The sequence below is a fragment of the Frateuria sp. genome, from assembly GCF_035944355.1.
Lineage (GTDB): Bacteria > Pseudomonadota > Gammaproteobacteria > Xanthomonadales > Rhodanobacteraceae > Frateuria_A.
On sequence record NZ_DASZBH010000016.1, the window covers coordinates 391,945 to 448,179 of the forward strand.

The following is a 56,235-nucleotide window of genomic DNA, read 5'->3' on the forward strand; positions in this document are numbered from 1 at the left end:
CAACACCTTCATTTTCAGCGAATACCTCGACCGCGTCGGCTATGCGCCGCCGCAGTTGAGACGCAAGGCGCTCGTGCACGCGCACTGCCACCACCACGCTGTGATCGGCACCGACGCGGAAAAGCGCCTGCTTGCCAAGGCCGGGCTGGACTTCGAGTTGCTCGACGCCGGCTGCTGCGGCATGGCCGGCTCGTTCGGCTTCGACGCGCGGAAGGTCAACGTGTCCATCGCCATCGGCGAACTGGAGCTGCTGCCGGCGATCCGCGCGGCCGATCCGGACACGCTGATCATCACCAACGGCTTTTCCTGCCGCCAGCAGATCGAGCAGTGCACCGGGCGCACGGCGCTGGACGTCTCGCAGGTGCTGGCCATGGCGCTGGCGCAGGGCCCGTCCAACCTCGACGGGATTCCCCTGCGCGAGCGCGAGGCGCCGTTGCCGTCGGTACGGCCGGAGCCCGGGCGTGGCGGCGAGTCGAGGGGAGGCCGGCCTTGATCGCAAAGCCGTCCCTTTCCCCGAAAGGGCGAGCGCCTCACGGGAGCCACCCATGCACTACCAACTGATCCACCAAGGCGACACGCGCACCTGGGCCGTCGTGCTCGACACCGGCGAGGAGGCCAACGCCTGCCTGCTCGCCTTCGCCAAGGAGCAGCACCTGTCGGCCGCGCACTTCACCGCCATCGGCGCCTTCGAACGCGCGGTACTGGGCTACTTCGACTGGAACAGCAAGGACTACAAGCGCAACGCCGTCGACGAACAGGTCGAGGTCGTCTCGCTGATCGGCGACGTGGCGCTCGAGGGCGGCGAGCCCAAGCTGCACATGCACGCGGTGCTCGGCCAGTCGGACGGCCGCGCGCTGGGCGGCCACCTGCTCGAAGGCCGTGTGCGGCCCACGCTGGAGGTGATCGTCACGCAATCGCCGGCGCACCTGCGCCGCCGCCACGATCCGGCGTCCGGGCTCGCGCTGATCCACCTCGACAAGGAGCTTCCATGAGCACGCCAGAACCGATCGGCGAGTGCCGCTGGGCCATCGCCGAAGGCTACATCCCGCCCGGCGGCACGCATGCCGACGACCCACGCTTCGAGAGCCACGAGACCGCCTGCCTGCTCAACACCAATCCGCAGGACGCGCACGTGACCCTCACCATCTACTTCAAGGACCGCGAGCCGGCAGGGCCCTACCGCATCACCGTGCCCGCCCGGCGCACGCTGCACCTTCGCTTCAACGACCTGCAAGATCCCGAATCGATTCCGCGCGACACCGACTACTCCAGCGTGTTGGAGTCGGACCTTCCCATCGTGGTCCAGCACACGCGCCTGGACTCGCGCCAGGCCGCGCTCGCGCTGCTCAGCACCATCGCCTACAGCGCCTGAGTCCAGGCCCCTCTCTCCAGCCCCGCCGGGGAAGGGGCTGGAGAGAGGGAAGCCTTTCCCTTTTGTTGTGCCCCCGAGGAGCCCTTCACATGAACAACAAGAAACCCGAAGTCGTCGTCATCACCGGCGCCTCCGCCGGCGTCGGTCGCGCCACCGCGCACCGCTTCGCCCGCGACGGCGCGCGCGTCGCGCTGCTGGCGCGCGGCAGTGAGCAGCTGGAGGCCGCGGCCGAGGAAGTGCGCAAGCTCGGCGGGCAGGCGCTGGCCATCTCCGTGGACGTCGCCGATGCCGCCGCGGTGGAGACGGCCGCCGAACGCGTGGAGCAGGAACTCGGGCCCATCGACATCTGGATCAACGACGCCATGGCGACGATTTTTGCGCCGGTCCATGAAATCAGCCCGGAAGAGTTTCGCCGTTCCACCGAGGTGACCTACCTGGGCACCGTGTACGGCACCATGGCGGCGCTCAAGCGCATGCGCGAACGCAACCGCGGCACCATCGTGCAGGTGGGCTCGGCGCTCGCCTACCGGGCGATACCGCTGCAGGCGCCCTACTGCGGCGCCAAGTTCGCCATCCGCGGCTTCACCGACGCGCTGCGCGTGGAGCTGATGCACGACAGGAGCGACATCCACATCACGATGGTGCAGCTGTCGGCCTTCAACACGCCGCAGTTCCAGTGGGGCCGTACCAAGCTCCCGCGCCGGCCGCAGCCGGTGCCGCCGATCTTCCAGCCGGAGGTGGCCGCCAAGGGCATCCACTGGGCCGCCCACCATCGCCGGCGCGAGCTCAACGTGGGCTTCCCGGCGGTCAAGGCGATCATCGGCAACAAACTGTTCCCGAAGCTGGCCGACCGCAAGCTGGTCAGGCTCGGCTACGCCGGCCAGATGGGCAAGCGGCCGCTGCCGGCGGATCGGCCGGACAATCTGTATGAGGCGGTGCCGGAGGACTACGGCACGCACGGGCGCTTCGATGCGCGTTCGAAGGGCTACAGCCTGCAGCTATGGGTGACCACGCATCGCGGCCTGGTGGCGGCGGGGGCGCTCGCGGCAGGCGTCTTGCTGTGGGCCGGCGGCCGCAGTCTGCGGGCGGGCTCGCGGCACTAGGATCCGTTCTGCGAGAGCGTTCGTTCGTGAGCCTTCCCCCGCTCTGCGGGGGAAGGCGCCGGCAGGCGCATGGGGACGCCTTGCGTGGGGACGCGCCTCAGTAACGCGGCACCGTCGGATCGACCTCGCGCGCCCACGCGTCCATGCCACCCTCGACGTTGAAGACATGGGTGAAGCCGTGCGCCGCGAAGCGTTCGGCCATGGCGCGGCTGGAATTGCCGTGGTGGCAGATGAAGGCGATCGCGGTGTCCTTCGGCAGCGCCGCGAGCGTGTCGTAGCCTTCCTCCTCCAGCACGCGCGCCAGCGCCAGCGGCGCGGCCTGGGCGCGGCCGGCGGCCGGCCGCACGTCGACCAGCACGATGCTGCCGTCGGCCAGGCGGGCCTTCAGTTCCTGCACGCCGAGCGACTTGATTTCCTGCGCCCCGGGAAACTTCAGGCTCAGCCCTTCGCCCTGCACGGTGGAGACCCAGTCGATCACGATGCCGCGCGCGCGCTGCGCGCTGCCCGGGTCGAAGTGGACCTCGATGCCGTTGGCGCTCACCACGATGTCGTGGTCGCCCGCCGGCGCCAGCTGGAAACCGGCGCTGTGGTCCGGACCGATCTCCAGATGCAGCGCCAGGCCCTGCGCATTGGAGATGCCGTTGCGGATGGCTTCGGCGGCCTTGTCGGTAATCGTGATCTGCGGCGGCGTGCGGTCCGGCGGCGACGCGCCGAACAACGCGTGCAGCTCACCGCTGGCGTACATCTGCCGGATGATGTCGGCGCCGCCGACCAGCTCGCCCTCGACGTACAGCTGCGGGATGGTCGGCCAGTCGCCGAACACCTTGATGCCTTCGCGGATGTCCGGGTCCTCCAGCACGTTGACCGTGTGGTACTCGGGCAGCAGTTCGTTGAGCGTGTTGGTGGCCGCGGCGGAGAAGCCGCACATCGGCTGGCGGCGGTCGCCCTTCATGAACAGCACCACGCGGTGGTCCTTGAGCAGGGTTTCGATGCGTTCGCGGGTGGCAGGATCGAGGGACATGGGAAAGCTCCGGCAAAGAGGGCCCATGATACGCCCGGCAGGTCGGGGCGGCGCGGACGAACCCATGCGGCGCGCTATTTCACCGCAGCGGCGGCCACCGGCAGGATCGCTTCGGTCCACAGCGCGTACTGCTGCGCGCTGGGATGCAGCCCGTCCTCGGCGACCAGCTCCGGGTGTCGCCGCGAGATGGGCGTGATGTCCACCCAGCGCGCACCGGCGCGGCCGGTCTCGTCGCGCGCGATGGCGTTGTAGGCGTCCAGCGCCTGGGCGATCTGCGCCGGATCGCGCCCCTGCTCGCGGGCGAAACGGGTAACGCCCCAATCGGGGATCGAAACGACCACCACGCGCGATGCGTGGCCGCCGGCCAGGCCGACCGCGCGCCGGAGCAGCCGGGCGAACTCGTCGCGGTACTCGCCTGCATCGCGGCCGCGGTACTGGTTGTTCACGCCGATCAGCAGGGTGACCAGGCCGTAGGGCGGGGCGAAGCTCGCCGCGTCCATGGCCGACGACAGCTCGTCGGTGGTCCAGCCGGTGACGGCGACGATCTGCGGGTCGTCGATCGCCACCCCGCGCTCGCGCAGCCGCACGACCAGTTGCGCCGGCCAGCGGCCGGCGGCGGGCACCGCTTCGCCGATGGTGTAGGAATCGCCCAAGGCGAGGTAATGCAGAAGCATGGCGGCTCCGGTGGGTGAGGTCCTTCGACTTCGGCGCTGTGCGCCCATGCTCGGGACGAGCGGAATTCCTCGATCCCGATCCTAAAAAATCCGCTCGCGCTGAGCGTAGCCCGCAGGGCGGAGTCGAAGCGGTAGCCTCGAGCCCCGCACCCGAACCCCTTTCCCACCGGGATGGGGGGGGTGCGTCAGGCGACCGCCGATTCGCGCGCCTGTTCCTGTGCCATGCGATCGAGCACCCGCTCCATCCGCACGAACACCTCGGCCAGCTGCGCCGGCGGCGGCAGCAGGGTCAGGCGCAGGTGGCGGCTGTGCGGCATGTTGAAGCTGGAGCCGGGCACCAGCAGCACCGCCTCCTGCTCGAGCAGGCGCAGCGCGAAGGCGTCGTCGTCGAACCGCGGCAGGCACTCGGCGCGAACTTGCGGGAAGGCATACAGCGCGCCGGCGGGCGCGACCAGATCGAGATAGTCGCTTGCCGCCACGCCTTCCAGCACCGCGCGGCGCGCCTCGTGCAGGCGACCGCCCGGCGCGGTGAGCGTGCCGATGGTCGGCCGCCCGGCCAGCGCCGGCACCACCGCCCACTGCGCAGGCGCATTGGCGCACAGGCGCAACGCCGCAAGCAGCTGCAGCGCGTCGCGGTAGGCGGCGGTAGGCGCCGGATCGCCCGAGAGGCTCAGCCAGCCCACGCGGTAGCCGCAGGCCCGATGCACCTTGGACAGCCCGCCGAAGCTGAGGCAGGGATGCATGCCGGCCACCTCGGCCAGCGGCTGGAACGGCGCCTGGTCGTAGAGGATCTCGTCATAGATCTCGTCGGCCAGCAGCAGCAAGCCGTGGCGCGCGGCGATCGCCACCAGCCGTTCGAGCAGGGCGCGCGGGTAGACCGCGCCGGTGGGGTTGTTCGGGTTGATCAGCACCAGTGCGCGCGTGCGCGGCGTGACCAGCGCCTCGACCTCGTCCGGATCGGGCAGATGGCCATGCGGCGCCAGGCAGCGGTAATAGCGCGGCCGGCCGCCGTTCAAGATGGTGGCGGCGCTCCACAGCGGGTAGTCGGGGCTGGGCAGCAGCACCTCATCGCCGGGCTGCAGCAGCGCGCGCAGCGACAGGTCGATCAGCTCGCTGACGCCGTTGCCGATGAAGATGCGCTCGACCGCGACATCCGCCGCGCCCCGTGCGCGCTGCTGCGCAGCGATCGCCTCGCGGGCCTCTTCCAGCCCTTGCTCGTGGCCGTAGCCCTCGCTGTCGGCCAGGTGCGTGGCGATCGCCTGGCGCAGGTGCGCGGGCGTCTCGAAGCCGTAGCGCGCGGGGTTGCCGATGTTGAGCTTGATGATCGGGTGCCCGGCCGCTTCCAGCTCGCGCGCGCGGCGCGTGAGCGCCCCGCGGATCTCGTAGCGCACGTCGGCCAGGTGTGCGCTGGGCAAGATGGGAACCGGCACGGGTGTCCTCGGGGGGCAGGTTAAAGCGCCGATGCTAGCAGCGCCGGGCCCGTGCAGTTCCGGCCACCGTCGGCAGACGCGATGTGCGTGCGACGGGCGCGCTGCGGGAAACGGGCATAATCGGCGGCCATGAGCGACGAGGCCATCCTCCAACGCCTGCGCCACATCGGCTGGCGCGGCGAGCTGCCGCCCGGTGGCCGGCGCATCGCGCGCGTGGTCGCGCAGCACCGGGCCGGCTACGAGCTGCACGATGGCGAGGCCGTGTTCGGCGCGCAGCCGGCGGGGCATTTCCTCAAGCGCGCGCTGGATCCTGCCCAGCGGCCCGCGGTAGGCGACTTCGTCGAAGTGGAGGAGGGCCGTCCACCGCACATCCTGAACGTGCTGCCGCGCCGCAGCGCGCTCTCGCGCGCCGCCGCGGGCGAACGCTACGAGCGCCAGCTGATCGCCACGAACATCGATTACGTCCTGGTCCTGACCGGGCTGGACAACGATTTCAGCCCGGCGCGCATCGAGCGCTATCTCTCGCTGATCGAGGACTCCGGCGCGCAGCCGGTGGTGCTCCTGAGCAAGCTCGACCTGCACGCGGACGCCCAAGCGCGCCTGTCCGCCCTGCGCGGGCGCCTGCCGGCGCACACGCCGGTCCATGCCGTCAACGGCAAGGACCCGGCCAGCGCGCAACTGCTGGCCCGCTACCTGCAGCCCGGCGACAGCGCGGTGCTGGTGGGCTCCTCCGGCGCCGGCAAGTCCACCCTCACCAACACCTTGCTGGGCGACGAGCGCATGGCCACCGGCGCGGTGCGCGCGCACGACAGCCGCGGGCGCCACACCACCACCCACCGCGCGCTCCTGATGCTGCCCTCGGGCGGCTGCCTGATCGATACGCCCGGCATGCGCGAACTCAAGCTCACCGGCGAGGAAAACCTCGACCTGTTCGCCGACATCGAAGCGCTGGCCGAAACCTGCCGCTTCGCCGACTGCGGTCACGGCAGCGAGCCTGGATGTGCGGTGCAATCGGCGCTGGACTCCGGCGAACTGGCCGGCGAGCGCTGGCGCAACTTCCTCAAACTGCGCGACGAGCGCGAGGAACAGGCCGCCACGCTGGAGGCACGACTGCGCCGGCAGCGCGGGGGCCGTCCGGCGGAGCGGCCGCACGGGAACCGCGGGCGGCGCGAGCGGGAGTGAATCAGCTGATTCGGGATAACCACATGTATCGAGCCCTTGCATTTGCGACCCACCTGCGCGCCGCGCCGCTGCGGCAGCCGGCGTGATGAGCGCGGTCCCGGCCGATCAGCAGCACTACGCCGAGCTGGATCGGCGCATGCTCGCCGCCGCCCGTTCGATCAACATCCTGCCCACGGTGGCGTGGCCTGCGTCGCTGGAGCAGCGCATGATCGCGGCCTACGACCAGGGCCGCTATGCGCTGCCGGAAGTGCACTACGTGCGGCCGGATCTCGGGCAGGTGCGTGCCGAGCTGGTGGCGGTCGAGCGCGAGGCCCAGACGTCGCTGAGCGGCGACCCGATCGGCGACTACCTGTGCCGCACCGCTGCCTCCTGGCGCATCGCCACGGAGCTGCTGGAGGCGGTCGGCAGCAGCGGCGTCACCGCGCCGTCGATCGAGCTCTACGGCCGGCCGGGCGATGCCATCCCCGGCAGCCAGAAGAGCAACCTCGACGCGGCGCGCTATTTCGTCGAGCTGTCCGACGAACTGGGCGCCGACCTGCTCGCCGACGACGTGTGCATGGACATCTCCGCCGAAACGCTGCGCACGGACCTGGGCCGTACGCTGGACGAATTCTTCGGGCCCGGCCGCATCGTGGTCGAGGTGGACCCGGAACTGACCGCCAAGGCGGCTGCCGGCGCCACCCGCATCCGCCTGCGCGGCGGCGCCAGCTTCAGCGAGTACGACCGCCACCAGTTGCTCGCGCACGAGGCCTTCGTGCATTCGCTGACCGCGCTCAACGGCCGCGAGCAGCCCCTGCTCGCCTCGCTGGCGCGCACCTCGCCACGGGTCACGGCCACGCAGGAGGGCCTGGCCGTGTTCGCCGAGCTGATGTCCGGCGCCATCGACATCGCCCGCCTCAAGCGCATCAGCCTGCGCATCCTGGCCATCGACATGGCGCTCAACGGCGCCGATTTCGTCGAGGTCTACAAGTACTTCCGCCACTGCGGGCAGGGTTCGGCGGACAGCTTCCATTCGGCGCAGAGGGTGTTCCGTGGCGTGCCGCTGACCGGCGGCGCGGCCTTCGCCAAGGACAACGTCTATCTGTCCGGCCTGCTCACCGTGCACACCTTCTTCCGCTGGGCGTTCAAGCAGCAGCGCATGGACCTGCTGCGCCACCTGTTCGCCGGCAAGCTCGCGCTGCACGACGTGATCACCCTGCAGCCGCACTTCGAAGCCGGCACGCTGAAGCCGCCGCGCTGGCTGCCGCCGTGGATGCAGCACGTGCACGGGCTGGCCGGCAAGCTGGCCTTCTCGCTGTTCGTCAACGGCATCCACATGGGGCAGGTGCAGGCGGACGAACTCAGCCTGCGGCTGTAGCGGCGCGGCGCGCATCGGCCCCTGCGCGGGATCGCACTGCTACCATGTAGGGCCGCTTCCCCTCGCACAAAGCCGTCACCCATGGCCCATTCCGACGACCTGCGCCACGCCGCGCTCGAGTACCACCGCCATCCCCGCCCGGGCAAGATCAAGGTCACCGCGACCAAGGCGATGGTGACCCAGCGCGAGCTGTCGCTGGCCTACTCGCCGGGCGTGGCCTACGCCTGCGAGGCGATCGTGGAGAACCCGCACGCCGCCAGCGAGATGACCGCACGCGGCAACCTGGTGGCGGTGATCACCAACGGTACCGCGGTGCTGGGCCTGGGCGACATCGGTCCGCTCGCCGGCAAGCCGGTGATGGAAGGCAAGGGCGTCCTGTTCCAGAAGTTCGCCGGCATCGACGTGTTCGACATCGAGCTGAACGAGCGCGACCCGGACAAGCTGGTGGACATCATCGCCGCGATGGAGCCGACCTTCGGCGGCATCAACCTGGAAGACATCAAGGCGCCGGAGTGCTTCATCGTCGAGCGCAAGCTGCGCGAGCGGATGAACATCCCGGTGTTCCACGATGACCAGCACGGCACCGCGATCATCGTCGGCGCCGCGGTGCTCAACGCGCTGGAAGTGGTCGGCAAGAAGATCGGCGACATCAAGCTGGCGACCACCGGCGCCGGCGCCGCCGGCATCGCCTGCCTGGACATGCTGGTGGCGCTCGGCGTCAGGCCCGAGAACATCCTGGCCTTCGACCGCGAAGGCGTGATCCACGCCGGCCGCGAGGGGCTGGACCCGGACAAGGCGCGCTACGCCCGCGACACCGACAAGCGTTCGCTGGCCGACATCGTGGCCGGGGCCGACGTGTTCCTGGGCCTGTCCGCAGGCGGCATCCTCAAGCCCGAGATGGTCGCCACCATGGCCGACAGGCCGATCATCCTGGCGCTGGCCAATCCCAACCCCGAGATCCTGCCGGAGGATGCCAAGCGCGTGCGGCCGGACTGCATCGTCGCCACCGGCCGTTCGGACTACCCGAACCAGGTCAACAACGCGTTGTGCTTCCCGTACATCTTCCGTGGCGCGCTGGACGTGGGCGCGACCGGCATCAACGAGGCGATGAAGCTGGCCTGCGTACGCGCCATTGCGGCGCTGGCCCGCATGGAAGCCTCGGACCTGGCCGGCGCCTACGGCGGCGAGGTGCCCTCGTTCGGCGCCGACTATCTGATCCCGCGGCCGTTCGACCCGCGCCTCCTGGTGATGCTGGCGCCGGCGGTGGCGCAGGCGGCGATGGACTCGGGCGTGGCCGGCCGGCCGATCGAGGACATGGACGCCTACCGCGAGAAGCTCGGCCAGTTCATCTACCGCACCAGCCTGCTGATGAAGCCGGTGTACGAGCGCGCCCGCGCCGACCTGAAGCGGGTGGTCTACGCCGAGGGCGAAGAAGAGAACGTGCTGCGCGCCGTGCAGACGGTGATCGACGAGAAGCTCGCCTTTCCGATCCTGATCGGCCGTCCGGACGTGATCGCCACGCGCATCGAGCGCCTGGGCCTGCGCATGCGCGAGGGCGTGGATTTCGAGCTGACCAACATCAACGACGATCCGCGCTTCAACGACTACTGGCAGCAGTACCACGCGCTGACCGAACGCCGCGGCGTCACCCCGGCGGCGGCCAAGAACCTGATGCGCTCGCGTCCCACGCTGATCGCCGCCATCATGGTCGAGCGCGGCGAAGCCGACGCGCTGATCTGCGGCCTGGTCGGGCGCTACCACAAGAAGCTCGGCTACCTGCGGTCGGTGTTCGGGCTGGACCCGGGCGTGCAGTGCACCTCGGCCATGACCGGCGTGATCAACGACCTGGGCGCCTGGTTCTTCGTCGACACCCACGTGCAGGTCGACCCCACCGCCGAGCAGATCGCCGAGGCCACGCTGCAGGCGAGCTACCGGCTCAAGCTGTTCGGCATCGAGCCCAAGGTGGCGCTGCTCTCGCACTCCAACTTCGGCAGCCACGACAATGCCAGCGCGGCCAAGATGCGCCGCGCCTACCAGTTGATCCGCGAGCGCGCGCCCAGGCTGGAAGTGGACGGCGAGATGCAGGCCGACACCGCCTGGGACGGCGTGCTGCGCCAGCGCATCTTCCCCAACACCACGCTGTCCGGCCGCGCTAACCTGTTCGTGCTGCCCAACCTGGACGCGGCCAACATCGTCTACAACATGGTGCGCGTGATGACCAGCGGCGTGGCGATCGGCCCGATCCTGATGGGCGTGGACAAGAGCGCGCACATCCTCACGCCGGCCTCGACCGTGCGGCGGGTCGTCAACATGACGGCGATCGCGGCGGTGGATGCGCAGATCCGGGTCGCCGCGCGGGAGGCCGGGGCCGGTGTGCTGCGCAGCATGCGTTGAGCGCCATCCTGGCGTATAGTCCGCGTGAAACCGGGGGGATCACCATGGCTGAGCCAAGGGGAGCCCGCACAAGGATGAGCCAGCTTCCGTCCTGCACCGTGCTGCTCATCGCGTACCGCATGCAGCACACCATCGCCGAATCCTTGCGCTCCGTACTCGCGCAGGATGTGCCGTGCGAGATCATCGTCTCGGACGACTGTTCCGGCGACGAGTCGCTGTCGGTCGCGCGCGACGTCATGAAGGGCTACACCGGACCGCACCGGGTCACCATCCGCAGCACGGCGCAGAACCTCGGCCTGTGCGCGCACCTGAACGAACTGGCTGGGCTCGCCACGGGCGAGGTGCTGGTGTTCCAGGCCGGCGACGACGTAGCCCGTCCGGACCGGGTGGAACGCTTGCTGGAGGAATTCGTCGCGCACCCGCAGGCGCAGGTGGTCGGTTCGGCCGTCGACGACATCGACGAGCGGGGCCGCCTGCTCGCCGAATCCGTGCGCGGGATGCCCCGGCGGCTGGACCAGCGCGCCTTCCTGCGGCGCGGTCGGATGCAGACGGTGCTGGGCGCCTCCATGGCGGTGCGCCGCGAACTGATCACCGGGATGCCAGCGCTGCACGGCTTCGTGGAAGACAACATGCTCAGCCTGCGCGCGGCGCTGGTGGGCGAGTGCCGCTGCCTGCCGCAGGCGCTGCTGGGCTATCGCCGCCATGGCGGCAACCTCAACGACTGGATGTTCGACCGCAGCGACCACGACTATTCGACCTACGAGCGTCGCAACCGTCGTGTGCTGACCATGTACCGCCAGATCGCCGCCGACCAGGAGCGCTGCGCGGAGGCCCGCCCCGACCTGCCGGCCGAACGGCGCCGGCTGGCGCTGGCGTTGGCGGCGATGTACCGGCTGGAGGCGGACATGCGCGAGGCGCTGCTGGACCGCCCGCGCTACCAGTGGGTGCGGTTGCTGTGGCGCGGGCTGCGCCATCCCGGCCTGCACCGCAAGAGTGCCGAGCGCGGCCTGAAGCTGCTGCTGCCGCGCCGCTGGTTCGGCCGCGGCGCGCAGATTCGCGGCTACCTGGGTTCCTAGCCCGCCGCCTCTCGGCGCGCGCGCGCCAACTTGCGCAGCATTCGCATCTGCAGGCGCACCGCCGCCTGCCAGGCCGGCCGGTCCGGTGCGGCCAGCGCCGCGCGCTCACGCCAGATCGCCCGCAGCAGCGGCGCGTGGGAGCGCTTGTCGATGGCCAGCTCCAGCGCCTCGGACATGCGCCGCGCGCGGCCGCCCGCGTCGAAACGGCTGCCGGCCAGCGCCCGCAGCAGGGCGACCCGGTCCGTTATCCAGCCGCGGTAGCGGTCCGGCTTGCGGGCAACGCCTTCGCGACCTAAAGAGGAATAAGCCTGGGTGTGTCGGCGGAACCGCACCAGCGGCCGATCGACGTACACCACGCCGCCGCGCGCCGCCGCGAACATGGCCAGCACCCAGTCGTAGAACAGTTCCGGTGGCAGCGGGCGTACGCTCTCGAACAGGTCGCGGCGCACCAGCAGCGCATGGCCGGACACCGAATTGGCGAAGGCGAACCGCAACGGCTCGCGTCCGGCCAGCATCTGCGTGTCGTCCGAGATCCGGCGCCCGCTGGGCTGTCCTTCGCCGTCGATATAGGCGGAGTCGCAGTAGGCGAGGTCGGCCTGGCCGATGGCGGCGAGCAGGGTGGCGAGCTTGTCCGGCGCCCACAGATCGTCCTGGTCGCTGGGGGCGATGAACTCGCCCCGGCACAGCGACATGGCCCGCTCGAAGCTGCGCGTGGGGCCGAGATTGGCCGGGTTCGGGTGCACGCGTACGCGCCCGTCGCGGCGTGCATAGTCCTGCAGCAAGGCCACGCTGGCGTCGCGGGAGCCGTCGTCCACCGCGATGACCTCCAACTGCACGTCGCGCTGCGCCAGGATCGAATCCAGTTGCGCCTCGAGGAAACGCTCGCCGTTGTACACGCTAAGGGCGACCGAGATCAGCGGCGAAGGCGTCGTGGGGGTAGGCATGGTTCGGATCGGCTGGGGTGCTGGCGCATGGTAAGCGATGCCTGCCGTGTGGCGGCCCACCCCCCGCAAAGCTAGAATCGGGGGCTCCCCACACGTCAAATACAAGAGGCGCCCGGTGCGCCGCGGAGAAGTTCCATGGATCAGCTCGATGACATCCTGAATCAGGATCTCGACCCCGCCGAAACCCGCGAGTGGGTCGAATCGCTCAATGCGGTCATCCAGCACGACGGCACCGAGCGCGCGCATTTCCTGCTCGAGCGCATGGTCGATTCCACCCGGCGCTCCGGCGGCTACCTGCCGTTCGATCCGACCACCGAGTACGTCAACACCATCGCGCCGGCGAACGAGGCCAAGAGCCCGGGCGACGCGGCGATGGAATGGCGCATCCGCTCGATCATCCGCTGGAACGCCATGGCGATGGTGGTGCGCGCCAACCGCAAGCCGGGTGAGCTCGGCGGGCATATCGCGAGCTTCGCTTCGTCCGCGACGCTCTACGACGTCGGCTTCAACCATTTCTGGCGCGCGCCCAGCGCCGAGCACCCGGGCGACCTGGTGTTCCACCAGGGCCACTCCAGCCCCGGCGTGTACGCCCGCTCGTTCCTCGAAGGCCGCATCGGCGAAGAGCAACTGGATCTGTTCCGCATGGAGGTGGCCGGCAAGGGCCGCGCGCTGTCCTCCTACCCGCACCCCTGGCTGATGCCCGACTACTGGCAGGTGCCGACCGTGTCGATGGGCTTGGGTCCCATCCAGGCGATCTACCAGGCGCAGTTCTGGAAGTACCTCGAGCACCGCGGCCTGATCCCCAAGACCGACCGCAAGGTGTGGTGCTTCATGGGCGACGGCGAGTGCGACGAGCCCGAGTCGCTGGGCGCGATTTCGCTGGCCGGCCGCGAAGGCCTGGACAACCTCGTCTTCGTGATCAACTGCAACCTGCAGCGGCTGGACGGCCCGGTGCGCGGCAACGGCAAGATCATCCAGGAGCTGGAGGGCGTCTTCCGCGGCGCCGGCTGGAACGCGATCAAGGTGATCTGGGGTTCCTACTGGGATCCGCTCCTGGCGCGCGACAAGGACGGCGTGCTGCGCAAGCTGATGATGGAAACGCTCGACGGCGAGTACCAGGCCTGCAAGGCCTTCGGCGGCGCCTACACGCGCGAGCATTTCTTCGGCAAGTACCCGCAGACCCGCGAGATGGTCGCCAACCTCTCCGACGACGACATCTGGCGTCTCAACCGCGGCGGACATGATCCGCACAAGGTCTACGCCGCCTACCACGCGGCGGTGAACACCAAGGGCATGCCCACGGTGATCCTGGCCAAGACGGTCAAGGGCTACGGCATGGGCCTGGGCTCGGGCGAATCGCAGAACCCGACCCACCAGCAGAAGAAGCTGGACACCGACTCGGTGCGCGCTTTCCGCGACCGCTTCAACATCCCGGTGTCGGACGACAAGCTGGCCGAGGTGCCGTACTACCACCCGGGCAAGGATTCGCCTGAAGTCGAATACATGCTCGAGCGCCGCCGCGCGCTAGGCGGCTTCCTGCCGCAGCGCCGGCGCAAGACCGACGTGCAGCTCAAGGCGCCGGACCTGTCCGCCTTCGCGCAGATCACCGCCGGCACCGGCGAGCGCGAGATCTCCACCACCATGGCGCTGGTGCGCGGCATGAACCTCTTGCTGCGCGACAAGGCGATCGGCCCGCGCGTGGTGCCGATCGTCGCCGACGAGGCGCGCACCTTCGGCATGGAGGGCATGTTCCGGCAGATTGGTATCTATGCTCCGTTCGGGCAGAAGTACCGCCCGCAGGATTCGGACCAGCTGCTCTATTACCGCGAGGACCAGAAGGGCCAGGTGTTGCAGCAGGGCATCAGCGAGGCCGGCGGCATGGCCTCGTGGATGGCGGCGGCCAGCAGCTACTCGATCAGCAACCAGCCGATGCTGCCGTTCTTCATCTACTACTCGATGTTCGGCTTCCAGCGCATCGGCGACCTGGCCTGGGCCGCCGGCGACATGCGCGCGCGCGGCTTCCTGGTCGGCGGCACCTCCGGCCGCACCACCTTGAACGGCGAAGGCCTGCAGCACGAGGACGGCCAGTCGCACCTGATGGCCGGGGTGATCCCGAACGTGAAGGCCTATGACCCGACCTTCTCCTACGAGGTCGGCGTGATCCTGCAGGACGGTACGCGCCGCATGCTGCAGGAACAGGAGGACGTGTACTACTACGTCACCGTGATGAACGAGAACTACGAGCACCCGGAACTGCCGAAGGGTTGCGAGGAAGGCATCATCAAGGGGATGTACCTGTTCCGGGATTCGGGCCAGGGCAATGGCAACGGCAAGGGCAAGTCCAAGTCCAAGGCGCCGTGCGTGCAGCTGCTGGGCTCGGGCACCATCCTGCGCGAGGTGATCGCCGCGGCCGAACTGCTGGAAAAGGATTTCGGCGTCGCTGCCGACATCTGGTCCTGCCCCAGCTTCAGCGAGCTGCGCCGGGATGGCTTCGACGCCGAGCGCTGGAACCGCCTGCATCCGGAAGCCGAGCCGCGCCTGCCGTACGTCACCGGGCTGCTGCAGGGCCGTTCCGGCCCCGCCATCGCCGCGACCGACTACGTGCGTGAGTACGCCGACCAGATCCGCGCCTTCATGCCCGAGGGCATGCGCTACACCGTGCTGGGCACCGACGGCTACGGCCGTTCGGACACCCGCGCGCACTTGCGCGACTTCTTCGAGGTCGACCGCTACTGGATCGCGCACGCCGCGCTCGCGGCGCTGGCGAAGGACGGCCTGGTCAACGCCAAGGACGTGGCGCGTGCGATCAAGGAGTACAAGCTCGATCCGGAGAAGCCGAACCCGCTGACGGTCTGATCGCCTCGAAGCCTTCTTCCCTCCGGGATAGGGGTAGCGCCTTGCAGGCGGCTTGCCCGACGCATTTGCTCCCTCTCCCCTGCGGGGAGAGGGTTGGGGCCGGGGCTCGCGGGGATGTTTGTTGGTGGGGTTCTTGGTTGCCGTTCTTGCGAGACCTTTCCGTGGTTTTGGTCGGGCACGAAGAGCTTCCGATCGCCTGCGGCGCTCGGGTCACTTTCTTTGCTGGCCCAAAGAAAGTAACCAAAGAAACGGCCTGGCTAGGCCCGGTGAAGGATAAGAGCTAGGTACCACCTCGCCTTGATGAGTAAGCGCCTGCTCATAGAGGAGCTGCAGCGGCTATACCGCGGGCGCTCGGGAGTTGAGGCGAGGGAGGTCCCTGGCGGGTTTTGGAGTGTCGGCGTGGACGCTTCATTCGTTTGCCGGAGCTCATTCTTGCCCGGCCGGAAGCCAAGGTTGAGGGGACGGTAGGCTTCAGCCCACCGTCCAAATACCGCGCGCTTAAGGTCCATACCCAAGTCGTTGCGAACGGCCCCAAAAAAAGAGCGCAGCCATCCCTTGCCTCAACTCCCGAGCGCCCGCGGTATAGCCGCTGCAGCTCCTCTAAGAGCAAGCGACCCGCTCGGCAAGGCGTAATGGGGCCTAGCTTTTATCTCGCCCCGTGCTGAGCCAGGCCGTTTCTTTGGTTACTTTCTTTGGGCCAGCAAAGAAAGTGACCCGAGCGCCGCAGGCGATCGGAAGCTCTTCGCCATCCAACTCCTCGCGGGGAAGGCGCGCAACCGCAGGCATGCAGTTTCTTCGCCAAACGCGTGCAAGCACGTCTCGGCCCGAACACGAACTGGAAGGCCCCCACGCGGCCCCACCTACTCTGACAACGCCTGCTGGATCGCCTCCAGCCCGTGCCCGCGCGTCTCGATCCCGCGCCGCGCCAGCATCCATGCCGCCAGTCCCATCGGCAGCGCGATCAGCAGCGCCGACAGCATGAAGTGCTCGAACAGCCCGAGTACGCCCAGCAGTGCACCCAGGATCCCGCCCAGCTTGGAGCCGCCGGCGATCAGCCCGGACCCCGTGCTGCGCAGGTGCACCGGATAGATCTCCGCCGCATACGGGATCAGCGTGGCGATCACGCCGCTGATGCTGAGCAGCAGCGCGACCGTCGCCGTGGTGGTCAGCGCTTCGGAACGCAGCGTCATCCAGCCGATGGCGAGAAACAGCAGCAGCGATGCCGCCGTCGACGCGATGAACAGCACCAGCGTGCGGATGCTGCTCCAGCGCTGGTAGCAGGCCACCACGACGGCGATCCCAGGCAACGCGAGCACCGCCGAACGTGCCAGCAGCGCCGCACTGGCCCGTGCGCCGATGCCGAGCTGGACCAGGTTGGCCGGCAGCCATAGCAGGAAGCCGAAATTGGCCAGGCCCCAGGCCACCGCGCAGACCATCAGGCCCCAGGTGATCGCGGCATGGCGCCCGCGCAACAGCTCGCGCATGCCGATCCGAGCGTGCGGCCGCGCGGCGGGTGCCGCCTCGTACGCCGGCAGCGTGTTGCCGGAGAATTTCAACAGCACCGCGCGCGCCTGTTCCTCCAGTCCGGCCAGCGCCAGGAAGCGCGGCGACTCGGGAATGTAGCGGTTGAGCAGGACGATCAGCGCGCCCGTAGGAAGATTGAGCAGCCACAGCGAGCGCCAGCTGTAGGCCGGCTCGAACAGCGTGGCCGCACCCGAGGCCAGCAGGTATCCGGCCGAGGTGCCGACGCCGCCCAGCGCCACCAGCAGCCAGCCGCGGTGCGCGGTAGGAACGGTCTCGGCCATCAGCGTGAAGGTGATCGGCAGCATGCCGCCGGCTGCCGCGCCCATCATGAAACACATCACCAGGTTCCAGCCGAACGAAGGCATCGCGCCGCAGATCGAGGTGCCCATGAACATCAGCGCCGAGAGCAGGATGGTGGCGCGCCGCCCGAACAGGTCGCCCAGGCGCCCCCACACTACCGAGCCCACCGTCGTGCCGATCAGCGCCGACAGCGCCAGCAGGCCGCCGGTGGCCGCGCTGATGCCGTACTCGGCCGACAGGCCTGGCATCACGAAGCCGATCGTGGCCGGCTTCATCACGTCCACCGCCAGCGCCATGGTCAGTACCGCGACCAGCTTCCAGTGCTCGCGGTTGAGCGGCACGTGATCGGCGGCGTGGAACGGCAGCGGAGTGCGTTCGGGGTGCAGGGTGCGGCGCATCTGCGCCAGGCGCGGCATCAGCCCATAAGCGGACAGCAGCACGCCCGCCGGCACCAGGGCCATGCCGGTGAGCATCAGCCCGTCCATCGGCATGCCGGCCAGGCGGTAGTGCATGGGCGCGGCCATCGCCAGCATGGGCAGGTGCGCCAGCACACCTGCGACCACGCAGGCGCAGCCGAGCCAGAACGCGACGGGGTGATGGTAGGTGATGCTCTTGGCGGGCATGCGAAAGGCCGTCGAGGGACGGCCAAGCTTACCTTGACCTTTGCCACCTCTGGCCTGCGGGAACACGGGGCAGCGCTACTGCTTCGGAGGCAGTGTTCCGCGGGTTTGCTGCCTCCCTCGAAGGAGACCGTCCAGCGATCGCGGCGGTGCCTTGTGTGGTGTGGACGGCTCCTTCGCGCGCCACGCACGGCGGGCTGCCGATACTTCGACGCACCGGCAGCCGATACGAGAATATCCATGAGTCCGACGATTCAGGGCATGCCCACTCCGGAACCCGGCGACCACGCGGAATGGTCGCTCAACGGCCCGCCCGGCGAGCCGGAACATCCCCAGCAGGATCCGCCGCCGCAACCGCCGCGCGATCCGGTCGACCCGGGCCGCCCGCAGCAGCCGGAGCTGCCGCCCATCGATCCGCACACGCCGACGGTTCCTGAGCCGCGCATGCGCGGGTGAGCGAATCCCTCCACGGGCGTGGCCTTCGCCCCGGCCTCTCCGCCAGGAGAGGCTGGGCGCACGCCGGTGTCTAGTCCTCGTCGCTGCTCAGCAGCTTGCGTAACAGCAGGAACGCGCCGACCGTGCCGGCGACGAGGGCGACCGCAGCCACCGGGTGCCGGCTGGCATGGCGACGCACGCGGCGGTACTGATAGCTGGCCTCGTCAGCCAGGTCTTCGGCCATGTGCGAGAGCTGCTTGCCGTAGCCGGCGCCGCGTCGGCCGAAGCGGCCGGTCAGACGGCGGCCGCGCTCGATCAGGTCGGTGGCGGTGTCGGCCGTGCCATTGGCGTACTGGCGCATGCGGTCACGCACGCGTTCGCTGGCGCCGTCGAAACGGTCTTCGATATCGCGGTGTCTCATCACGGGAGCCTCCTTTGCATCGAAGCCTCAGCCTGACCGCGGCATCGTGAGCGGAGCGTCGAAACAGCCCGCTTGGGTTCAGGCTGGCCTCACCGGCGGCGACCGGCGCGCGGCGGCCATCCGCAGCCGCATGCATCAGGATGGCCTGCCGCGAGGGCCCGGTCAGTAGCGCCAGCCCGTGCGATCCGCGCCGGCCGGCGCATGGCCGTCGAGATAGCGGGTGACGGTTTCGATGAGCTCCTTGCCGCGCGGCCCCCAGCAATGCGGCGCCATCGGCTGATAGGTGACGCTGCCGCGGAAGGACGGGTTGCGCGCGCTCCGGAGGAAGGCGTCCATCGCGCGCACGCCCATGTTGAGGTTGTAGGTGTCGGCATCACCCACGTAGATGTGGATCTTGTCGCTGAGCTTGGGGCCGAGCGTGGCCCACTGCGATTCGAGCCGTTGGCGCAGGTCGAAGTGTTCCTTCCAGTACTGCGCGACCTGGTGGTCGATCACGCCCGTGCGCTTGTCCCACAGGCGTCGCGGATAGCCGTCCCCGCCGACCGGGCCGAAGGCCGCCTCCCAGATGTCCCACTGCCCGCCGGAGCGGCCGTGGTCGCCTACGGCGAGCTCGTACCAGTTCTCGTCCTTCATCATCGCCTCGACGTTGCCGTCGGGCTGGCGCGTGTCGGGTCGCTCGACCTTCACCCAGCCCTTGTCCAGCCAGTAGGCGTTGGCGTCGTCGTAGATGTTCACCACCTGGTGGTGGCGGAAGTCCAGCGCGTCCGGGCAGGAGGCGAAGGTGGCGCCGTAGAAGTCCGGGTGGAAGACCATCTGCGCCATGGCGATCCAGCCGCCGGTGGAGCCGCCCTCGAGCACGCGCGCCCACGGCTTGCCGATGATGCGGAAGCGCTTCTCCACCTCCGGCAGCAACTCCTGGTGGATGGCGTCGTCGTACGGGCCCTCGTTGGCCGAGTTCACCGCATAGGAGTCGTCGTAGTAGGGCGAGGGATGCTGCAGGCTCACCATGATGTAGCGCGGCGTGCCGTCGGCCAGCCAGTAGTCGCGGAAGCCCGACTTCGGACGGTCGAAGCCACCGGGCGCGCGGGTGGAGAAGTGACCCTGCTCGTAGATCACCGGGTAGCGCACGTCCGCGTGCTTGTCATAGTCCTTGGGCAGCAGCACGGTGGCGCCCAGGTAGATCGGATGGCCCCACCAGGCGCTCAGGAGCTTGCTCCGGATGCGCAGGCGTTTGACGTAGGGCGTGTCTTTCGGGAACGGGATCGGCGGGATCACCAGGTCGGCCAGCAATTTCACCGGCGTGGGCGAAGCCGGGTCGTAGTGCACCTTCACCGGCTTGCCGTAGAGATTGCCGGGCGAGCGCTTGAAATCCTGGCCTTCCCACTGGTCCATGTGCAGCCACACGGTGTGGCCGTCGGCGCGCTTGAACTCGGTGTAGACGTTGACGAAGGGCTGCATCCAGTAGTCGCCGGCCGGCAGCTGGCGCAGGCTGGCGAGCGGCGCACCGAAGTCGTTCCCGTCGATGGCGGCCAGCTGCCCGGGCGCGAGCGCGCTGACGTCGTGGCCGAACAGCGGTACGCCGGTGATGTCGGTCTGCTCTATCGGCGGCTTGTCATTGCTGCGGCTGACCGCGACGTAGACGCGCCCGGTGATCGGCTGCGCATGCGCCTTGGCGCTGAAGCCGACCAGGATGCGCGGCCCCTCGGCCGCCTGCGCGGCGCAGAGGAAGGACAGGGCGACCAGGGTGCCGGCCAGTCGCCGGAGCGGGTGTGTGTTCATGCCGTCGATCCTAGCCGGGAGCGGCATGCCCGCCCAACTAAACCGTGCCGGCGGACGCGCCCTCGGCTGCATCGATCGCTTCCGGATCCACATGCAGCCGCTGGCGCCGGCGCAGCGTGGGGAACATCGCCATCCACAGCCCCACGACTACCAGGGTGCCGATGCCGCCCAGCACCGTGGCGCCGACCGCGCCCAGCCAGGCCGCGGCCAGGCCCGACTCGAACTCGCCCAGCTGGTTGGAGGTGTTGATGAAGATCGAGTTGACCGCGTTGACCCGCCCGCGCATGGCGTCGGGGGTGTCCAGCTGCACCATGGAGCCGCGGATCACCATGCTCACCATGTCGAAAGCGCCGGCGGCGAACAGCGCCGCCAGCGACAGCCACATCCACGGCGACAGCGCGAACACCAGCGTGGCCGATCCGAACCCGGCCACCGAGCCGAACATGAGCATGCCCACGCGGCGGGTGAGGTCGTGCCGCGCCAGCCAGAACGACATCAGCAGCGCGCCCACCGCCGGCGCCGCGCGCAGCAGGCCCAGGCCCCACGGGCCGGTGTGCAGGATGTCCTTGGCGAACATCGGCAGCAGCGCGGTGGCGCCGCCGAACAGCACGGCGAACAGGTCCAGCGAGATCACGCCCAGCACGTCCTTGCGCGCGCGGATGAAATGCACGCCGGCGAACAGCGATTTCAGCGTGGCCGGCTCGCGCTTCGGCGGCGCCTGCTCGTAGCGCAGCAGCGCCATCAGCGTGGCCGCGACGAGATACAGCCCGCCCGCCGCGGCGTACACCACGCCAGGGCCCGCCACATAGAGCAGGCCGCCCACTGCCGGCCCCAGCACCATCGCCATCTGGAAGGCCGAGCCGCTCACCGCCACCGCGCGCGGCAGGATCGCCGGCGGCACCAGCGCCGGCAGCAGCGAGGACATCGAGGGCGACTCGAACGTCTTGGCCGTGCCGATCACGAACACCAGCGCCAGGATGCCCAGCTCGTGCACGCGGTGAGTGAAGCTCAGGACCGCCAACAGCACGATCGCGCACCATTCGACCACCTGTCCGACCAGCACTACGCGGCGGCGCTCGAACTGGTCGGCCACGTGCCCGGCCGGCAGCGCCAGCAGCACCGAGGGAAAGAACTGCACCAGGCCGATCAGGCCCAGGTCCAGCGCGCGGCCGGTGATCGCATAGATCTGCCAGGCCACCGCCACCGACAGCATCTGGAAACCGAAACCCGAAGCGATGCGGGCGAACCAGAACTGCACGAAGGCGCGGTGCTTGAGCAGCGAATCGGTGGGCATGGGGATTCCAGGGGATGGCGCCGGATTATCGCCGTAGGCGTCCCACGCCGGAAACTTCACGGCCACTTGCCCGCCAAAGCCCTAGCCTCGCTCCATTGCCGAAGCAGGAGACCGGCCATGGGCCGCCAGGCCGAACACATCTACACCGACCAGCCCACCATCGCCCGCTTCAACGGCCTGGTCGAGCACCTGCAGAACGGCGCCCGCGTGCGCCTGTACCTGGTCGATGGCAGCACCTGCGAAGGCGTGGTCGCCGCGCGCCCGACCGTGCAGGAGTATTACGATGGGGACGGCAACGAGGGCAGCAATGGCGTAGCGCACCTGGAACGTCCGGGCATCTCCCAGTGGAAACGCTACGTGTGGTTCGACCAGATCGTGCGCATCGAGCACCTCGATGCGGATGCGCCTTCCTGGTCATAGGCCGCGGTCCAGCGGACTAACGGCTGGCGATGCGGGTGAAGCCGTCTTCGCTCCAGCCTTCGCTGCCCACGCCGTGGTGCACGAAGAACAGGCCATCGGGATCGTACGTGCGCTTCGCCTTCGCGAGCCTCAGGTAGTTTTCGCCCCAGAAACCCCGCTGCCAGTCGCGCAGGAAATAGTCGCTTTCCGAAACATAAGAGCCGGCTCCCGGTGCCACGGCGCGCAGCGCATCCATCGTCCGGTCGATGGCGGCCGCCGTGCGCCGCGCCATGGCCGGGTCGGGCTTCGCGCCCGCCATGCCGGGGTAAGCGGGGTCGCCGCCCGCGGCGCTGATGGCGAGGGCGAAGGCGTCCAGCACCTGCGGATTCGTGGCGGTGTCGCGGGCGCGGGCGAGCGCATCGGCCGGCGCGCCGGCCAGCCCCTTGTTGAAGTGCAGCGAGAGGCCCCGGTGTTGCGCGGCGTTGAACAGCGCATCGACCAAGCGTGCCTGTCGCCCCGGCTGCAGCAGCGTGGCCGGCAGCCAGGCCGACTGGTAGCCGTGGATGAACCAGCCGGCCTGATCATGATCGCCGGCCCAAAGGAAGTGGTGGCGGGGCGCACCCGGCCGGGTGTCCGACACGATGACGCCCGGCAGGTATTTGCGGAGGAACTCGGCGTCCCAGAGGCGTCGGGCCGGCGCCGCCAGCACTTGTAATGGTCTGGTGACGCGGCAGTCCTTGCGGGCCTGCACCCATTCGAGGAAGGGGGCCCAGGTTTGTTCGGCCTGCTGCCGGGTGAGGCCCTGGAACATCATGGAAACTTCGAAGGTATCGCCGCCGTAGAACTTCATCTGTTCGCCCCAGTGCGGGTTGAACAGCGCGCGCTGGTAGAAATCCACTGCCTCGGCGATCAGGGCGCGATAGGCTGCGTCCGAGTCCGCCTTGACGGTGATGTTCACGCCGCCGAAAAACTCGGGTAGCTCGAAAGTGCGCAGGGTCAGCCGCGTGACCACGCCGAGGCTGCCGCCACCGCCGCCCTTGAGACCCCAGAACAGCTCCGGATTCGTGCGGGCATTGGCGATGCGCACCTGGCCATCGGCGGTGACGACCTCCGCCTCCAGCAGGTTGGACGCCGCCGTACCCCAGCGCTTGGAGAAGCTACCGAAGCCGCCGCTCTGCACCAGCCCGGCCACGCCCACCGTGGTGCAGCCGCCGCCCTGCACATAGCGGCCGCCGCGGGTGGTCACGGCGTCGTAGGCGTCGATCCATATCGCGCCAGCTTCCACACTCACCGCCGGCAGTGGTGCCACGTGGCCGGTGCAGCCTTGCGGCACGAAGGCTTCATGCAGGCTTACCTGGTTCATGTGGCGTGTCCACACCAGCAGCGAATCGGGCGCATCCGACGTGCCCTGGTAGCTGTGGCCGCCGCCCTTCACCACCAGCCGCAGATGGTGTCGGCGCGCGAAGTCGACGGCTGCGACCACGTCGGCGGTGCTTTCCGCTGCCACCGCGTAGGCACTGGGTTGCGAGATCCAGGCACCGGCCCAGCCGCTGGTCTGGGTCAGCGCGGGGTTGTCGCCCATCGCGAACGGGTTGTCCAGTTGCTTGAGCGCCTGCGCGCAGGCGTGGTCCGACGGTGACGCGCCGCAAGGGGCGAACGGCGGTTCCAGTTTCAGCAGCCGGCCGCCGACCTGCCGCTTCAGCTGCTCCCATTCCGTGGTCGTGGGCCAGCCCGGCTGGCCCGGGCGCAGCCGGGAGCGCAGGGTCGTGGCAAGCGTGCCGGTGCCGTGCGCCAGGGCCGCGCCGCCGCGCATCAGCAAGGGCAGCAGTGGCAGTGTGATGGCTGCCTTCAGCAAGTCGCGCCTTTTCATCGTTCCGCTCCGGCCGGGTGCATGGCGGCCAGCATGGCATGTGCCGCCGTCATTTCCAGCGTGGGGGGACGGATCGCGGGGTGCGGGGACGAACCGAGCCCGGGGCGGGACGGGGCGCGTGGGGATTCGGGCGCGGCCACGTAGAATCGCCGGCATGAGCGAGCAGGCGGTTGTCGGATACAGGGATTTTCAACGTTGGCGCCCCTCGGTCGAGGTCGCCTTCTGGGTGGGGCTGTACACCCTCAACACGGTGTTCAACGGCCTCGTTGCACGAATCGATCATGCCCGCACGGCGGCTTGGGAACCCTGGGTGTGGGAATCGAGCAGCGCGCTGTTGGTCCTGCTGTTGATCCCCTTCGTGAAGGCGGTGGAGCGGCGTTGGCCGTTCCGCTTCGATACCTGGCGCCGCAGCCTGCCGTGGCATCTGCTGGCCAGCGTAGCGTTCAGCCTGGTGCACGTGGGCGGCATGGTCGGGCTGCGCAAGCTGGCGTACGGGATGGTTGGCCAGCACTACCGTTTCGGCGCGTGGTGGCCGAACTTCGGTTACGAGTACCTGAAGGACATCCGCAGCTATTTCGTCATCGTAGCGATGATCTGCCTGTCGCGGCTATGGCTGCTGCGCCAGCAGGGTGAGGCGAAGCTGCTGGCGGAGCCCGATGAAGGCCCGCCGGTGGAGCCGGTGGAGCGGCCCGAGCGCTTCCTGGTGCGCAAGCTGGGCAAGGAGTTCCTGGTCAACGCGCGCGAGATCGAGTGGCTGCAGGCGGCCGGCAACTACGTCAACCTGCACGTGCGCGGGCGCGACTACCCACTGCGCACGACCATGGCCGCGATCGAGGAACGGCTGGACCCGGCGCGTTTCGTACGAGTGCACCGCAGCTACTTCGTGAACCTGGATTACCTGGCCGAAATAGAGCCACTGGACACCGGCGACGCGCGGCTGAAGCTTCGCGACGGCGCGGCCGTCCCCTGCAGCCGGCGCTATCGTGCGCAGTTGCGCGAACGCTTCGGCGAGGCGCCGGCGACGGTGTCCTAAAGTCCTGCCGCGGGGCGCTTGCGCCCTCGGCCCGCCCGTTCCACGCTTACTGCCCTTTCCTCGCCAAGGAGCGTGCCGATGAAGCTGCCTTTCCGTCCTGCCGCGATCGTGCTGTGCGGCGCACTGGCCCTGGCCGGCTGCAACTCGCAGGACCAGGAGCCGGGCGCAGCCAACGCCCCGGCCTCGGCGCAGACCGATGACTCGGCGCGCAAGCTCGACACCTACCGGCAGTTGCTGCGCATCCACAACGACGAGATGGCGGTGACCATGGGCCACGACATCCTCGACCATTACCCCGGCAGCGCCGCGGCGAAGGAGGTCCAGCAGACCCTGCCCGACATCGAGAAGCGCTGGAAGGAAAACAGCGAGAAGAACCGCCTGGCCGCGCTTTGGACGTATCAGGTGTCGCCGATGGAGGGCGGCACGCAGTCGACCGCGACGATCTATTCCAGCCAGCCTTCGGGCGACGACCGCGTGCGGCTGGTGCTGCGCCGGCACACCGCGTGGGGCCAGAACGCGTTCCTGTTCGGCAGCGGCCATGGCTTCGTCTGCCGCGGCAACTGCACGATTGCCGCCACGTTCGATGGCAAGGCGCACGGCATCAAGGCGTTCGCCCCCGCCACCGGCGAGCCGGCGCTGATGATCCGCGACGACAAGGATTTCATCGCCCGGCTGCAGAAGGCGAAGAAGATCACCATGGACGTCACCCTGGTCGACGGCGAGAAGAAACAGACCCTGGTCTACGAGGTCGGCGGCTTCGACCCGGCCAAGTGGCAGGCGCTGCCGAAAAAGGTGAAGTAAGACGGTGCACCGGTGCGCCGCCCGCCCGTTGATTGCATTGGCTGCCACGGCAGAGGAGGCATACCCATGTCGTTCAAGCGCGTGATGTTCGCCGGCACCGCCGCCATGGTGCTGGCCGCCTGTTCCAGCGTCCCGTATGCGCAGCGCGAGGCCCAGCGCACGGCCGCCTACGAGGCCGCCGCCGGCGCGCCGGTCAGCAGCTTCCACTTCTTCACGCCGCTGTGGTCGTGGGAGCCGCTGGGCACCGACGAGGTGGCGATCTATACCCGACCCAGGGAGGCCTGGCTGCTCGACGTGCCCGGCTGCAACCAGCTGCCGTTCGCCACCGGGATCGGCCTGACCTCGAACATGAACCAGGTGTCCGTCAACTTCGACAAGGTGCTCACCGGGCACGGCCAGTTCCCCTGCACCATCACCCGGATCCGCCCGATCGACGTGGCCAGGCTCAAGGCCCTGCAGCAGGAGCAGCGGCAGATCCAGGCGCAGCCGCGGGAGCCGGCAAGGGACTAGTTGAGGAACAGCTTTTCGGCCAGCTTGGCCAGCGGCTTTTCCAGGGCGCCCTGCAGCCGCGGCGGAAAGTCCAGCGGCTTGAGCAGCATCTTGACCGTCATCTCCGCCGGGATGTGCCGGCGCAGCAGGTCCTGCGCCTTGCCGGCGACGCGGCGGAACGCCTCGCGGTCGCCCTTGTGCTGCGGGTAGCACTGCTCGAACACGTGGCGCAGCGCGATGTCGCTGTCCTCGCTGCGGATCTCGTTGACCCTTTTGAGCACCGCGCGGAACACCTTGTAGCGACCCAGCCCTTCGCTCTCGCGGTAGCGGCGGAAGTGCTGGTAGAAGTACTTGTAGTGGCGCACCTCGTCGCTCTTGATGTAGCCGGTGAGCTGCTTGAGCACCGGCTCGTCGGTGATGTCGTTGAGCGCGCGGTACAGGCTCGCGGTGCCGGTCTCGACCACGCAGCGCGCGGCCAGCTCCAGCCCACGGCTGTCTTCGAGCTGCTCGGCGGTGCACACCGCGCCGTACTCGGCCCAGAACGCGGCGAAGCCGGTGTCCCAGTCGAACTCCGGCCACACCGTGCGCACGTAGGCGGCCAGCGCGCGGCCGTGCTGCAGTTCTTCGTGCTCCCAGTGCTGGCTCAGCCAGGTCTGCAGTTCCTGGTCGCCGTCGAAGTGCGCGACCAGGTTGTGCGTGTACAGGTCCGAGCCGCTCTCGACGAAAGACGAGCTGCACAGCAGAAAGAACAATTCCTCGTTGTGGCGTACCTGCGAGCGGTCGATCTGTGCGAGGTCGAGGCTTTGCAGCGTCCAGGGCAGCGAAGGGGCATAGCTCACGCGGGCATCCTGTTGGGGGCGCGGCGTCAAGCGCGCGTGTGACGAACGGATGACGGAGAGCATAAGGCCTCGTGGCCCGAGCGGATTAACCCCACCCGACCCGCGGCGCCTATCGCACCACGGTCACCGGCACGTGCGCGCGGGCCAGCACGTCGCCGGAAACCGAGCCGAGCAGCCAGCGCGCAAGGTTTCCCCGCTCGGTATGGCCGATCACGATGTGGTCGATGCCGTGTTGCTGAACCTGGCTGAGCAGTACGTCGCCCGGGCTGCCGTGGGTGACTTCCACGTCGATCAGGTCCCTGGCCTCGGGCTCCATCACGACCAGCTCGTCCAACAGCTCCTGCGCGCGCTGCGCGCTGGAGTCGGCCATCATCAACGCGCACGCGTCGGCGCCGCCTTCGGTCACCTGCAGTACGGAAACCACCCGCACCCGCCCGCGGCAGGCGCGCGCGAGCGCGACGGCGAGCAGGAACGCCCGCTGCGAGGTGGGCGAGCCGTCGTAGCCGACCAGTGAGTAGCTGAACATGGCGCCTCTCCGTTGCGCGTGATGGCCGAAAGGTCGGGCCGACCGATTATGCCTCGCCGCTCAGCGGTCGCACGGCTCGACCAGTTGTGCGTGCACGTTGGGCCGGATCGGCACGCCGCGCACCTCGGCCACGTTCTGCGTGAGCTCGGCGCCCAGCAGCAGGATCACCACCGAGTAGTACACCCACACCAGCAACACCACCACGCTGCCGGCCGGGCCATAGGCGCCGCCGACATCGCTGTGGGAGAGGTACAGGCTGATGCCGAACTTGCCGATGGCGAACAGCACCGCGGTGAACAGGCCGCCGAGCAGCGTGTCGCGCCAGTCGATGCGGGCGTCCGGCAGCACCTTGTAGATCGAGGCGAACACCAATCCGAACAGCACCAGCGACACCAGCGCCTCGACCACCTGCCAGGCCAGCGTGTCGCTGCGCGCGAACACCGCGATCGCCGCACTGGCCACCAGCGAGACGATCAGCAGGAAGGCCAGCGTCAGCAGCAGGCCAAGCGCATGCATGCGCGTGAGCAGCCAGCTGAACACCGCGTTGCGCGGCGCCGCCTTCAGCTTCCACACGCGATTGATCGCCAGCTGCAACTGAGCGAACACGGTCGATGCGCCGATCAGCGTCACCGCCAGGCCGATGATGCCAGCCCAGTGGCCCAGCTGGGGTCGCTGCTTGGCGTTGCTGATCACCAGTTTCACCGCATCGGAGGCACGCGTGCCGACCAGGTTGTTGATCGAGCCGACCAGTTCCTGCTGCCACGCCGGCTGCAGCGAGGCGACCAGCCACAAGAGCAGCACCAGCATCGGCGCGAACGAAAGGGCCGAATAGAACGCGACCGCAGCGGCGTGCGTCATCAGGTCGTCCTCGGCCACGCCGCTGGCGGTGCGCTTGACGACTTCGACGCTGGATTGCCACATCGACCGCATGCACGCCCTCCGGGCTTTCCGCTACAGCATGGAGCGACCGCTGCGCGGTGATCGTGAACGGCCGCGGTCCTGTTTGCTGGCGCTTTCTTCACCGGGCCCGGGGCAGACTCGACCGCGGGACACAAGCAACCGATGGGAAGAGGAGAGCTGCCATGAACATGCGTACCGCTGCTTTGGCGAGCCTGGTCCTGGTCGGCGCGACGGCGCTGTCCGCGTTGCCGGCGGAGCCTGCCCGCGCCGCCGAGCCGATGGTCAAGTGCGAGCTGAGCTACAACCTGCATGGCTGGTCGATCATCTACAAGCAGGCTGAAGGTACCGGCACGGTCACCTGCAACAACGGCCAGAGCGCGCCGGTGAAGATCAGCGTGGTCGGCGGCGGCCTGACGGCCGGCAAGTACCGCATCGACAACGGCAAGGGCGAGATCTCCAAGGTGCACGGCATCGCCGAGGTGTTCGGCGACTACGTGCAGGCCGGCGCCGAGGCCGGCGTGGTCAAGAGCGCGCATGCGCAGGTGCTGACTAAGGGCACCACCTCGCTGGCCCTGTCCGGCACCGGCCAGGGCATCGACCTGGGCGTCTCGGTTGGCAAGTTCACCATCGCGCGCCGGTAGGCGGGCCGAAGGCCGTTCGCTGCGGGCCGGGGGCGATCCACGCGCGCATCCGCTGCGTCGTACACTCGGGCGTCTTTCGTCCCTGGAGCCGTCATGCGCCGTTTGCTGCCGTCGATCACGATCGTCCCGCCAGCCGGTTCGGCCATGCCGAGGGCGGCCTCGTGATGTCGCAGGTCGCTGTCGCCATGCTGCCGCGCTTCGCCGCCTGGCGCGTTGCCACCTGGATGCTGTTGCTGCTCGCTGCCTTCGGCGGCGTGCAGTACCTGCGCTATGGCGACTGGCCCTACCTGGCAGGCACCCTGGTGGTCGTCGTGGTCTGCGCCGGCGGCATCCTGCGCCAGCCCTGGGCACGCCAGGCGCTGCGCGTGGTCGCGTTGCTGCTGGTGTTGTGGGTGCTGGCCAGCGGCGGCCTGTTGTTCGCGCAATGGGACCAGTTCGCCCAGGCCCGCGCCCACGCACTGGCCCAGCCGCGGCCGGAGATCATGCTGTTGGTGATCGAGCAGGCTCGCCGCAGCTATCTGCTTGGCTTGCTGCTCAAGACGCTGCTGGTGCCGCTGCTGCTGTGGCTGGCCTGGCAGCTGGGGCGGCCGGAAGTGCGCGAGCAGTTCGGATCACACCGCTGACCGGACGTGGGCAGACTGCGGGAACCAAACGGGGGCCGGGCCCGTCGCAGCTGTCGTTGCTGACACCGCTCGACCGCGGCTGAGCCGCGGCGTCGGCCGGTTCAGCCCGGGTTGACGCAGGGGCGGTTATCGCTTGGGTCCCCGCCTCCTTAGGAAAGCTCGCGATGCGCCCGCGGCACCTGATCGCCTGTCTCCTGCTGTCCACCGCACAGCCGCTCCTGCACGCGCAGGACCTGGCGGCCACCTGCCACGCCAGCAGCAGCTACGATCTCACGGTCAAGCCCGACAGCCTGGTGTTCGACCGCCCGCAGCCGGCGCCCTTTCAGGTGCAGCTCGCCGCAGGCAGCCTGCGCACCGACGGCCGCTCGGTGCGGCTGGATGCCGAGAGCCAGGACCGGTTGGCCCTGTTCGAGCGCGAGCTGCGCGCGCTGGTGCCACGCGTGCGCGCGGTGGCCGACGCCGGCGTCGATCTGGCCGTGCGCGCCATGCACGACGAAGCGGCCAGCATGCATCTGGCGCCCACCACCATGGACGAACTGGACCGCCGTCTCGCCGCGCACGCCGCCCAGCTCAGGCGGCGCATCGCGCAGAGCAACAGCACGCACGATTGGCAAGGCGACCTCGCCCAGCAGTACGCAAACCGCATCGGCGGCGACCTGGTGCCGCTGGTCGCCGCCGACCTGGGCCAGCAGGCGCTCGCCGCCGCCATGGGCGGCGACCTGGACGAGGCGGCGCGCCTGCGCGACCAGGCGGCGGACCTGGCCACCCAGATGCAGCCTCGGCTGCAGCGGCGCATGCAGGCGCTGCGGCCGCAGGTCCAGGCGCTGTGCCCCTCGATCCGCCGCCTGGCGGACCTGCAACAAGGCGTGCGCGATGCCGCCGGCCGGCCGCTGGACCTGGTGCAGGTGGGGAGCTGAGGCCGGTCAGGCCCAGGCCGTGGCCGTCCTCGCCGGGCCCGTCGGCACCGCGGCCCGGCGACGTGAACGGCCGACCAACCCGAACGGCGCCTGAGGACGAAGGCGGGCCGTACCCTGCGCGCCTCGCAAGTTAATCCGCGGCTAAGTGGCCAGGGCCGACCATGGCCGCTCCCCCGACGACCCGCAGGAACGAGCCAGGTGGCGCCGCGCCCGCAAACGATCTTCAACGCGCTGATCCGCCGCGGCATCGACCTGCGTGCGCTGTACCGCGACGCGTCCATCCAGGCGAGCGAGCCCGGGCTGCGCGTGGTGCTGGGGGAAAACGCCAGTGCGCTGGACCAGGTGATCGCCGACCTGCAGCTGCAGGTGAGCCAGCTCGGCGGCAAGCCGGCACGCCGTGGCCGCTTCGGCGGTGCCGCGCGGCGCCAGATGATCGAATGGCTGCTGCCCGACACGCCGCGCCGCGACGTCGCCTGGATCGCCCGCCTGGCGCACGGCGAAGCGGCCCTGGTGCACGCCTTCGAGCAGGGCATCCGGCACGCCTCGCCGGAAGCCGCCCTGGTGCTTCGCCGCCAGCTGCCGCGGCTGCAAGGCATCCACCTGGACATGCATAGCCTGGCGCGCGCCGGGCGCTGCTAAGCTGCGCCCGCCAAGGGGGTGGTATGAACACGAGCGCGCGGGAAGTGCTGGATTTCTGGTTCGCGGACGAGAACACCGTGCGCTGGTTCCTGCGCGACGTCGACTTCGACCAGGCCATCCGCGCACGGTTTGCCGGCACGCTCGAAGCGGCCGCCAACGACGAGCTGGACAGCTGGGCCCTGACGCCGCACGGCTGGCTGGCTCTGCTGATCGTGCTCGACCAGTTCAGCCGCAACATCCACCGCGGCGACGCGCGCGCCTTCGCCCTGGACGGCAAGGCGCAGGCGCTGGCCCTGGCCGGTCTCGAGCGCCGCGACGACGAAGCGTTGGAGCCGCTGGAGCGCGTGTTCGCCTACCTGCCGCTGGAGCATGCCGAGGACCTCGCATTGCAGTGGCGTTCGGTGACGCTGTTTCGCGCGCTGGCCCTACAGGCGACGCCCACCTCGCGCGGGCAATATGAGAACTTTCTGGACTACGCCCGCCGCCATTGCGAGGTGATCACGCGCTACGGACGGTTCCCGCAGCGCAATGCGGCGTTGAACCGGGCCAGCACGCCGGACGAGCTGGCCTATCTGGCCGAGGGCGGCGGGTTCTAGGGCTCGTCGCGGCGACCGCTGCCGCTACCAGGCCAAGGGCGGACGGTCGACCAGGTCGGCAGTGCGGGAAATGGACATCCACCGCCCGGGCATCGGTCCGGGCACGAACCCAGGGAAGGAGTACGGCATGCGCATCGTTCTTGTGGGCAGCCTCTGGCTGCTGTCTGCCGTCGCGGCCGCGGACACGCTGCGCGTGGGCGACCATTTGCTGGTGTCGGGCGACAGCGCCGCGCAGGTCCGCGCAGCGCTCGGCCGTCCCTCGCGCGTGACGCACCATCGCGATCGCGATCGCGCCGCGCGCCACCGTCGCGGAGCCGCCAAAAAAGCCCGCCAGCGAAAGCTGGATCTACCGCCGCGACGGCCGCGAAATCACGGTGACGCTGGTCGGCGGCGCGGTCACGACCATCGAGCAGCGGCCCTGACCGCGGACACCGCCGCGGGCGTGACCGATGGCACGGCATGACGCCTGGCCCATGACCGTGCGGGCGGCGCGACGGAAGCTCGTTCCGTACCGCCGACAGGAGCACCGCCATGCGTCCGCTGATCACCACCCTCGCGCTCGCCGCCAGCCTTGCGCTCGGCCTGCCCGCGCAGGCCGGCGGCGTGCATCTGCATGACCAGAGATGCAGCTTCGGTACCGACTACGACGTGCAGGTGCAGCCCGGCGGCATCGCCTTCGATCGCGACGACGGCACGCCCGGGCGCGTGTTCATGCACGACGGCACGCTGCGCGTGGACGGCCGTGCGGTGGCGGTTTCGGCCGGCGACGCCGTGCGCCTGCGCGAGTACGAAGGCCAGGTGCGCCGCCTGCTGCCGGAAGTGGCGGCGATCGCCCGCGAAGGCGTGGACATCGGCTTCGACGCGCTCACCACGGTGGTCGCCACCTTCGCCGATGAGCCGGCCGAACGCAGCCGCCTGACCGAGCAGCTCAACACGCAGCACCGGCAGGCGCTGGCCAGCGTCGACAACGGCCTGGGCCAGGGCATATGGCGCAAGCACAGCGTCGAGGACCTGATGGACCACCAGGTCGGGGACGCCATTTCCACCCTGGTGGGCACGGTCACCGCCAAGGCGGTCAAGGCAGCGCTGAGCGGCGACCAGAGCCAGGTGGCTGCGCTCGAGGCGCGCGCCGACTCGCTGGACAAGGCCATCGACAGGCAGGTCGATGCCCGGGCCGACAAGCTCGGCGCGCGCGCCGATGCGCTTTGCCCGCAGCTGGCGCGGCTGGACCAGCTGCAACAGCAGTTCGAGTTCCGGCTCAAGGACGGCTCGCGCCTGGCGCTGGTCGACCGCCAGGAACACGACAACGAGGCTTCCGCCAAGACGAAGCCCGGGGCCCGCTAGCCGACTACCCCACGGCTGGATTACCCACGGCTGGGTTACCCCACGGCTGGGTTACCCCACGGCTGGATTACCCCGGCTGGGCGGGCCGGCCGCTCTCCTGCATCGACCATCCAGGCGGCCATCGGCCGCGCCGGGTTCCCCCAGCCGGCGCGGCTTTTTTTTGGAGCCAGGCAAAGGCCTGCGTGCCAGGTCCTCACGCGCGCCCTGCTAGGCTCGGATACTTCGCCTGCGGAGTGGACCGATGCTCGACCTGCTCGCCCGAATCCATTTCTCCGAGGAAGCGATCCGGATCGGCATCAAGCTGCTCATTGCGCTGCTGCTCCTGCTGGTGGGCATGTGGCTGGCCGCGCGCGTGGCCAACCTGGTCCAGCGCGCCATGCACCGGGCGGAGGTCGACGCCACGCTGGTGGGCTTCCTGCGCAACCTGATCTACGGCGTGCTGATCGCGGTGCTGGTGGTCAGCGCGCTGATCACCGCCGGCGTGCCCTCCGCGCCGCTGGTCGCGGCGCTCGGTGCCAGCGGCCTGGCGCTGGGCCTGGCCCTGCAGGGTTCGCTAAGCAACCTGGCCTGGGGCGTGCTGCTGATCGTGTTTCGCCCTTTCCGCGCCGGCGACTTCATCCATGCCGGCGGTGTCGACGGCACCGTGGAAACAGTCAATCTGATGTACACGCTGCTGGTGCTGCAGGACAACCGCGAAGCGATCGTGCCCAACGCCAAGATCGGCGCGGACGCGATCATCAACGCCAACCGTCGCGGCACGCGCCGCCTCGAGCTGAACATCCCGATCGGCATGCAGGACGACATCGGCAAGGCGATGGAGGAGATCCAGAAACTCTTCGCCGCCGATCCGCGCATCCTCAAGGAACCGCCGCCGACCGTGGTGACGGGCCATGTCGGCGAAGGCACGGTCAAGCTGATCGCGCGTGCCTGGACGCGTTGCGAGGATCTCTGGGGCGCGCAGACCGACCTGCTGCGCGCGATCAAGGAAACCTTCGCCAGGGAGAACATCCGCATCGCCGTGCCGCAACAGCAGATGACGATGGTTCAGGCCGACGCAGCCAAGGCAGGCTGAGAAGGCGGTCCCGCGGCGAGCCTTCCCCGCATTCGCCGGGGAAGGGCCGGTATCAGGACTGCCGCGGAGTTACTGCACGATCACCGCCCGCCGGTTGTCGCCCGATACGCGGTCGATCAACTCATTGAACGGGTCGATGCCCGCCTCGGCCGGTACGCCCGCGACGGTCAGCGTGATCGTGCTGTCGCCCGCCGGCAGCAGGCGCTTTTCCAGGTACAGCGGCTTGCCGTCACGGCCCTTGCCCGTGGGCGCGGCGAACACGCCGATGTCCACCGGCACGTCCGGCCCGGCCGGGGTTTCCCTGCCGGTGCCGTCGACGTAGACCTTGCCTGCATGCACCTTGAGCGTCACCCGGTAGTGACCGTCCGGCAGCTTCACCGCGCTGGCTTCGTTGATGCGGTTGTCGAACAGCGTGATCTTCCAGAACAGGTCGTCCAGCAGACCCTTCCATTTCGGGTCCAGGCCGCGGGCGAGCGCGTCCATGAAGTCCCGCGAGTCGGGATAGGGCGGGCCGCGGAACTGCCAGTCGAGCAGGAAGCGCCTGAGCACCGCGTCGAAGGCGTCTTCGCCGACGTAATCCTGCAGCGCATAGAACACCAGCGAACCCTTGTTGTAGTGGATGTACTGCTGGTTCTCCACCTTGGCCAGCGGCTCTTCGGCCACGGTCTCGGTGGCGCGGCTCATCAGGTACTTGTCCAGCTCGTACTTGAGGAACTTGCGCATCTGGTCGGCGCCGTATTTCTGCTTCATCACCATCAGCGCCGAGTACTGCGCGAGCGACTCGCTCAGCATGGTCGAGCCCTGCATGTCCGCGCCGATCACCTGGTGCGCCCACCACTGGTGCGCCACTTCGTGTGCCGTCACGTAGTAGACGTAGTCGATCTTGGCCGGGTCGTGCAGGTCGGCGATGAAGCCCAGCGATTCGGAGTAGGGAATCGTGTTGGCGAAGGACTGCGCGAACTGGCGGTAGTTGGGGAACTCCAGGATGCGCAGCTGGCGGTACTGGTAGGGCGTGTAGTGCGCCTGGTAGTAGGCCAGCGCGTCCTTGGCCGCCTGGATCATGCGGTCGACGTTCCAGGCATGGTCGGGGTCGTAGTAGACCTCGATGGCGATACCCCGGTAGCTGTCCTTCTTCACCGCGTAGCGCGCCGACAGCCACGAGTAGAAGTCGAGCATCGGCCGGTCCATCACGTAGGTGAAGTAGCGCCGGCCGTTCGCCGTCCACGTCCGCGTGAGGTAGCCCGGCGCCAGCGCGATCTGGTCGGGGGCGGTGGAGACGGTGGTCTGGAAGTCGACCCAGTCGGCGTCGTTGCTCACGTAGTTGTCGTTGCGCGCCTTCGCGTCGCCCAGCCTGGGCATGCGCGGCACGTCCGGCGGCAGGCCGTACTTGCGACGGTCGCCGCGGTCGGTCAGCTGCATCGCGGTCTGGTAGCCAAAGTGCGGCAGCACCTGGCTGTTGAAGAACGAGCCGTTGGCCACCAGGAATTGCCCGGAGGGCTCGTTGGTGAAGCCGCGCGGCGCGTACTCGATATCGAAGTCGAAGGCCATCGAGGCGCCGGGCGCGAGCGGGGTCTTCAGCCGATAGATGGCATAGCCCAGCCGCGCGTCGTCGCTCACCGTGTCGTGCGGCGCGAAATCGAGCGACTTGAGGGTGAAGTCGGTATCGAAGTTGACGTGCAGCGTGTCGATCGGCCGGTCGTGCCGGTTGACGAGCACGTAGTGGCCGCGGATCCCGAGCCGCCGGCCGTAGGGATCGATGTCCACCTGCGTGCGCACCACGCTGATGCGCGGCTGCGGCAGGCCCTTGTACCTGCCGTAGGCCTTCTCGTAGTCGGCGCGCTTGCGCGTGGCCTCGGCGCCGCTCTCGTAGTGGTTGAGCACGTTGGTGTTGTAGAAGATCCACGCGCCGGTCAGCGCGAAGCCGGCCAGCGCCAGGCCCAGCGCGACCGCCGCCGGCCGGCGCAGCCGGGCGCGCGCCTCGTGTACGCGTTCGCGCCAGGTGTGGGCGGTGCCGCGCACGTGGAACAGCGCCGCCACCACCAGCAGCGCGGCCGCCGCGAAGCCCCAGTACAGGTCGAACCACAGCGCGCCGGCCAGGAAATGGCCGAAGCCGTTCATGTCCGAGTACGGCACCGACGAGGCGTGGCCGTAGATCGCCAGGTTGTGGTCGAAGTGCAGCAGCGGGAAGCCGATCAGCGAGGCCACCAGCCACACGATGGCCAGCAGGTAGCCCAGGAACTTGCTGCCCGCGAGCGTCTGGAAGAACAGCATCAGCACGGCCAGCAGCACGAATGGCATGGCATCGAGCGCCAGCGTGGCCAGGTACAGGCCGAGCTGAAGGCGCGTGTAGCCGTGGCCGAGCTGCCAGGCGATGCCCACCAGGTCGCCGATGGCCAGGTAGGCCAGCACCACCGTCACCAGCGCCAGCAGCCGCGCCATGAGCGCCAGCCCATCGGGCAAAGGGAAGGCGTCGACCACCTCGGCGGTGCGGCGGTCGCGCTCGCGCCAGGTCAACTCGCCGGCATAGAACGCCAGGATGATCGGCAGCAGCCACTGGAAACTGCCCTGCACGGTCTCCAGCACTCCATGCGTGACCGGATAGGTGGGAGTGCCGTAGATCTCCCCGGACAAGGCCAGCGCGAAGACGAGGTTCACCAGGCCGAACACCAGCATCACCAGGAACGGCACGCCGCGCAGCACCTGGCCCAGGTCGAAGGCCAGCAGCGTGCGCAGCTGCACCAGGCGTGCGCGATGGTCGTGGGCCAGCCGCACGGCGGGCAGGGTGATGCGCGATGCGCTCGTGGCGGGGGCCAGCAGCGGCGGCTCGGCGCGTGCCCGGCGATGCGGCAGCCGCAGCCCTTCGCGGTCGGTGCGGAAGAGCGCGAACGCCGTGCCGGCCAGGGCCGCCGACACGCCCAGCCACAGCACCCGGTTCCACAGCAGCAGGCCTTGCAGGGCCGGCAGCCGATGGTTGAGCTCGTCGGCCGACCAGTAGCGCGTGACGATGCCCAGCGTGCGGCCGCCGAACGGGTCGAGCATGGCCGCGACCAGGTGGTGGTTGACGTCGCGGGTGAGCAGGCCCGAGAGCGAGAGCAGCACCACGAAGGCGATGATCCCGATGTAGGTGGCCAGCAGCGAGCGCGTCACGGTGGCGAGCAGGAACAGCAGCGCCGCCACGAACAGCATGTCCGGCAGCACGATCACGCCATAGGCCCAGGCATAGCCGTGCCAGTCGACCGGACCGATGCGCGCCGGGTCGATCCACGGCATGGCGCCGCCCAGCGCCACGCCCAGCGCGACCGCCAGCATGATCGCCACCGCCGCCGCATAGCCGGCCGCCAGCCGCCCGCCCAGGTAGGCGCCGCGGCGCACCGGCGTGGCGAACATCAGCTCGGCGGTGTCGTGGTCGAAGTCGCGCAGCGCCGCACCAGCGACGAACACCCCGCCGGCCAGCATGCCGAACACGGTGAAGGCGCTGAGCAGCCGCACGATCACCATCGGCGCGTTGCGCAGCACGTTGCCGCTGGCGCCGCCGATCGCCACCGCATCGGTGCTGGCCACCGCGAAGGCCAGCGCGCCGAAGGCCAGCGCCATGATCCAGAACAGGGGGGCGCGCCATTGCTGGCGCCATTCGAAGCGGAAGATCTCCAGCAGCGAGCGCATCGTCGACCTCAGGCCGCGCGCGCCGTGGCCTGCGCGCGCAGGCGGCCGAAGTAGACGTCCTCCAGGTCCGGCACCACCGGCTCGAAGCCCGGCTCCGGCGGCGCGTCGGCCAGCACGTGCAGCAGCGTGCGCCCGCCGGCCAGGCGGGTGGAGAGGATGGTCATGCGGGCGCGATAGTGGTCCAGCTCCGCCTTGTCGATCGTGCGCCGCCACACGCGCCCGTCCAGGCTGCGGATCGCCTCGCGCGGTTCGCCGGTCAGGAGCACCTGGCCCTGGCCGATGATCGCCATGCGCTGGCACAGGTCGGTCACGTCGGCCACGATGTGGGTGGACAGGATCACCACCACCTTCTCGCCGATCTCCGCCAGCAGGTTCAGGAAGCGGTTGCGCTCCTCCGGGTCCAGGCCGGCGGTCGGCTCGTCCACGATCACCAGCTTCGGGCTGCCGATCAGCGCCTGGGCGATGCCGAAACGCTGGCGCATGCCGCCGGAATAGGTGCCCAGCTTGCGCTTGCGCACGTCCCACAGGTTGACCTGGCGCAGCAGTGCCTCGGTGAGCTCGCGCCGTTCGCCGCGGGCGGTGACGCCCTTGAGCACGGCGAAGTGGTCCAGCATGGCCTCGGCCGAGACCTTCGGGTAGACGCCGAACTCCTGCGGCAGGTAGCCCAGCAGCCGGCGGGTGGCGTTCTTGTCGGCCAGCAGGTCCATGCCGTCCAGCTCGATCGACCCCTGGTCGGGATCCTGCAGGGTCGCGATCGTGCGCATCAGCGAGGACTTGCCCGCCCCGTTGGGCCCGAGCAGGCCGAACATGCCCTGCGGGATGTCCAGGTCGATGCCGCGCAGCGCGTGCACGCCGTTGGCGTAGGTCTTGGACAGGTGGCGGATGGTCAGCATGCTCGGGTCCTTGCCGCGCCGCCCCGCGCGGCGCGCATGGGAGCAGCATAGGCACCGCCCCGGGCGGGCACATCGGCACAAGGTCATGCATGCCCGATGGCCCCTGCCCGGAAGGCGCGCCGAAAGGGACGACGAAGCGGACGGCCGTTCGCTATCATGGGAAGCCTTGCGGCCGCCATCCCCGGGCGGTGCGCCCCCCAATCCGCAGGAGATCCCATGGCCGACCTCAAAGAAGCACGCGTCCCCGACATCGGCGGCCACGACAACGTGCCGGTGATCGAAGTGCTGGTGAAGCCCGGTGACCGCGTGGAGAAGGAGCAGAGCCTGATCACGCTCGAATCGGACAAGGCCACCATGGAGGTGCCCTCACCCTTCGCCGGCGTGGTGAAGGAGGTCAGGCTAAAGGTGGGCGACGAGGTTTCCGAAGGGGCGCTGATCGCAACCATCGAAGCCGAAGGCGCCGCCGCCCCGGCACCGGCTCCCGCGCAGGCGCCGCTTTCCAGCCAGCAGGCGAAGGCCGCCGAACCGGGCTCGGGCAAGGGCGCGGTCGACGAGGCCGCGCCGCAGCCGCCGCCCGCCGCGCCGCCGGCCAGTAGCGGTGGCGGTGGTGGAAGTGGCGGCGGCGTGCGCGAGGCGCGCGTGCCGGATATCGGCGGCCACGACAACGTCCCGGTGATCGAGGTGCTGGTGAAGGTCGGCGATACGGTCGCCAAGGACCAGAGCCTGATCACCCTGGAATCGGACAAGGCCACGATGGAAGTGCCCGCGCCGTTCGCCGGCGTGGTCAGGGAGCTCAAGCTCAAGGTCGGCGACGAGGTGTCCGAGGGCAGCCTGATCGCCATCCTGGAAACCGCCGGCGAAGCCGGCTCCGCGTCCTCCTCTCCCCGCCGGGGAGAGGGCAGGGGTGAGGGGGCGGCCTCGCCGGATGCGCAATCCGCCACCGGCCTGCCGGTGAGCCAGGGCGGCCCCAAGGCGGCCGAGCCCCGCACCGTGCAGCCGGGCAACCCACCCGAAGGCGACGTGCGCCCGCAGGCGCGCCCGCCGTTCGACGGCAAACTGGTGATGCCGGGCGACGCGCCCTACGCCAGCCCGGCGGTCCGCGCCTTCGCGCGCGAGCTGGGCGTGGACATCCATCAGGTCAAGGGCTCCGGCCGCGGCGGACGCATCCAGCGCGAGGACGTCAGCACCTACGTCAAGCACGCGCTCGCCTCGGGCGCGCGTCCGGTGCAGGGTGCGCCGGTGGCCGCCGGCGGCGGGCTCAACCTGCTGCCGTGGCCGAAGGTGGACTTCGCCAAGTTCGGCCCGGTCGAGGAGAAGCCGCTCTCGCGCATCCAGAAGATTTCCGGCGCCAATCTGGCGCGCAACTGGGCGATGATCCCGCACGTCACCCAGCACGAAGACGCGGACATCACCGAGCTGGAAGCCTTCCGCAAGAAGCTCGGCGAAGAGCAAAAATCCGATAAGGGCGGGGACCTCAAGGTCACCCCGCTGGTGTTCCAGATCAAGGCGGTGGTGGCGGCCTTGAAGCAGTTCCCGCAGTTCAACGCTTCGCTGGACGAGACCGGCGAGAAGCTGGTCCTCAAGAAGTACTTCCACATCGGCATCGCGGTGGACACGCCCGACGGCCTGGTGGTGCCGGTGATCCGCGACTGCGACCGGAAGGGCCTGCTGGAGCTGGCCCGCGAGCTGGGCGAGATCTCCAAGAAGGCGCGCGAGAAGAAGCTCGGGCCGGCCGAGATGTCCGGCGGCTGCTTCTCGATCTCCTCGCTGGGCGGCATCGGCGGCACGGCGTTCACGCCGATCGTCAACGCGCCGGAGGTGGCGATCCTGGGCGTCTCCAAGGCCTCCATCAAGCCGGTGTGGAACGGCAAGGAATTCGCGCCGCGGTTGATCCTGCCGCTGTCGCTCTCCTACGACCATCGCGTGATCGACGGCGCGCTCGCCGCGCGCTTCGCCGCCTTCCTCGCCAACCAGCTCGGCGACATCCGCCGCCTGCTGCTCTGACGGGGGCGCGACCATGGCGAACACGATCGAAGTGAAGGTCCCAGACATCGGCGGCCACGACAACGTGCCGGTGATCGAGGTGCTGGTGAAGGCCGGCGACCGCGTGGAGAAGGAACAGAGCCTGATCACGCTGGAGTCGGACAAAGCCACGATGGAGGTGCCTTCCAGCGCCGCCGGCGTGGTCAAGGACGTGAAGGTGAAGGTGGGCGACGAGGTATCCGAGGGCGCGGTGATCCTCACCCTCGAAGCCGAGGCTTCTGCTCCCTCTCCCCTCCGGGGAGAGGGCCGGGGTGAGGGGGCGCCCTCGCGAGAGCCTGGCAACGGAGCGAACGCATCTACCAACGCTTCCGCAAGCCCCGCACCCTCACCTCAATCCTCTCCCCGGAGGGGAGAGGAGGCAAAAGCGGCAAGCCCCAGCGGCCGCCAGCCGGACGTTGAGTGCAAGCTGGTGGTCCTGGGCTCCGGCCCCGGCGGCTACACCGCGGCCTTCCGCGCCGCCGACCTGGGCGTCGACACCGTGCTGGTCGAGCGCTACGCCAGCCTGGGCGGCGTCTGCCTCAACGTCGGCTGCATTCCGTCCAAGGCGCTGCTGCATGCCGCCGCCGTGATCGACGAGGCCGAGGCCATGGCCGCGCACGGCGTCAGCTTCGGCAAGCCCACGATCGAGCTGGACAAGCTGCGCAAGTTCAAGGAGCAAGTGGTCGGCAAGCTCACCGGCGGCCTGGCCGGCATGGCCAAGCAGCGCAAGGTGCGCACGGTGCGGGGTGTGGGTACCTTCGTCTCGCCGCACGAGCTGGAAGTAAAGACGGCCGAAGGCACGAAGCTGATCCGCTTCGAACAGGCGATCATCGCCGCCGGTTCGCAGGCCGTGCGCCTGCCGATGTTCCCCTGGGACGACGAGCGCGTGATGGACTCCACCGGCGCGCTGGAGCTCAAGGACATCCCGAAAAAGCTGCTCGTCGTCGGCGGCGGCATCATCGGCCTGGAAATGGCCACGGTGTACGCGGGCCTGGGCAGCGAAGTGACCGTGGTCGAGTTCATGGACCAGCTCATCCCGGGCGCCGATGCCGACCTGGTCAAGCCGCTGGCCAAGCGCCTTGCGGCCAAGCTCAAGGGCGTGCACCTGAAGACGAAGGTCGTCGAGGCCAAGGCCACCAAGAAGGGCATCGAGGTCCGCTACGAGGGCGAGAGCATCCCCGAGACCACCGCGTTCGACCGCGTGCTGGTGGCGGTCGGTCGTTCGCCCAATGGCAGCAAGATCGGCGCCGACAAGGCCGGTGTCGCAGTGACCGAGCGCGGCTTCATCGACGTCGATACGCAGATGCGCACCAACGTGCCGCACATCTTCGCCATCGGCGACCTGGTCGGGCAGCCGATGCTGGCGCACAAGGCCACCCATGAGGCGCGCGTGGCGGCCGAGGTGGTGGCCGGCATGAAGAGCCACTTCGACGCCCGCGTGATCCCGTCGGTGGCCTACACCGATCCGGAGATCGCCTGGGTCGGCGTGACCGAGCGCGAAGCCAAGGAAAAGGGCCTGAAGATCGGCGTGGGCAAGTTCCCCTGGGCTGCCTCCGGCCGCGCCATCGGCATCGACCGCACCGAGGGTTTCACCAAGCTGCTGTTCGACGAGGAAAGCCATCGCGTGGTCGGCGCCGGCATCGTCGGCCCGCATGCGGGCGACCTGATCTCCGAACTGGCGCTGGCCATCGAGATGGGCGCGGAAGCGGCCGACATCGCGCTGACCATCCATCCGCACCCGACACTGAGCGAGTCGGTGGCGATGGCGGCGGAGGTCTACGAAGGCACCATCACCGACCTGTACATGCCCAAGAAGAAGTGAGCGCGATGCTCGACGGAAAGGCCCGGGTCGTCCCGGGCCTTTCCTTTTGCGCGATCGGTCAACGGCGCGCCGGCGGCGGGGGGCCGTCCTGCTCCAGGTAGGCCAGCTTGCACCCGCGCGGCAGCCGCTTGATCGCCGCCTCGGCCCGCAGGGCGCTCGGCCGGTCCGCACAGCTGCGCCAGCCGACCAGGCGCCTGGGCGGGTTGGCCCGCGTGTAGCGCGCGCCGCGTCCGCTGGCGTGGGCTTCGTAGCGGCGCTGCAGGTCGTTGGTGATGCCGGCGTACCAGGCGCCGTTCGCGCATTCGATCAGGTACAGGCACCACTGGCCGCGCGCAGGCCAGGCGGTGGCGTCCGGATCGCCGTCCACGGCGGACGAAGGCTCGCAGCCCGCGTTCAGGCCGAACCGGCTGTGGCAGCGCCATACACCGCCGGCGCGATCCTGCGCGCCGTGCCCTGCAGATGGGAGATCTCCGATGCGAGCATCATTTCCATCTGTCGCAACGAAAGCAGGAAGCCATAGGGATCGAGGGCATGGCCGGCCTGCAGGCTGGTCAGGGTATCGACCAGGTGCGGCGCATCGAGCACGAGCGTCGAGTCGTGCTGCAGCCAGGTGCCGAGCTCGCGTTCGGCCGTATAGGCCTCCGAATAGCGCTGCAGCGCGCCGGCGTCGATCCAGCCGGCCGACTGGTCGGCGACGGCCACGTCCCAGGCGACGGTCGACAGTGTCGGCCAGTTGGCATTGAGCTGATAGTCGGCGCTGCGGGCGTGGATCCGGCGGTTGATTTCCGAACTGTCGACGCCGGCGGCCAGCGCCGAGGTCACCATGGTGTCGAGGGAGCGCAGCGTGGCCAGCTCCTTCTGGTTGATCGCGGTGGACTGGCCGATGGCGTCGATCGCCTGGCGCAGCTCCTCGTCCATGCGCCGGCTGGCTTCGCCCGCCGCATGGCTGTGGTGCGCATGCTCGATCCATGCCTCCAGGCCGAGCGCGGTCAGGATGCTGAGCACGATCATCAGATAATGCTTGGCGAAGTCCTTGAAGGACTCCAGCCGTACCTTCGGCAGTTCCAGGTGCATGGGGTGTCCTTGTGCAGGCGGTCAGTCGCGCGGCGCGACAGTGTCGAACAAGTCGCGCTGGTCGACAAAGCCCTCGCGCTCGACGAAACCAGCCAGGCCGACGCCGACCAGCCGGTAGCGCGTGCCGGCCGGGCGGTCCACGCGCGCGCGCAGCGCGCAGGCCAGTTCGGCCAGCTCGCGCGCCGAGTCGGGCAGGGTGGACGGCGAGAAGCTGCGGGTGAGCGTGCGGAAATCGGCGGTCTTGAGCTTGAGCACCACGGTGCGCGCGACGCGGCCTTGCTCGCGCTGGTGGCCGGCCCAGGTCTTCTCGGCCAGGCGGCGGATGTGCGGTTCCAGCTCCTCCAGCGTGAGGTCGTGCTCGAAGGTGTCCTCGGAAGACACCTGCAGCGTAGGCCGGTCCGGCTGTACCGCATGCTCGTCGATGCCCCAGGACAGTTCGTGCAGGCGCCGGCCCCAGCGGCCGAAGCGCCGCTCCATCTCGGCCAGGCCGAGCTCGCGCAGGTCGGCCGCGGTGGCCACGCCCATCGCCTTGAGCTTGCCCTCCATCACCTTGCCCACGCCGGGCAGGCGGCCGACCGGCAGCGGCGCGAGAAAGGCTTCGACCTGATGCGGTCGGATCACGAACAGGCCGTCGGGCTTGCGCCAGTCCGAGGCGATCTTGGCCAGGAACTTGTTGGGCGCGACGCCGGCCGAGGCGGTCAACCGGGTTTCCTCGCGGATCGCCGCGCGGATCGCCTCGGCCACGGCCGTGGCCGAGGACAGCGCGCTGCGGCTGTTGGTGACGTCGAGGTAGGCCTCGTCCAGCGACAGCGGCTCGATCAGCTCGGTGTAGCGCGCGAAGATCGCCCGCACCTGCCGCGACACCGCCTTGTAGCGCACGAAGTCCGGCGGCACGAACACCGCCTGCGGGCACAACCGCTCCGCGCGCACCGCCGGCATCGCCGAGCGCACGCCGAACACGCGCGCCTCGTAGCTCGCCGCGCACACCACCGAGCGCGCGCCGCGCCAGGCGACCACCACCGGCCTGCCGCGCAGCGAGGGATCGTCGCGCTGCTCGACCGACGCGTAGAACGCGTCCATGTCGATGTGCAGGATCTTGCGCGGGGTGGGGAGCACGAAGGGGAAGCCGGGAAGGTCCGGACAGATTCTAGGCGACCGGCGCAGGCGCGCGGCAATCGGTCGTGACTGGCCGTTGCGGGTTTGACACGCGATTGATAGCGGCAGCACTAGCGTGGCGTGGCATTCCCGGAGGTGCGCCATGGCCGATTTCGCCCAGCAACGCCAGCGCATGGTCGAGCGCCAGCTCGCCGGGCGCGGCATCAGCGATGCGCGCGTGCTGGAGGCGATGGGTTCGATCCCGCGCGAGGCCTTCGTCGCCGGCGGCATGCACGAGTTCGCCTACGAGGACTCGCCGCTGCCGATCGAAGCGGGACAGACCATCTCGCAGCCGTACATCGTCGCGCGCATGCTGCAGGCGGCCGAACTGCACGGGAGCGGCAGCGTGCTGGAGATCGGCGCGGGCTCCGGCTACGCGGCGGCGGTGATGGCGGCCTTGGCGGCCTGCGTGCATGCGATCGAGCGCCATGCGGAACTCGCCGATCTCGCGCGCCAGCGCTTCGATGCGCTGGGCTACCGCAACATCGAACTACGGGTGGGCGACGGCAGCGGCGGCTGGCCCGAGGCGGCGCCGTTCGACGCCATCCTCGCCGCGGCCGGCGGGCCGGTCGTGCCCGACGTGCTGCGCCGGCAGCTGGCCATCGGCGGACGACTGGTGATGCCGGTGGGCGAGACGCCGTACCGGCAGCGGCTGGTGAAAGTCACGCGCGTGGCCGAGGACCGCTACGAGCAGGAGGAACTGGACGAGGTGCGCTTCGTGCCGCTGGTCGGCAGCTACGGCTGGAGCGAGCAGGACGCTTCCTCGCCGCCGAGGCTCGAGCCGGTCGCTGCGCACGCGCCGGTCGATGGCGGCAGCCTGACGCAGATGATCCGCGCCGCGATCGAGCCGCTGCCCGACCCGGACGATCCGGCTTTCGGAAGGATGTTCGACCGCTACGGCGACGCGCGCGTGGTGCTGCTGGGCGAGGCGAGCCACGGCACCAGCGAGTTCTACCGTGCCCGCGCGGCGATCACCCGCCGGCTGATCGAGGCGCACGGCTTCACCATCGTGGCGGTGGAAGGCGACTGGCCCGACGCCGCGGTGCTGGACCGCTACGTGCGCGGCCGACTGGCGGCGCGCGAAGAGCCGATCTTCCAGCGCTTTCCGACCTGGATGTGGCGCAACCGCGACGTGGCCCGCTTCGTCGACTGGCTGCGCGGCTACAACAGTGACCAGCCTTCGGGGAGGCAGGCGGGCTTCTACGGGCTGGACCTGTACAGCCTGGACAGCTCCATCCGTGCGGTGATCGATTACCTGGACAAGGTCGATCCCGAGGCGGCGCAGGTCGCCCGCCACCGCTACGGCTGCCTGATGCCCTGGAGCAAGGAGCCGGCGCAGTACGGGCGCATGGCGCTGTCGGCCGGCTATGCGCTGTGCGAGAAGGCCGTGGTGCAGATGCTGCGCGAGCTGCTTTCGCGCCGCATGGAGTACGCCCGGGCCGACGGCGAGCATTTCCTCGACGCGGCGCAGAACGCGCGGCTGGTCAGCAACGCCGAGGCGTATTACCGCGCGATGTACTACGGCTCGGCCGAATCGTGGAACCTGCGCGACAGCCACATGTTCGAGACGCTGGAGAACCTGCTCGTCGCCCAGGGTCCCGGCGCGAAAGCGGTGGTGTGGGCGCACAACTCGCACATCGGCGACGCGCGCCACACCGAGATGGGCCAGGTGCGCGAGGAACTGAACCTGGGCCAGCTGTGCCGCCAGCGCTTCGGCCGCGAGGTGGCGCTGGTCGGCTTCGGCACGCACACCGGCACGGTCGCCGCGGCGGACGACTGGGACGAGCCGATGCGCGTGATGGACGTCAACCCCTCGCGCCCGGACAGCTACGAGCGGCTGTTCCACGATGCGGGCCAGCCGCGCGGCCTGCTCGACCTGCGTGAAGGTGCGCACCCGGCCTTGTGCGAGCGGCTGGCGCCCGGCCGGCTGGAACGCTTCATCGGCGTGATCTACCGGCCCGACACCGAACGCTGGAGCCATTACGTGGAATGTTCGCTGCCGCGCCAGTTCGACGGCTACGCGTGGTTCGACCGCAGCCACGCGGTCGAGCCGCTCGGCGAGGAGCCGCGCAGCGGCGTCGCCGAGACCTGGCCGTTCGGGCTCTAGTGGGCGGGGGCAGTCAGGCGACGCAGTGCGGCGTCGCTAGGCCGAGGCGCGCCGCCGGCGCGCCTCGAACGCGGCGAGCGCGAGCGCCGCGGCCGCGAACGGCAGCAGGTTGTAGACCAGCCGATAACACAGCAGCCCGGCCAGCACCTGCGCGCGCGCCTCGCCCGGGAACGCGCCGAGCAGGATCGCCTCGAATACGCCCAGCCCGCCCGGCGCGTGGCTGACGATGCCGGCCATCAGCGCAGCCAGATAGATCGGTACGAAATCGATGAACGATGGCGCGATCGCCGGCGGCAGCAGCAGGTACATGGCGCCGATCGCCGCGCTCATCTCCACGCCGCCGATCAGCATCTGCAGCGCCGCGCCGCCGCTGCCGGGCAGGGCCACCGACCAGCGGTGCAGGCGCAGCGTGCGTGGCTGCGCCAGCCACAGCAACAGGCCGGCCAGCAAGGCGACGATGAACACCCCGGCAGGGCGGCCCCAGCCGGCGGCGACCGGCGGCTCCGCCAGCAAACCGGCGGCGCCCAGCACCGCGTAGCCCAGCCCCACGCCCAGGCTGGCCAGGCCGACCACGCGCGCGATGTCGCCGGCGGCCAGGCCAGCCGTGGCGTAGACGCGGTAGCGCACCGCGCCGCCGGTCACTGCGTGGAAGCCCAGCGTGTTCGACAGCGCGTGCGCCGCGAAGCCGGCGAAGGCCGCCAGTCCCGGTGCCGCGCGCGCCGGCGCCACGCTGCGCGCGGCCAGCACGTCGAAGGCCGCCAGCATGGCGAAGCTGGTGGCGGTCGCCGCCACCGCGCCGGCCACGTGCGCGCGCGGCAGGGCCCACAGCGCCGCCCACACGTCGCGCCAGCGCATCGCGCCCAGGTAGCGGTGCAGCAGCCAGGCGGCCAGCGCCAGCAACAATGCCGAGACGAGCCAGGACAGCGCGCGCAGGATCCGGCGCAGGCGCGGGCTGCCGGCGTCGCCGGCGAACGGGGAGGGCAGGACGGACATCCGCGTGACCTTACTTTGGAGAGGCGGGGAGACGCGAGTGCTGGGTCGCATCGCCCGTCCCCGTTTCGCGGGGAAGGGTGCCCGAAGGGGAGGCCTCGCGGAGCATCACGCCGGGATCCCGCAAGTGCGCCCCTCCACCGGTCCGCACCTTCCTCCGCGTTCGCGGAGAAGGAACGGGCAGGTGGATCACGGCAGCGTTCCGGTCTCGCTGTCGCGAAAACGCTGTGCGCGGGCCCGACTCACGCTATCGTTGCCCTTCCGTCGCCGATGCCCCGCCCGCAATGAGCCAAGCACCGACCACCTACCTGCGCCGCCTCGGCACCTGGGACGCGGCGATGATCGTCATCGGCGGCGTGATCGGCGCGGGCATCTTCCGAACGCCGGCCACCCTGGCCCAGCGCACCGGATCGGGCTGGGAGCTGCTGGCGCTGTGGGCGGTCGGCGGCCTGCTCACGCTGGCCGGCGTGCTGTGCTACGCGGAGCTCGGCGCGCGGCGGCCGCAGGCCGGCGGCAGCTACATCTACCTGCGCGAGGCGTTCGGCAAGCTGCCGGCGTTCCTGTTCGGCTGGACGATGGCGCTGATCAACTACCCCGGCAGCGTGGCGGCGGTGGCCACCGCGTTCGCCGACTACTTCTGCGCGGCGTTGGGCCTGTCGTCGCTGTACATCAAGCCAGTGGCGGCCGGCGCGATCGCCTTCATCGTCGGCGTGAACCTGTTCGGCATCCGTGCCGGCGCCTGGGTGCAGAACATCTTCACCGTGCTCAAGCTCGCCGCGATCGCGCTGCTGGTCGGCGTGGGCGTGGTGCTGTCCAACGGCCACCTGGGCGTGGCGCTGGCGGCCGACCCGACGCACCAGGCCGCACCCGGCGCGTTCTTCGGCGCGCTGCTGCCGGTGCTGTTCACCTACGGCGGCTTCCACTACCTCAACGACCTGGCCGGCGAGGTGCGCAACCCGCAGCGCACCTTGCCCCTCGCGCTGGGATTGGGCCTGGCCGGCGTGATGGTGGCCTACGTGCTGGCCAACTTCGCCTACCTGGCCGGCCTGGGCCACGCGGGCCTGGCGGCCAGCCACGCGCCAGCCGCGGACCTCATGCGCCGCCTGTTCGGCGAGCGCGGCGCCACGCTGATCGCGCTGGGCATCGCCTGCTCCACCTTCGGCTACTGCAACATCGCCATCGCCGGCGGCGCGCGCGTGCTGCAGACGATGGGCGCCGACGGCATGTTCTTCTCCGCCGTGGGCAAGATCGACCCGCACAGCCGCGCGCCGCAGGTGGCGCTGGCCACGCTGGGCGCCTGGGCGATCGTGCTGGCGGTGTCGGGCAGCTTCAACCAGCTGCTGGACTACACCACGGTGGGCGAGTGGCTGGCGCACGCGTGCAGCATCGCCACGCTGTTCTGGTATCGCCGGTACCTCAGTGAACCCTCGCCCTACCGCGTGCCGTTCTATCCGTGGCTGCCGATGGTGTTCGTGGTCACGGTGCTCGCCGTGATCGGCGCCACCGCGATCCACAACCCCGGCGATGCCGGCATGAGCCTGGTGATCATCGCCTGCGGCATCCCGGCGTACTACGGCTGGCGTTGGCTGGAACGCAACGCGGCCTGAGCGATCATGCGCCGCGCCTGGGTGATGGCGCGTGCGCGAGGTGAGGCCATGAAGCGTGCCGTTTTCCCGATCCTGCTGCTGGTCCTCGCCGGCCGTGCCGCGGCGATGCCGGCGATCGACCTGACGGCGGATACGCCCGCCGTGCGCCTCGATCACGTGCAGCCTGGAGCGGCGCAACGCCTGCCCGATGGCGAAACCTTGCGCGGCTACACCTTCGAGCCGGCCGCCCGGCCGCAGGTGATCCTGACGCCCGCGGCCGGCGCGCTCGACCCGGCCGGCGAACTGCGCCTGCGCGTGCAGAACGCGATGCCCTGGGCGGTGACGCTGGAGGTGGATCTCGAGGGCAGCGGCGGCGCGCGCCTGCATGCGGCCGTGGGCCTGCCGGCCGGGCCGCCGCAGACACTGGTGCTGCCGCTGCATGCGACCTCGCCGCGCGCCTTCGGCATGCAGGCCGGCCCACCGATGCCCTTCGAGGACCATGGCGAGCGCGTGCTCGTGGCGACCACGGTGGAGGGCACGCCCGCGCTGCACGCGGTGCGCACGCTGCGGCTGTCCGTTCCCGCACCGCAGGCACCGCAGACGGTGCTGCTCGGCAGGCTCACCGCCGCGGCCGATACCACGCTGCACGCGGCTTACGCGGGCATCGTCGACCGCTACGGCCAGTACACGCGCGCCGCCTGGCCGGAGAAGATCGCCAGCGACGCGGCATTGCGCGCGGCCCAGGCAGGCGCACCAGCGGCGCCCATGCGTGAGGGCCTGGATCGCTACGGCGGCCGTCTCGCCGCCCGCGGCGAGGCGACCGGCTGGTTCCACACGCAGAAGCTCGGCGACCGCTGGCGCCTGGTCACCCCCGAAGGCCACGAGTTCTTCTCGATCGGCGTCAACGCGGTGGCGGTCGATGGCGGCCGCAGCTATGTCGAGGGACGCGAGTGGATGTTCGACGGGCTGCCGCCGGACCAAGGCCCGTGGGCCGCGTTCCATGGCCACGGCGAGGACCGCAGCCAGACCGGCGCCGCCGCCGGCCTGGCCTACCACCAGGGCGAATGGTTCGATTTCTACGCGGCCAACCTCTACCGCGCCGACGGCACGCAGTGGCGCGAGGCCTGGCGCCGGCGCACGCGCGGGCGGCTGGAGGCCTGGGGCGTCAACACGCTGGGCAACTGGAGCGACGAGGCGGTCGCGCGCGGCCGCAACCTGGCCTATACGCGCTCGATCAACATCACGGGCGACTACGGCAACGTCGCCACCGGCTACGACTACTGGGGCCGCATGCCCGACCCGTTCGACCCGCGCTTCGTGCAGGCGGCCGACCGCGCCGTGGCGCAGGCCACCGCCGGCGTGCGCGACGACCCGTGGCTGCTCGGCTACTTCGTGGACAACGAACTGGCCTGGGCCGCGCCCGGTGCGCAGGGTCGCTGGGCGCTGGCGCAGGGCACCCTGCGCGGCGAGCCGGGGAGCGCCGCCAAGCAGGCCTTCCTGGCCATGCTCGAACGCAAGTACGGCGACGCGCTCAAGCTCGGCGTCGCCTGGGGCATCGGCGTGACGCGCTGGGACGCGCTCGCCGCGACGGGTTTCCAGCCGCCCGCGCCGGACCAGGCGCACCCGGCGATCGCCGAGGACTATGCCGCCTGGCTACGCGCCTACGCCGAGCAATACTTCCGCGTGGTGGCGCAAAGCTTGCGCCGGCACGACCCGCACCACCTGTTCCTCGGCGGCCGCTTCGCCGTGCGCACGCCCGAGGCGGTGGCCGCCTGTGCCAAGTGGTGCGACGTGCTGAGCATCAACGTCTACGCCGACCTGCCGCAGCACGGCATGGACTCGGGCCGGCTGCGCACGCTCGACAGGCCGGTGCTCGTCAGCGAGTTCTCCTTCGGCTCGACCGATCGCGGCCCGTTCGGCACCGGCCCGGTGGCGGTGTGGAACGAGGCGCAGCGCGGCGAGGCCTATGCGCGCTTCCTCGCGGCCGCGGCGGCCGATCCGATCATCGTCGGCGCGCACTGGTTCGACTACGCCGACCAGCCCGCCACCGGCCGCCTGCTCGATGGCGAGAACGCGCACCTGGGCCTGGTCGGCATCACCGACCTCCCGTTCGGCAGCTTCGTGGACGCCGTGAAGGCGGCCAACACGGCGGCGCAGCGCGCCCGTTAGGCGGCGCCGGCGACGGTCAGCGGCCGATCTCGCGCAGCCGCTTGCCGGCCATCAGGTTGCGCTCGATCTGCTCCAGCGTGACGCCCTTGGTCTCCGGCACCAGCCACAGGGTGAGCCCCAGGAACACCACGTTGAGCGCGGCGTAGAGCCAGAACGTGGCGGCATTGCCGATGCCGTTGAGCAGGCTGAGGAAGGTGAAGCCCACGATCATGTTGCAGACCCAGTTGGTGACGGTGGAGCAGCCGATGCCGAAGTCGCGGCCCTTGAGCGGCTGGATCTCCGAGCACAGCGTCCACACCAGCGGGCCGGCGGACATCGCGAAGCCGACGATGAACACCAGCAGCATCGCCACGGTGAAGATCTGCGCCGCGTGGCTGGCGATGCCGCCGTGCATCATCGTGCCGACCACGCCCAGGCCCAACGCCATCACGGCGAAGCCCGCGTAGAGGATCGGCTTGCGGCCCAGGCGGTCGATCAGGGCGATGGCGATGAAGGTGGCCAGCACGTTGGTCAGGCCCACCAGCGCGGTGAACCACATCTGCGCGGCGGTGTCGTAGCCCATCGTCTGGAAGATGCGCGGCGCGTAGTACATCACCACGTTCATGCCGGTGAACTGCTGCATCAGCTGCAGCAGCACGCCCAGGCCCACCGAGCGGCGGAAGTTGCGGTTCTCCAGGAACATGTGCCAACCCCGCTGCGGGGTCTTCAGCTGTTCCTCGATGTCGGCGGCCTCGCGCGCCACCACGTCCGCGTCGGCGCGCAGGCGGTGCAGCACGTCAAGCGCTTCCTCGCGGCGGCCGCGCATCATCAGCCAGCGCGGGCTGTCCGGCAGCATCAGCACGCCGAGCAGGAACAGCACGCCGGGTATCGCGATCACGCCCAGCATCCAGCGCCACGAGCCGGAGTAGCTCAGGGCGGTGTCGGAGAGGAACGCGACCAGGATGCCGATGGTGATCATCAGCTGGTAGGTCGAGATCATCGCGCCACGGATGCGCTCCGGCGCCACCTCGGCCAGGTACAGCGGCGCGGCGAAGGTGGCCAGGCCGATCGCCAGGCCCAGCACCACGCGCGCGGCGACCAGCGTAGCCGGCGACCAGGCCAGCCCCGACAGCAGCGAGCCGATCACGAACAGCACCGCGCCCAGGATCAGCGAGCGCTTGCGCCCCAGGTGCACCGAAAGCCAGCCGGCGCCCAGTGCGCCGACCGCGGCGCCGAACATCATCGCGCTGACGATCCATTCGAGCGTGCGGTCGCTGATCGCGAACTCGTGCTGGATGAATTGCTGCGCGCCGGAGATCACGCCGATGTCCAGCCCGAACATCAGCCCCGCGAGCGCGGCGAGCATGCAGGTGAAGACGACCGTGGCCTTGGCGTGCGCGACGGGTGGTGCGATGGCATTGCTGTTCATGCGGTGTGCTCCCCCGGGAGCGAGTGAACGGGCGCCGGTCGTGGCGGCGGCGTGGCGGTGATCCGTGGCGGCATGCCGGCGAAGCGCGGCTCCGGCAGGCCGGTGGTGCCCGCCGGTGCGGCGAACAGCGCACCGGCGAAGGGTTGTCCGGCGAGCGCGGCGGCGTCCAGACCGTCGCGCGCGCTGGTGATGTAGAGCATGGACAGGTCCGGGCCACCGAATGCGGGCCGGGTGGGTTGCGAGGCGGGCACGTCGATGCAGTGGTCCAGGCGGCCGGCCGGCGTGTAGCACGCGACGCGGCCCAGGCCCCACTGCGCATTCCACAGGTTGCCCGCGCAGTCCACCGCCGAGCCGTCCGGCTCGCCGCGCGGATCATCCAGGCGGGCGAAGGTGCTCGGCGGGCCGCAGCGCGTGCCGTAGTTGCAGCACTGGATCGTGCGCGCCAGCGAATCGCAGTAGTAAAGCGTGCGACCGTCCGGGCTGAAGGCGAGGCTGTTGCTGATCGCGACGCCGGGCAGGTCCAGGCGCTCGAGCGAGAGATCCGCGTTCAGGCGGTAGAAGCTGCCGAGCGCCTGGCGCACGCCGCCGGTGGGCGGCTCGTGCAGGGTGCCGAACACGAACCGGCCCTGGCGGTCGCAGGCGCCATCGTTGAGACGCGTGGGCAGGCCCGCTTCCACCTCGGCGATCGGCGCGAGCGTGCCGCTGGCCGGATGGAAGAACGCCAGCCGCGAGGCAAGTCCCAGCAGCAGCCAGCCATCGGCCTCGCACAGCGCGATGCAGGCCAGCCGCTCCGGCATCGCCCAGCGCTCGGCCCGGGCATCGCGCGGGCGGAAGCGCCACAGTGTGGCGGCATGGATGTCGGTCCAGTACAGCGCCTGCTCGCGGTCGCACCAGACGATGCCCTCGCCCAGCGTGTTGCCGGCTTGGAAGGCGACCGCGGCGGACGTATTCATACCCAGCCGCCGTCCACGATGAAGTCCTGCCCGGTGCACATGCGGCTGTCGTCGGCGGCCAGGAACAGCGCCGCGCGGGCGAGGTCGTCGGCCATCAGGTAACCGGGCAGGCACTGCACGCGGGCGATTTCGGCTTCGCCCTCCGCATCGAGCCAGAGCCGGCGCTGCTTCTCGGTGATCACCCAGCCGGGCACCAGGGCGTTGATGCGGATGCGGTCGTGGCCGAGTTCGCGCGCCAGGCCGTTGACCAGCCCGCGCACCGCGGCCTTGGCCATCGCGTACATGGGGTAGCCGGCGTTCTTCTTCATCCAGCCGGTCGAGCCCAGGCAGATCACCGAGCCGCCGCCCAGGCGCCGCATGTCCTCGCGCACCGCCTGCGTGGCGAAGTACTGGTGGCGCAGATTCACCGCCACGTTGCGGTCGAAGTCGGCGGCGGTGGTGTCCCCGAACGCATGGCGCAGGTCGTTGGCGGCGTTGTTCACCAGCACGCCGATCGGGCCGGCCGCCGCGCGCGCCTGGGCGATCGCCGCGGCGAGCGCATCCAGGTCGGTGACGTCGCAAGGCAGGAACAGTGGCCGGTGGCGGGCGTCGGCCAGTTCCGCGCACAGCGATTCGCCGTGCGTGCGGTCGAGGTCGATGAAGGCCACGCGGCTGCCCTGGCGCGCGAAGTGTTCGACGAACGCCGCGCCGATGCCGGTCGCGCCGCCGCTGACGAACACCGTGCGGTCGACCAGGCTGGGATAGGTGGCGAAGGGCATGCTCACCACTCCGCCACGCTGCCGTCGGCGTGGCGCCACACCGGGTTGCGCCAGCGATGCCCGGCCGAGGCGCGCTCGGCCACGTAGTCCTCGTTCACGCCGATGCCGAGGCCGGGGCCGTCGGGGATGGCGACGAAGCCGTCCTGGTAGGCGAATACGCTGCGGTCGCTGACGTAGTCGAGCAGGTCGTTGGAGGCGTTGTAGTGGATGCCCAGGCTCTGCTCCTGGATGAACGCGTTGTGGCAGACCGCGTCCAGCTGCAGGTTCGCGGCCAGCGCGATGGGACCGAGCGGGCAATGCAGCGCGATCGCCACGTCGTAGGCCTCGGCCATCGAGGCGATCTTGCGCGTCTCGGTGATGCCGCCGGCGTGCGAGGGGTCGGGCTGCAGGATGTCCACGCCACCGATCGAAAGCACGCGCTTGAAGTCATAGCGCGAATACAGGCGCTCGCCCAGCGCGATCGGCGCCGGCGAGATCGCGGCCAGCTCGGGCAACGCTTCGAGATGCTCGGACAGCACCGGCTCCTCGATGAACATCAGCTTGTACGGGGCGAGCTCGCGCATCAGCACCTTGGCCATCGGCTTGTGCACGCGGCCGTGGAAGTCCAGGCCCAGGCCCACGTGCGGACCCACGGCATCGCGCACGGCCTGCACGTTGGCGAGCACCTGTTCGACCTTTTCGTAGGTGTCGACGTACTGCATCTCCTCGGTGGCGTTCATCTTGACCGCGGTGAAGCCTCGCGCAACGGCTTCCTTCGCCGCACGCGCGGTGTCGGCCGGCCGGTCGCCGCCGATCCAGGAGTACACGCGGATGCGATCGCGCACGCGGCCGCCGAGCAGGTCATGCACCGGGCGGCCCAGGTCCTTGCCCTTGATGTCCCACAGCGCCTGGTCGATGCCGGCGATCGCGCTCATCAGCACCGGGCCGCCGCGGTAGAAGCCGCCGCGGTACATCACGCTCCACAGGTCCTCGATGTGGCGCGGGTCCTTGCCGACGAGGTAGTCGGACAGCTCGTCCACCGCCGCGGCGATGGTGTGCGCACGGCCTTCGACGATCGGCTCGCCCCAGCCGCAGATCCCCGCATCGGTATCGATGCGCAGGAACAGCCAGCGAGGCGGTACGACGAAGGTGGTGAGGCGGGTGATCTTCATGCGCGAATTCCTG

General features: G+C 69.8%; 50 protein-coding genes (2 of these 50 cut by a window edge). 27 read left to right on the forward strand and 23 right to left on the reverse strand.

From position 1 onward, the window contains the following. The 4 genes from VGU03_RS14725 to VGU03_RS14740 form a co-directional block, all read left to right on the forward strand. Positions 1-493 carry the 3' portion of an FAD-binding and (Fe-S)-binding domain-containing protein gene (locus VGU03_RS14725; protein ID WP_327481788.1) on the forward strand. The gene continues 2,657 nt to the left of window position 1, outside the view, so only the last 493 of its 3,150 coding nucleotides appear in the window; its start codon lies off the left edge, out of view; its stop codon occupies positions 491-493. Positions 494-545: 52 nt separating this feature from the next. Continuing rightward, positions 546-992, forward strand: a complete 447-nt coding sequence (locus VGU03_RS14730) for a PPC domain-containing DNA-binding protein (protein WP_327481790.1) — start codon at positions 546-548, stop codon at positions 990-992. After that, positions 989-1,372, forward strand: a complete 384-nt coding sequence (locus VGU03_RS14735; RefSeq protein WP_327481792.1) for a sensory rhodopsin transducer — start codon at positions 989-991, stop codon at positions 1,370-1,372. Before VGU03_RS14730 ends, VGU03_RS14735 begins: the two co-directional genes overlap by 4 nt. 89 nt (positions 1,373-1,461) lie before the next feature. After that, positions 1,462-2,475, forward strand: coding sequence for an SDR family oxidoreductase (locus VGU03_RS14740; RefSeq protein ID WP_327481794.1), 1,014 nt, complete (start codon positions 1,462-1,464; stop codon positions 2,473-2,475). A gap of 97 nt (positions 2,476-2,572) precedes the next feature. Here the strand turns inward: VGU03_RS14740 and grxD are convergent, their stop codons facing one another. The 3 genes from grxD to VGU03_RS14755 form a co-directional block, all read right to left on the reverse strand. Then, on the reverse strand, positions 2,573-3,496 hold the full coding sequence (grxD, locus tag VGU03_RS14745) for a Grx4 family monothiol glutaredoxin (protein WP_327481796.1): 924 nt from the start codon (positions 3,494-3,496) through the stop codon (positions 2,573-2,575). 74 nt (positions 3,497-3,570) lie between these two features. Continuing rightward, complete coding sequence (locus VGU03_RS14750; protein WP_327481798.1) at positions 3,571-4,170, reverse strand: SGNH/GDSL hydrolase family protein; 600 nt, start codon at positions 4,168-4,170, stop codon at positions 3,571-3,573. Between the two features lie 185 nt (positions 4,171-4,355). Continuing rightward, positions 4,356-5,600, reverse strand: a complete 1,245-nt coding sequence (locus VGU03_RS14755) for an aminotransferase class I/II-fold pyridoxal phosphate-dependent enzyme (protein ID WP_327481800.1) — start codon at positions 5,598-5,600, stop codon at positions 4,356-4,358. A 129-nt stretch (positions 5,601-5,729) separates the two neighbouring features. Between VGU03_RS14755 and rsgA the strand changes: the two genes are divergently transcribed. The 4 genes from rsgA (at position 5,730) to VGU03_RS14775 (ending at position 11,609) form a co-directional block, all read left to right on the forward strand. Continuing rightward, positions 5,730-6,782: a ribosome small subunit-dependent GTPase A gene (gene rsgA / locus VGU03_RS14760; protein ID WP_327481803.1), complete on the forward strand. Its 1,053-nt coding sequence runs from the start codon at positions 5,730-5,732 to the stop codon at positions 6,780-6,782. An 85-nt stretch (positions 6,783-6,867) separates the two neighbouring features. Beyond that, the gene (locus VGU03_RS14765; RefSeq protein ID WP_327481805.1) at positions 6,868-8,139 is read left to right on the forward strand and encodes a flavohemoglobin expression-modulating QEGLA motif protein; all 1,272 of its coding nucleotides are present in this window, start codon (positions 6,868-6,870) and stop codon (positions 8,137-8,139) included. Between the two features lie 81 nt (positions 8,140-8,220). After that, complete coding sequence (locus VGU03_RS14770) at positions 8,221-10,533, forward strand: NADP-dependent malic enzyme (protein WP_327481806.1); 2,313 nt, start codon at positions 8,221-8,223, stop codon at positions 10,531-10,533. Positions 10,534-10,607: 74 nt separating this feature from the next. Beyond that, the gene (locus tag VGU03_RS14775) at positions 10,608-11,609 is read left to right on the forward strand and encodes a glycosyltransferase (protein ID WP_327481808.1); all 1,002 of its coding nucleotides are present in this window, start codon (positions 10,608-10,610) and stop codon (positions 11,607-11,609) included. Here the strand turns inward: VGU03_RS14775 and VGU03_RS14780 are convergent. Next, complete coding sequence (locus VGU03_RS14780) at positions 11,606-12,553, reverse strand: glycosyltransferase (RefSeq protein ID WP_327481810.1); 948 nt, start codon at positions 12,551-12,553, stop codon at positions 11,606-11,608. The two genes, VGU03_RS14775 and VGU03_RS14780, sit on opposite strands and share 4 nt — an antisense overlap. Positions 12,554-12,688: 135 nt before the next feature. Here VGU03_RS14780 and aceE point away from each other — a divergent pair, with 135 nt between their 5' ends. Further along, positions 12,689-15,409: a pyruvate dehydrogenase (acetyl-transferring), homodimeric type gene (gene aceE / locus VGU03_RS14785; RefSeq protein ID WP_327481812.1), complete on the forward strand. Its 2,721-nt coding sequence runs from the start codon at positions 12,689-12,691 to the stop codon at positions 15,407-15,409. 860 nt (positions 15,410-16,269) lie between these two features. On the opposite strand, the gene VGU03_RS14790 is transcribed toward aceE, so the two are convergent. Then, a complete protein-coding gene (locus tag VGU03_RS14790) occupies positions 16,270-17,856 on the reverse strand; it encodes an MFS transporter (protein ID WP_327481814.1) in 1,587 nt (528 codons plus the stop codon). 237 nt (positions 17,857-18,093) lie between these two features. Between VGU03_RS14790 and VGU03_RS14795 the strand changes: the two genes are divergently transcribed. Beyond that, positions 18,094-18,309: a hypothetical protein gene (locus VGU03_RS14795; protein ID WP_327481816.1), complete on the forward strand. Its 216-nt coding sequence runs from the start codon at positions 18,094-18,096 to the stop codon at positions 18,307-18,309. 70 nt (positions 18,310-18,379) lie between these two features. On the opposite strand, the gene VGU03_RS14800 is transcribed toward VGU03_RS14795, so the two are convergent. The 3 genes from VGU03_RS14800 to VGU03_RS14810 all read right to left on the reverse strand — a co-directional run bounded on the left by VGU03_RS14800 (position 18,380) and on the right by VGU03_RS14810 (position 21,782). After that, positions 18,380-18,709 (reverse strand): hypothetical protein, encoded by a 330-nt coding sequence (locus VGU03_RS14800; RefSeq protein WP_327481818.1) that lies wholly within the window; start codon positions 18,707-18,709, stop codon positions 18,380-18,382. Between the two features lie 162 nt (positions 18,710-18,871). Continuing rightward, positions 18,872-20,488 (reverse strand): alpha/beta hydrolase-fold protein, encoded by a 1,617-nt coding sequence (locus VGU03_RS14805; RefSeq protein ID WP_327481820.1) that lies wholly within the window; start codon positions 20,486-20,488, stop codon positions 18,872-18,874. 37 nt (positions 20,489-20,525) lie between these two features. After that, a complete protein-coding gene (locus tag VGU03_RS14810; RefSeq protein WP_327481822.1) occupies positions 20,526-21,782 on the reverse strand; it encodes an MFS transporter in 1,257 nt (418 codons plus the stop codon). Between the two features lie 117 nt (positions 21,783-21,899). Here VGU03_RS14810 and VGU03_RS14815 point away from each other — a divergent pair, with 117 nt between their 5' ends. Beyond that, positions 21,900-22,202, forward strand: coding sequence for a DUF3247 family protein (locus tag VGU03_RS14815; RefSeq protein WP_327481824.1), 303 nt, complete (start codon positions 21,900-21,902; stop codon positions 22,200-22,202). Positions 22,203-22,218: 16 nt separating this feature from the next. Here VGU03_RS14815 and VGU03_RS14820 read toward each other — a convergent pair whose 3' ends face one another. Continuing rightward, complete coding sequence (locus tag VGU03_RS14820) at positions 22,219-24,051, reverse strand: FAD-binding oxidoreductase (protein WP_327481826.1); 1,833 nt, start codon at positions 24,049-24,051, stop codon at positions 22,219-22,221. 154 nt (positions 24,052-24,205) lie between these two features. Here VGU03_RS14820 and VGU03_RS14825 point away from each other — a divergent pair, with 154 nt between their 5' ends. The 3 genes from VGU03_RS14825 (at position 24,206) to VGU03_RS14835 (ending at position 26,395) form a co-directional block, all read left to right on the forward strand. Next, the gene (locus VGU03_RS14825; RefSeq protein WP_327481828.1) at positions 24,206-25,084 is read left to right on the forward strand and encodes a LytTR family DNA-binding domain-containing protein; all 879 of its coding nucleotides are present in this window, start codon (positions 24,206-24,208) and stop codon (positions 25,082-25,084) included. Positions 25,085-25,162: 78 nt separating this feature from the next. Continuing rightward, positions 25,163-25,885: a hypothetical protein gene (locus VGU03_RS14830; protein ID WP_327481830.1), complete on the forward strand. Its 723-nt coding sequence runs from the start codon at positions 25,163-25,165 to the stop codon at positions 25,883-25,885. Between the two features lie 66 nt (positions 25,886-25,951). Further along, positions 25,952-26,395 (forward strand): DUF6491 family protein, encoded by a 444-nt coding sequence (locus VGU03_RS14835; RefSeq protein WP_327481832.1) that lies wholly within the window; start codon positions 25,952-25,954, stop codon positions 26,393-26,395. Here VGU03_RS14835 and VGU03_RS14840 read toward each other — a convergent pair. From VGU03_RS14840 to VGU03_RS14850, 3 genes are all read right to left on the reverse strand, one after another. Further along, complete coding sequence (locus VGU03_RS14840; protein ID WP_327481834.1) at positions 26,392-27,213, reverse strand: ferritin-like domain-containing protein; 822 nt, start codon at positions 27,211-27,213, stop codon at positions 26,392-26,394. The genes VGU03_RS14835 and VGU03_RS14840 overlap by 4 nt on opposite strands. Before the next feature lie 109 nt (positions 27,214-27,322). Then, complete coding sequence (locus VGU03_RS14845) at positions 27,323-27,739, reverse strand: universal stress protein (RefSeq protein WP_327481836.1); 417 nt, start codon at positions 27,737-27,739, stop codon at positions 27,323-27,325. A 60-nt stretch (positions 27,740-27,799) separates the two neighbouring features. Beyond that, positions 27,800-28,669: a YihY/virulence factor BrkB family protein gene (locus VGU03_RS14850; protein ID WP_327481838.1), complete on the reverse strand. Its 870-nt coding sequence runs from the start codon at positions 28,667-28,669 to the stop codon at positions 27,800-27,802. Positions 28,670-28,821: 152 nt separating this feature from the next. Between VGU03_RS14850 and VGU03_RS14855 the strand changes: the two genes are divergently transcribed. From VGU03_RS14855 to VGU03_RS14890, 8 genes are all read left to right on the forward strand, one after another. After that, on the forward strand, positions 28,822-29,280 hold the full coding sequence (locus VGU03_RS14855) for a hypothetical protein (protein ID WP_327481840.1): 459 nt from the start codon (positions 28,822-28,824) through the stop codon (positions 29,278-29,280). Positions 29,281-29,444: 164 nt separating this feature from the next. Further along, the gene (locus tag VGU03_RS14860; protein ID WP_327481841.1) at positions 29,445-29,903 is read left to right on the forward strand and encodes a hypothetical protein; all 459 of its coding nucleotides are present in this window, start codon (positions 29,445-29,447) and stop codon (positions 29,901-29,903) included. A 164-nt stretch (positions 29,904-30,067) separates the two neighbouring features. After that, on the forward strand, positions 30,068-30,820 hold the full coding sequence (locus VGU03_RS14865) for a DUF2884 family protein (RefSeq protein WP_327481843.1): 753 nt from the start codon (positions 30,068-30,070) through the stop codon (positions 30,818-30,820). 198 nt (positions 30,821-31,018) lie between these two features. Continuing rightward, complete coding sequence (locus tag VGU03_RS14870; protein ID WP_327481845.1) at positions 31,019-31,459, forward strand: PA2169 family four-helix-bundle protein; 441 nt, start codon at positions 31,019-31,021, stop codon at positions 31,457-31,459. A gap of 23 nt (positions 31,460-31,482) precedes the next feature. Further along, complete coding sequence (locus VGU03_RS14875) at positions 31,483-32,055, forward strand: DUF924 family protein (RefSeq protein WP_327481847.1); 573 nt, start codon at positions 31,483-31,485, stop codon at positions 32,053-32,055. Between the two features lie 127 nt (positions 32,056-32,182). Then, complete coding sequence (locus VGU03_RS14880; protein ID WP_327481849.1) at positions 32,183-32,518, forward strand: hypothetical protein; 336 nt, start codon at positions 32,183-32,185, stop codon at positions 32,516-32,518. 68 nt (positions 32,519-32,586) lie between these two features. After that, a complete protein-coding gene (locus VGU03_RS14885) occupies positions 32,587-33,399 on the forward strand; it encodes a DUF2884 family protein (RefSeq protein WP_327481851.1) in 813 nt (270 codons plus the stop codon). Positions 33,400-33,640: 241 nt separating this feature from the next. Beyond that, positions 33,641-34,471, forward strand: a complete 831-nt coding sequence (locus VGU03_RS14890; protein ID WP_327481853.1) for a mechanosensitive ion channel family protein — start codon at positions 33,641-33,643, stop codon at positions 34,469-34,471. Between the two features lie 69 nt (positions 34,472-34,540). Here the strand turns inward: VGU03_RS14890 and VGU03_RS14895 are convergent, their stop codons facing one another. Together VGU03_RS14895 and VGU03_RS14900 are read right to left on the reverse strand one after the other, a co-directional pair. Continuing rightward, on the reverse strand, positions 34,541-38,134 hold the full coding sequence (locus VGU03_RS14895; RefSeq protein WP_327481855.1) for an ABC transporter permease/M1 family aminopeptidase: 3,594 nt from the start codon (positions 38,132-38,134) through the stop codon (positions 34,541-34,543). 8 nt (positions 38,135-38,142) lie between these two features. Further along, positions 38,143-39,027 carry an ABC transporter ATP-binding protein gene (locus VGU03_RS14900; protein WP_327481857.1) on the reverse strand — a complete coding sequence of 295 codons (885 nt, stop codon included), beginning with the start codon at positions 39,025-39,027 and terminating at the stop codon, positions 38,143-38,145. Positions 39,028-39,243: 216 nt separating this feature from the next. On the opposite strand from VGU03_RS14900, the gene aceF reads away from it, so the two are divergent. Both aceF and lpdA read left to right on the forward strand, forming a co-directional pair. After that, positions 39,244-41,031, forward strand: a complete 1,788-nt coding sequence (gene aceF / locus VGU03_RS14905; protein ID WP_327481859.1) for a dihydrolipoyllysine-residue acetyltransferase — start codon at positions 39,244-39,246, stop codon at positions 41,029-41,031. A 13-nt stretch (positions 41,032-41,044) separates the two neighbouring features. Then, complete coding sequence (gene lpdA, locus VGU03_RS14910) at positions 41,045-42,871, forward strand: dihydrolipoyl dehydrogenase (RefSeq protein WP_327481861.1); 1,827 nt, start codon at positions 41,045-41,047, stop codon at positions 42,869-42,871. A 58-nt stretch (positions 42,872-42,929) separates the two neighbouring features. On the opposite strand, the gene VGU03_RS14915 is transcribed toward lpdA, so the two are convergent. Genes VGU03_RS14915 through dinB form a run of 3 tightly spaced genes read right to left on the reverse strand, consistent with a single transcriptional unit; the run spans position 42,930 to position 45,061 of the window. Further along, positions 42,930-43,238, reverse strand: a complete 309-nt coding sequence (locus VGU03_RS14915; RefSeq protein ID WP_327481863.1) for a GIY-YIG nuclease family protein — start codon at positions 43,236-43,238, stop codon at positions 42,930-42,932. A gap of 26 nt (positions 43,239-43,264) precedes the next feature. After that, positions 43,265-43,945: a hypothetical protein gene (locus VGU03_RS14920; RefSeq protein ID WP_327481865.1), complete on the reverse strand. Its 681-nt coding sequence runs from the start codon at positions 43,943-43,945 to the stop codon at positions 43,265-43,267. Between the two features lie 21 nt (positions 43,946-43,966). Continuing rightward, positions 43,967-45,061: a DNA polymerase IV gene (gene dinB, locus VGU03_RS14925; protein ID WP_327481867.1), complete on the reverse strand. Its 1,095-nt coding sequence runs from the start codon at positions 45,059-45,061 to the stop codon at positions 43,967-43,969. Between the two features lie 142 nt (positions 45,062-45,203). On the opposite strand from dinB, the gene VGU03_RS14930 reads away from it, so the two are divergent. Beyond that, a complete protein-coding gene (locus VGU03_RS14930) occupies positions 45,204-47,207 on the forward strand; it encodes a protein-L-isoaspartate(D-aspartate) O-methyltransferase (protein ID WP_327481869.1) in 2,004 nt (667 codons plus the stop codon). A 36-nt stretch (positions 47,208-47,243) separates the two neighbouring features. Here VGU03_RS14930 and VGU03_RS14935 read toward each other — a convergent pair whose 3' ends face one another. Continuing rightward, entirely contained in the window at positions 47,244-48,200 is a 957-nt protein-coding gene (locus tag VGU03_RS14935; RefSeq protein WP_327481871.1) for a UPF0104 family protein, read from the reverse strand. A 281-nt stretch (positions 48,201-48,481) separates the two neighbouring features. On the opposite strand from VGU03_RS14935, the gene VGU03_RS14940 reads away from it, so the two are divergent. Beyond that, positions 48,482-49,804, forward strand: a complete 1,323-nt coding sequence (locus VGU03_RS14940) for an APC family permease (protein WP_327481873.1) — start codon at positions 48,482-48,484, stop codon at positions 49,802-49,804. A 48-nt stretch (positions 49,805-49,852) separates the two neighbouring features. Further along, the gene (locus VGU03_RS14945) at positions 49,853-51,952 is read left to right on the forward strand and encodes a beta-agarase (protein WP_327481875.1); all 2,100 of its coding nucleotides are present in this window, start codon (positions 49,853-49,855) and stop codon (positions 51,950-51,952) included. A gap of 16 nt (positions 51,953-51,968) precedes the next feature. Here the strand turns inward: VGU03_RS14945 and VGU03_RS14950 are convergent, their stop codons facing one another. The 5 genes in view from VGU03_RS14950 to VGU03_RS14970 are tightly spaced (at most 2 nt apart) and all read right to left on the reverse strand, a layout consistent with a single transcriptional unit that may run on beyond the window. Next, positions 51,969-53,360, reverse strand: coding sequence for a sugar porter family MFS transporter (locus tag VGU03_RS14950; RefSeq protein WP_327481877.1), 1,392 nt, complete (start codon positions 53,358-53,360; stop codon positions 51,969-51,971). Beyond that, the gene (locus VGU03_RS14955) at positions 53,357-54,313 is read right to left on the reverse strand and encodes an SMP-30/gluconolactonase/LRE family protein (protein WP_327481879.1); all 957 of its coding nucleotides are present in this window, start codon (positions 54,311-54,313) and stop codon (positions 53,357-53,359) included. The genes VGU03_RS14950 and VGU03_RS14955 overlap by 4 nt, the downstream gene beginning before the upstream one ends. After that, positions 54,310-55,071 carry an SDR family oxidoreductase gene (locus tag VGU03_RS14960; protein WP_327481881.1) on the reverse strand — a complete coding sequence of 254 codons (762 nt, stop codon included), beginning with the start codon at positions 55,069-55,071 and terminating at the stop codon, positions 54,310-54,312. Before VGU03_RS14960 ends, VGU03_RS14955 begins: the two co-directional genes overlap by 4 nt. Positions 55,072-55,073: 2 nt before the next feature. Next, positions 55,074-56,222, reverse strand: coding sequence for a galactonate dehydratase (gene dgoD / locus VGU03_RS14965; RefSeq protein ID WP_327481883.1), 1,149 nt, complete (start codon positions 56,220-56,222; stop codon positions 55,074-55,076). Continuing rightward, positions 56,219-56,235 carry the 3' end of a 2-dehydro-3-deoxy-6-phosphogalactonate aldolase gene (locus VGU03_RS14970; protein ID WP_327481885.1) on the reverse strand. It continues 646 nt past the right edge of the window, so only the last 17 of its 663 coding nucleotides appear in the window; its start codon lies off the right edge, out of view — the gene reads right to left on this strand; the stop codon is at positions 56,219-56,221. The genes dgoD and VGU03_RS14970 overlap by 4 nt, the downstream gene beginning before the upstream one ends.

Excerpts from the sequence above, each read along its gene's own strand:
- VGU03_RS14730 (WP_327481790.1), top strand. The coding sequence starts at position 546 with ATGCACTACCAACTGATCCACCAAGGCGACACGCGCACCTGGGCCGTC.
- VGU03_RS14735 (WP_327481792.1), top strand. The coding sequence starts at position 989 with ATGAGCACGCCAGAACCGATCGGCGAGTGCCGCTGGGCCATCGCCGAA.
- VGU03_RS14740 (WP_327481794.1), top strand. The coding sequence starts at position 1,462 with ATGAACAACAAGAAACCCGAAGTCGTCGTCATCACCGGCGCCTCCGCC.
- grxD (WP_327481796.1), bottom strand. The coding sequence starts at position 3,496 with ATGTCCCTCGATCCTGCCACCCGCGAACGCATCGAAACCCTGCTCAAG.
- VGU03_RS14750 (WP_327481798.1), bottom strand. The coding sequence starts at position 4,170 with ATGCTTCTGCATTACCTCGCCTTGGGCGATTCCTACACCATCGGCGAA.
- rsgA (WP_327481803.1), top strand. The coding sequence starts at position 5,730 with ATGAGCGACGAGGCCATCCTCCAACGCCTGCGCCACATCGGCTGGCGC.
- VGU03_RS14765 (WP_327481805.1), top strand. The coding sequence starts at position 6,868 with ATGAGCGCGGTCCCGGCCGATCAGCAGCACTACGCCGAGCTGGATCGG.
- VGU03_RS14770 (WP_327481806.1), top strand. The coding sequence starts at position 8,221 with ATGGCCCATTCCGACGACCTGCGCCACGCCGCGCTCGAGTACCACCGC.
- VGU03_RS14775 (WP_327481808.1), top strand. The coding sequence starts at position 10,608 with ATGAGCCAGCTTCCGTCCTGCACCGTGCTGCTCATCGCGTACCGCATG.
- VGU03_RS14780 (WP_327481810.1), bottom strand. The coding sequence starts at position 12,553 with ATGCCTACCCCCACGACGCCTTCGCCGCTGATCTCGGTCGCCCTTAGC.
- aceE (WP_327481812.1), top strand. The coding sequence starts at position 12,689 with ATGGATCAGCTCGATGACATCCTGAATCAGGATCTCGACCCCGCCGAA.
- VGU03_RS14790 (WP_327481814.1), bottom strand. The coding sequence starts at position 17,856 with ATGCCCGCCAAGAGCATCACCTACCATCACCCCGTCGCGTTCTGGCTC.
- VGU03_RS14795 (WP_327481816.1), top strand. The coding sequence starts at position 18,094 with ATGAGTCCGACGATTCAGGGCATGCCCACTCCGGAACCCGGCGACCAC.
- VGU03_RS14800 (WP_327481818.1), bottom strand. The coding sequence starts at position 18,709 with ATGAGACACCGCGATATCGAAGACCGTTTCGACGGCGCCAGCGAACGC.
- VGU03_RS14805 (WP_327481820.1), bottom strand. The coding sequence starts at position 20,488 with ATGAACACACACCCGCTCCGGCGACTGGCCGGCACCCTGGTCGCCCTG.
- VGU03_RS14810 (WP_327481822.1), bottom strand. The coding sequence starts at position 21,782 with ATGCCCACCGATTCGCTGCTCAAGCACCGCGCCTTCGTGCAGTTCTGG.
- VGU03_RS14815 (WP_327481824.1), top strand. The coding sequence starts at position 21,900 with ATGGGCCGCCAGGCCGAACACATCTACACCGACCAGCCCACCATCGCC.
- VGU03_RS14820 (WP_327481826.1), bottom strand. The coding sequence starts at position 24,051 with ATGAAAAGGCGCGACTTGCTGAAGGCAGCCATCACACTGCCACTGCTG.
- VGU03_RS14825 (WP_327481828.1), top strand. The coding sequence starts at position 24,206 with ATGAGCGAGCAGGCGGTTGTCGGATACAGGGATTTTCAACGTTGGCGC.
- VGU03_RS14830 (WP_327481830.1), top strand. The coding sequence starts at position 25,163 with ATGAAGCTGCCTTTCCGTCCTGCCGCGATCGTGCTGTGCGGCGCACTG.
- VGU03_RS14835 (WP_327481832.1), top strand. The coding sequence starts at position 25,952 with ATGTCGTTCAAGCGCGTGATGTTCGCCGGCACCGCCGCCATGGTGCTG.
- VGU03_RS14845 (WP_327481836.1), bottom strand. The coding sequence starts at position 27,739 with ATGTTCAGCTACTCACTGGTCGGCTACGACGGCTCGCCCACCTCGCAG.
- VGU03_RS14850 (WP_327481838.1), bottom strand. The coding sequence starts at position 28,669 with ATGCGGTCGATGTGGCAATCCAGCGTCGAAGTCGTCAAGCGCACCGCC.
- VGU03_RS14855 (WP_327481840.1), top strand. The coding sequence starts at position 28,822 with ATGAACATGCGTACCGCTGCTTTGGCGAGCCTGGTCCTGGTCGGCGCG.
- VGU03_RS14860 (WP_327481841.1), top strand. The coding sequence starts at position 29,445 with ATGTCGCAGGTCGCTGTCGCCATGCTGCCGCGCTTCGCCGCCTGGCGC.
- VGU03_RS14865 (WP_327481843.1), top strand. The coding sequence starts at position 30,068 with ATGCGCCCGCGGCACCTGATCGCCTGTCTCCTGCTGTCCACCGCACAG.
- VGU03_RS14875 (WP_327481847.1), top strand. The coding sequence starts at position 31,483 with ATGAACACGAGCGCGCGGGAAGTGCTGGATTTCTGGTTCGCGGACGAG.
- VGU03_RS14880 (WP_327481849.1), top strand. The coding sequence starts at position 32,183 with ATGCGCATCGTTCTTGTGGGCAGCCTCTGGCTGCTGTCTGCCGTCGCG.
- VGU03_RS14885 (WP_327481851.1), top strand. The coding sequence starts at position 32,587 with ATGCGTCCGCTGATCACCACCCTCGCGCTCGCCGCCAGCCTTGCGCTC.
- VGU03_RS14890 (WP_327481853.1), top strand. The coding sequence starts at position 33,641 with ATGCTCGACCTGCTCGCCCGAATCCATTTCTCCGAGGAAGCGATCCGG.
- VGU03_RS14895 (WP_327481855.1), bottom strand. The coding sequence starts at position 38,134 with ATGCGCTCGCTGCTGGAGATCTTCCGCTTCGAATGGCGCCAGCAATGG.
- VGU03_RS14900 (WP_327481857.1), bottom strand. The coding sequence starts at position 39,027 with ATGCTGACCATCCGCCACCTGTCCAAGACCTACGCCAACGGCGTGCAC.
- aceF (WP_327481859.1), top strand. The coding sequence starts at position 39,244 with ATGGCCGACCTCAAAGAAGCACGCGTCCCCGACATCGGCGGCCACGAC.
- lpdA (WP_327481861.1), top strand. The coding sequence starts at position 41,045 with ATGGCGAACACGATCGAAGTGAAGGTCCCAGACATCGGCGGCCACGAC.
- VGU03_RS14920 (WP_327481865.1), bottom strand. The coding sequence starts at position 43,945 with ATGCACCTGGAACTGCCGAAGGTACGGCTGGAGTCCTTCAAGGACTTC.
- VGU03_RS14930 (WP_327481869.1), top strand. The coding sequence starts at position 45,204 with ATGGCCGATTTCGCCCAGCAACGCCAGCGCATGGTCGAGCGCCAGCTC.
- VGU03_RS14935 (WP_327481871.1), bottom strand. The coding sequence starts at position 48,200 with ATGTCCGTCCTGCCCTCCCCGTTCGCCGGCGACGCCGGCAGCCCGCGC.
- VGU03_RS14940 (WP_327481873.1), top strand. The coding sequence starts at position 48,482 with ATGAGCCAAGCACCGACCACCTACCTGCGCCGCCTCGGCACCTGGGAC.
- VGU03_RS14945 (WP_327481875.1), top strand. The coding sequence starts at position 49,853 with ATGAAGCGTGCCGTTTTCCCGATCCTGCTGCTGGTCCTCGCCGGCCGT.
- VGU03_RS14950 (WP_327481877.1), bottom strand. The coding sequence starts at position 53,360 with ATGAACAGCAATGCCATCGCACCACCCGTCGCGCACGCCAAGGCCACG.
- VGU03_RS14955 (WP_327481879.1), bottom strand. The coding sequence starts at position 54,313 with ATGAATACGTCCGCCGCGGTCGCCTTCCAAGCCGGCAACACGCTGGGC.
- VGU03_RS14960 (WP_327481881.1), bottom strand. The coding sequence starts at position 55,071 with ATGCCCTTCGCCACCTATCCCAGCCTGGTCGACCGCACGGTGTTCGTC.
- dgoD (WP_327481883.1), bottom strand. The coding sequence starts at position 56,222 with ATGAAGATCACCCGCCTCACCACCTTCGTCGTACCGCCTCGCTGGCTG.